This window comes from Roseibium sp. 10G30-5 (genome assembly GCF_055809635.1).
On record NZ_CM147918.1, the window covers coordinates 1750344 to 1808014 of the forward strand.

Annotated in this window: 47 protein-coding genes, 11 pseudogenes and 1 riboswitch (2 of these 59 cut by a window edge); of the genes and pseudogenes, 15 read left to right on the forward strand and 43 right to left on the reverse strand. The window is 56.8% G+C overall.

All coding sequences use genetic code 11. The features are described 5' to 3' along the window. From AC0L7U_RS08835 to AC0L7U_RS08845, 3 genes are all read right to left on the reverse strand, one after another. Positions 1-332 carry the 5' end (the start) of a TRAP transporter small permease subunit gene (locus AC0L7U_RS08835; protein ID WP_473695400.1) on the reverse strand. 463 nt of this gene lie to the left of the window's left edge, so 332 of the gene's 795 nt are visible here — the first part of the coding sequence; the start codon lies at positions 330-332; its stop codon lies off the left edge, out of view. A gap of 33 nt (positions 333-365) precedes the next feature. Then, entirely contained in the window at positions 366-596 is a 231-nt protein-coding gene (locus tag AC0L7U_RS08840; RefSeq protein WP_473695402.1) for a hypothetical protein, read from the reverse strand. Between the two features lie 78 nt (positions 597-674). After that, positions 675-1775 (reverse strand): TRAP transporter substrate-binding protein, encoded by a 1101-nt coding sequence (locus AC0L7U_RS08845; protein ID WP_473695404.1) that lies wholly within the window; start codon positions 1773-1775, stop codon positions 675-677. A gap of 352 nt (positions 1776-2127) precedes the next feature. Here AC0L7U_RS08845 and AC0L7U_RS08850 point away from each other — a divergent pair. Continuing rightward, a pseudogene (locus tag AC0L7U_RS08850) lies at positions 2128-2891 on the forward strand (gamma-glutamyl-gamma-aminobutyrate hydrolase family protein). Positions 2892-3014: 123 nt separating this feature from the next. On the opposite strand, the gene AC0L7U_RS08855 reads toward AC0L7U_RS08850, so the two are convergent. The 22 genes and pseudogenes from AC0L7U_RS08855 to AC0L7U_RS08960 all read right to left on the reverse strand — a co-directional run bounded on the left by AC0L7U_RS08855 (position 3015) and on the right by AC0L7U_RS08960 (position 27416). Then, positions 3015-3344 (reverse strand): hypothetical protein, encoded by a 330-nt coding sequence (locus AC0L7U_RS08855; protein ID WP_473695406.1) that lies wholly within the window; start codon positions 3342-3344, stop codon positions 3015-3017. Then, positions 3232-4008, reverse strand: a complete 777-nt coding sequence (locus AC0L7U_RS08860) for a TRAP transporter substrate-binding protein (protein ID WP_473695408.1) — start codon at positions 4006-4008, stop codon at positions 3232-3234. The genes AC0L7U_RS08855 and AC0L7U_RS08860 overlap by 113 nt, the downstream gene beginning before the upstream one ends. Positions 4009-4255: 247 nt before the next feature. Beyond that, positions 4256-6244 carry a HoxN/HupN/NixA family nickel/cobalt transporter gene (locus AC0L7U_RS08865; RefSeq protein ID WP_473695410.1) on the reverse strand — a complete coding sequence of 663 codons (1989 nt, stop codon included), beginning with the start codon at positions 6242-6244 and terminating at the stop codon, positions 4256-4258. Between the two features lie 87 nt (positions 6245-6331). After that, positions 6332-7246: a LysR family transcriptional regulator gene (locus AC0L7U_RS08870; RefSeq protein ID WP_473695412.1), complete on the reverse strand. Its 915-nt coding sequence runs from the start codon at positions 7244-7246 to the stop codon at positions 6332-6334. A 25-nt stretch (positions 7247-7271) separates the two neighbouring features. Then, positions 7272-8864: a gamma-glutamyltransferase family protein gene (locus AC0L7U_RS08875; RefSeq protein WP_473695414.1), complete on the reverse strand. Its 1593-nt coding sequence runs from the start codon at positions 8862-8864 to the stop codon at positions 7272-7274. A gap of 15 nt (positions 8865-8879) precedes the next feature. Further along, complete coding sequence (locus tag AC0L7U_RS08880; protein WP_473695725.1) at positions 8880-9308, reverse strand: WD40 repeat domain-containing protein; 429 nt, start codon at positions 9306-9308, stop codon at positions 8880-8882. Positions 9309-9872: 564 nt separating this feature from the next. Then, a pseudogene (locus AC0L7U_RS08885) lies at positions 9873-10940 on the reverse strand (CobW family GTP-binding protein); the annotation flags it as partial. A gap of 223 nt (positions 10941-11163) precedes the next feature. Further along, positions 11164-12126 carry a 2-hydroxyacid dehydrogenase gene (locus AC0L7U_RS08890; protein WP_473695416.1) on the reverse strand — a complete coding sequence of 321 codons (963 nt, stop codon included), beginning with the start codon at positions 12124-12126 and terminating at the stop codon, positions 11164-11166. 187 nt (positions 12127-12313) lie between these two features. Further along, on the reverse strand, positions 12314-12865 hold the full coding sequence (locus tag AC0L7U_RS08895) for a substrate-binding domain-containing protein (protein ID WP_473695418.1): 552 nt from the start codon (positions 12863-12865) through the stop codon (positions 12314-12316). Next, on the reverse strand, positions 12855-13418 hold the full coding sequence (locus AC0L7U_RS08900; protein WP_473695420.1) for a LacI family DNA-binding transcriptional regulator: 564 nt from the start codon (positions 13416-13418) through the stop codon (positions 12855-12857). The genes AC0L7U_RS08895 and AC0L7U_RS08900 overlap by 11 nt, the downstream gene beginning before the upstream one ends. A 407-nt stretch (positions 13419-13825) precedes the next feature. Next, positions 13826-14407, reverse strand: a complete 582-nt coding sequence (locus AC0L7U_RS08905) for an NAD(P)H-dependent oxidoreductase (protein WP_473695421.1) — start codon at positions 14405-14407, stop codon at positions 13826-13828. Positions 14408-14469: 62 nt separating this feature from the next. Continuing rightward, positions 14470-15876 carry an FAD-binding oxidoreductase gene (locus AC0L7U_RS08910; protein WP_473695423.1) on the reverse strand — a complete coding sequence of 469 codons (1407 nt, stop codon included), beginning with the start codon at positions 15874-15876 and terminating at the stop codon, positions 14470-14472. Continuing rightward, positions 15863-17219, reverse strand: a pseudogene (locus tag AC0L7U_RS08915) (cytosine deaminase). Before AC0L7U_RS08915 ends, AC0L7U_RS08910 begins: the two are co-directional and overlap by 14 nt. Before the next feature lie 3 nt (positions 17220-17222). Next, positions 17223-18072: pseudogene (locus AC0L7U_RS08920) on the reverse strand (ABC transporter permease). Positions 18073-18128: 56 nt separating this feature from the next. Then, positions 18129-18936: pseudogene (locus AC0L7U_RS08925) on the reverse strand (ABC transporter ATP-binding protein). Between the two features lie 180 nt (positions 18937-19116). Further along, complete coding sequence (locus AC0L7U_RS08930; protein ID WP_473695425.1) at positions 19117-20133, reverse strand: ABC transporter substrate-binding protein; 1017 nt, start codon at positions 20131-20133, stop codon at positions 19117-19119. A gap of 455 nt (positions 20134-20588) precedes the next feature. Next, complete coding sequence (locus AC0L7U_RS08935) at positions 20589-21428, reverse strand: carbohydrate ABC transporter permease (protein ID WP_473695427.1); 840 nt, start codon at positions 21426-21428, stop codon at positions 20589-20591. Further along, a pseudogene (locus AC0L7U_RS08940) lies at positions 21425-22304 on the reverse strand (carbohydrate ABC transporter permease). The gene AC0L7U_RS08935 and the pseudogene AC0L7U_RS08940 overlap by 4 nt, the downstream one beginning before the upstream one ends. A 105-nt stretch (positions 22305-22409) precedes the next feature. Beyond that, positions 22410-23684 (reverse strand): extracellular solute-binding protein, encoded by a 1275-nt coding sequence (locus AC0L7U_RS08945; protein WP_473695428.1) that lies wholly within the window; start codon positions 23682-23684, stop codon positions 22410-22412. A gap of 69 nt (positions 23685-23753) precedes the next feature. Continuing rightward, positions 23754-24824, reverse strand: coding sequence for an ABC transporter ATP-binding protein (locus tag AC0L7U_RS08950; RefSeq protein WP_473695430.1), 1071 nt, complete (start codon positions 24822-24824; stop codon positions 23754-23756). A gap of 10 nt (positions 24825-24834) precedes the next feature. Further along, positions 24835-26346 carry an arabinosylfuranosidase ArfA gene (arfA, locus tag AC0L7U_RS08955; RefSeq protein WP_473695432.1) on the reverse strand — a complete coding sequence of 504 codons (1512 nt, stop codon included), beginning with the start codon at positions 26344-26346 and terminating at the stop codon, positions 24835-24837. Positions 26347-26482: 136 nt separating this feature from the next. Further along, a pseudogene (locus AC0L7U_RS08960) lies at positions 26483-27416 on the reverse strand (ArsR/SmtB family transcription factor). A 154-nt stretch (positions 27417-27570) separates the two neighbouring features. On the opposite strand from AC0L7U_RS08960, the gene AC0L7U_RS08965 reads away from it, so the two are divergent. After that, positions 27571-27990 (forward strand): RidA family protein, encoded by a 420-nt coding sequence (locus AC0L7U_RS08965; RefSeq protein WP_473695434.1) that lies wholly within the window; start codon positions 27571-27573, stop codon positions 27988-27990. A 46-nt stretch (positions 27991-28036) separates the two neighbouring features. Continuing rightward, positions 28037-29381, forward strand: a pseudogene (locus AC0L7U_RS08970) (8-oxoguanine deaminase). Between the two features lie 5 nt (positions 29382-29386). On the opposite strand, the gene AC0L7U_RS08975 reads toward AC0L7U_RS08970, so the two are convergent. Further along, complete coding sequence (locus AC0L7U_RS08975; RefSeq protein WP_473695436.1) at positions 29387-30580, reverse strand: MFS transporter; 1194 nt, start codon at positions 30578-30580, stop codon at positions 29387-29389. Positions 30581-30735: 155 nt separating this feature from the next. Continuing rightward, complete coding sequence (locus tag AC0L7U_RS08980) at positions 30736-31680, reverse strand: putative metalloprotease CJM1_0395 family protein (protein WP_473695438.1); 945 nt, start codon at positions 31678-31680, stop codon at positions 30736-30738. A 158-nt stretch (positions 31681-31838) separates the two neighbouring features. Here AC0L7U_RS08980 and AC0L7U_RS08985 point away from each other — a divergent pair, with 158 nt between their 5' ends. Beyond that, positions 31839-32648 carry a creatininase family protein gene (locus AC0L7U_RS08985; protein WP_473695439.1) on the forward strand — a complete coding sequence of 270 codons (810 nt, stop codon included), beginning with the start codon at positions 31839-31841 and terminating at the stop codon, positions 32646-32648. A 65-nt stretch (positions 32649-32713) separates the two neighbouring features. On the opposite strand, the gene AC0L7U_RS08990 is transcribed toward AC0L7U_RS08985, so the two are convergent. Beyond that, on the reverse strand, positions 32714-33418 hold the full coding sequence (locus AC0L7U_RS08990) for an SDR family NAD(P)-dependent oxidoreductase (RefSeq protein ID WP_473695440.1): 705 nt from the start codon (positions 33416-33418) through the stop codon (positions 32714-32716). Between the two features lie 134 nt (positions 33419-33552). Between AC0L7U_RS08990 and AC0L7U_RS08995 the strand changes: the two genes are divergently transcribed. After that, on the forward strand, positions 33553-33987 hold the full coding sequence (locus AC0L7U_RS08995; protein WP_473695727.1) for a GFA family protein: 435 nt from the start codon (positions 33553-33555) through the stop codon (positions 33985-33987). Positions 33988-34040: 53 nt separating this feature from the next. Here AC0L7U_RS08995 and AC0L7U_RS09000 read toward each other — a convergent pair whose 3' ends face one another. The 4 genes from AC0L7U_RS09000 to AC0L7U_RS09015 form a co-directional block, all read right to left on the reverse strand. After that, positions 34041-34745, reverse strand: a complete 705-nt coding sequence (locus tag AC0L7U_RS09000) for a DUF1223 domain-containing protein (RefSeq protein WP_473695442.1) — start codon at positions 34743-34745, stop codon at positions 34041-34043. 76 nt (positions 34746-34821) lie between these two features. After that, complete coding sequence (locus AC0L7U_RS09005) at positions 34822-35580, reverse strand: molybdopterin-dependent oxidoreductase (RefSeq protein ID WP_473695444.1); 759 nt, start codon at positions 35578-35580, stop codon at positions 34822-34824. After that, entirely contained in the window at positions 35577-36422 is an 846-nt protein-coding gene (locus AC0L7U_RS09010) for a cytochrome b/b6 domain-containing protein (protein WP_473695446.1), read from the reverse strand. Before AC0L7U_RS09010 ends, AC0L7U_RS09005 begins: the two co-directional genes overlap by 4 nt. A 67-nt stretch (positions 36423-36489) precedes the next feature. Continuing rightward, the gene (locus AC0L7U_RS09015; RefSeq protein ID WP_473695447.1) at positions 36490-36888 is read right to left on the reverse strand and encodes a hypothetical protein; all 399 of its coding nucleotides are present in this window, start codon (positions 36886-36888) and stop codon (positions 36490-36492) included. A gap of 232 nt (positions 36889-37120) precedes the next feature. On the opposite strand from AC0L7U_RS09015, the gene AC0L7U_RS09020 reads away from it, so the two are divergent. Next, a complete protein-coding gene (locus AC0L7U_RS09020) occupies positions 37121-37750 on the forward strand; it encodes a peroxiredoxin-like family protein (protein ID WP_473695449.1) in 630 nt (209 codons plus the stop codon). 21 nt (positions 37751-37771) lie between these two features. On the opposite strand, the gene AC0L7U_RS09025 is transcribed toward AC0L7U_RS09020, so the two are convergent. Further along, on the reverse strand, positions 37772-38635 hold the full coding sequence (locus tag AC0L7U_RS09025; protein ID WP_473695451.1) for a LysR family transcriptional regulator: 864 nt from the start codon (positions 38633-38635) through the stop codon (positions 37772-37774). A gap of 601 nt (positions 38636-39236) precedes the next feature. On the opposite strand from AC0L7U_RS09025, the gene AC0L7U_RS09030 reads away from it, so the two are divergent. The 6 genes from AC0L7U_RS09030 (at position 39237) to AC0L7U_RS09055 (ending at position 46332) form a co-directional block, all read left to right on the forward strand. Next, positions 39237-40892: a glycoside hydrolase family 2 protein gene (locus AC0L7U_RS09030; protein WP_473695453.1), complete on the forward strand. Its 1656-nt coding sequence runs from the start codon at positions 39237-39239 to the stop codon at positions 40890-40892. Beyond that, on the forward strand, positions 40825-41694 hold the full coding sequence (locus AC0L7U_RS09035; protein WP_473695455.1) for a hypothetical protein: 870 nt from the start codon (positions 40825-40827) through the stop codon (positions 41692-41694). The genes AC0L7U_RS09030 and AC0L7U_RS09035 overlap by 68 nt, the downstream gene beginning before the upstream one ends. A gap of 161 nt (positions 41695-41855) precedes the next feature. Next, a riboswitch (cobalamin riboswitch) is annotated at positions 41856-42043 on the forward strand. 92 nt (positions 42044-42135) lie between these two features. Further along, a complete protein-coding gene (locus AC0L7U_RS09040; protein WP_473695457.1) occupies positions 42136-43203 on the forward strand; it encodes a HoxN/HupN/NixA family nickel/cobalt transporter in 1068 nt (355 codons plus the stop codon). Positions 43204-43646: 443 nt separating this feature from the next. Next, positions 43647-44666 (forward strand): ABC transporter substrate-binding protein, encoded by a 1020-nt coding sequence (locus tag AC0L7U_RS09045; RefSeq protein ID WP_473695459.1) that lies wholly within the window; start codon positions 43647-43649, stop codon positions 44664-44666. A gap of 66 nt (positions 44667-44732) precedes the next feature. Beyond that, positions 44733-45500: an ABC transporter ATP-binding protein gene (locus AC0L7U_RS09050; protein ID WP_473695460.1), complete on the forward strand. Its 768-nt coding sequence runs from the start codon at positions 44733-44735 to the stop codon at positions 45498-45500. After that, positions 45493-46332 (forward strand): ABC transporter permease, encoded by an 840-nt coding sequence (locus AC0L7U_RS09055; protein WP_473695462.1) that lies wholly within the window; start codon positions 45493-45495, stop codon positions 46330-46332. Before AC0L7U_RS09050 ends, AC0L7U_RS09055 begins: the two co-directional genes overlap by 8 nt. Positions 46333-46389: 57 nt before the next feature. Here the strand turns inward: AC0L7U_RS09055 and AC0L7U_RS09060 are convergent, their stop codons facing one another. The 9 genes and pseudogenes from AC0L7U_RS09060 to AC0L7U_RS09100 form a co-directional block, all read right to left on the reverse strand. Next, positions 46390-46527 carry a YegP family protein gene (locus AC0L7U_RS09060; protein ID WP_473695729.1) on the reverse strand — a complete coding sequence of 46 codons (138 nt, stop codon included), beginning with the start codon at positions 46525-46527 and terminating at the stop codon, positions 46390-46392. A gap of 48 nt (positions 46528-46575) precedes the next feature. Next, positions 46576-46725: pseudogene (locus AC0L7U_RS09065) on the reverse strand (YegP family protein); the annotation flags it as partial. Between the two features lie 89 nt (positions 46726-46814). Beyond that, positions 46815-47576 carry an SDR family oxidoreductase gene (locus AC0L7U_RS09070; RefSeq protein WP_473695464.1) on the reverse strand — a complete coding sequence of 254 codons (762 nt, stop codon included), beginning with the start codon at positions 47574-47576 and terminating at the stop codon, positions 46815-46817. A 108-nt stretch (positions 47577-47684) separates the two neighbouring features. Next, positions 47685-48698, reverse strand: coding sequence for a TRAP transporter substrate-binding protein (locus AC0L7U_RS09075; protein ID WP_473695466.1), 1014 nt, complete (start codon positions 48696-48698; stop codon positions 47685-47687). Positions 48699-48746: 48 nt separating this feature from the next. Then, positions 48747-50025: pseudogene (locus AC0L7U_RS09080) on the reverse strand (TRAP transporter large permease). After that, the gene (locus tag AC0L7U_RS09085) at positions 50022-50558 is read right to left on the reverse strand and encodes a TRAP transporter small permease (protein WP_473695468.1); all 537 of its coding nucleotides are present in this window, start codon (positions 50556-50558) and stop codon (positions 50022-50024) included. The pseudogene AC0L7U_RS09080 and the gene AC0L7U_RS09085 overlap by 4 nt, the downstream one beginning before the upstream one ends. Positions 50559-50562: 4 nt before the next feature. Beyond that, positions 50563-51669: a fumarylacetoacetate hydrolase family protein gene (locus AC0L7U_RS09090; protein WP_473695731.1), complete on the reverse strand. Its 1107-nt coding sequence runs from the start codon at positions 51667-51669 to the stop codon at positions 50563-50565. Between the two features lie 196 nt (positions 51670-51865). After that, complete coding sequence (locus AC0L7U_RS09095; RefSeq protein ID WP_473695470.1) at positions 51866-52579, reverse strand: FadR/GntR family transcriptional regulator; 714 nt, start codon at positions 52577-52579, stop codon at positions 51866-51868. Between the two features lie 35 nt (positions 52580-52614). Then, a pseudogene (locus AC0L7U_RS09100) lies at positions 52615-54046 on the reverse strand (FAD-binding oxidoreductase). 145 nt (positions 54047-54191) lie between these two features. Between AC0L7U_RS09100 and denD the strand changes: the two are divergent. Further along, positions 54192-55175 (forward strand): D-erythronate dehydrogenase, encoded by a 984-nt coding sequence (denD, locus tag AC0L7U_RS09105; RefSeq protein WP_473695472.1) that lies wholly within the window; start codon positions 54192-54194, stop codon positions 55173-55175. Then, a complete protein-coding gene (locus AC0L7U_RS09110) occupies positions 55172-56059 on the forward strand; it encodes an NAD(P)-dependent oxidoreductase (protein ID WP_473695473.1) in 888 nt (295 codons plus the stop codon). The genes denD and AC0L7U_RS09110 overlap by 4 nt, the downstream gene beginning before the upstream one ends. A 62-nt stretch (positions 56060-56121) precedes the next feature. On the opposite strand, the gene AC0L7U_RS09115 is transcribed toward AC0L7U_RS09110, so the two are convergent. Continuing rightward, a complete protein-coding gene (locus AC0L7U_RS09115; RefSeq protein WP_473695475.1) occupies positions 56122-57309 on the reverse strand; it encodes a GAK system CofD-like protein in 1188 nt (395 codons plus the stop codon). A 234-nt stretch (positions 57310-57543) separates the two neighbouring features. On the opposite strand from AC0L7U_RS09115, the gene AC0L7U_RS09120 reads away from it, so the two are divergent. Further along, positions 57544-57671 carry the beginning of a hypothetical protein gene (locus tag AC0L7U_RS09120; protein WP_473695477.1) on the forward strand. Its footprint extends 142 nt past the window's final position, so only the first 128 of its 270 coding nucleotides appear in the window; it begins with the start codon at positions 57544-57546; its stop codon lies off the right edge, out of view.

Sequence of the window (57671 nt, forward strand, 5' to 3'; positions counted from 1 at the left end):
CTACCGATCACGATGAACAATTCGGCCATGACCACCAGAACGGACAGCCAGATAAAACCGAGCGTGCGCGTAAAGGCGCCGATAACGAAGGACAGCGCAATCAGCGGCATGTGCACGTAAGCCCCCCGAAACTGCGACCGCGCAAGGTCGGCGCTCAGATCGCTGCCGATCAGCCCTTCCAACAAGTTTTCGACACGGAGAAAAGAAATGACGCTATCCGTCAGGCCAACGATAAGGACGCCCCAGAAGACAGAACGGATCAGATAGGCATTGATGGCATTGATCCGCTCGCTGTCTTCACGCAAAGACAGGTGCCTCAGTGTGGCAGACATAGCGCACAGCCAACACAATACCGACGCCGTAGATCAGCACCTGAACCACGGACCAAAGCGTATTCGGACTGCCATTGGGCTTTGCCCCCAATAGCACCCAGAGCCTGGCAGGTCTTGCCAAAAGGTCAGGTAATTGTTCGCCAGAAATGCCGCCAGAACGGCCAGCATACTCCAACCGATCACCCGAATGACGCCGGACAATCCAAACGCAGAACCGGAAACATCGGCAGGTGCGATTTCGCCCTCCCGTTTTGGCTCCCCCATGATCCAAAACCCCTGTTTTAACGCTTTGGAGATTGCAGCAGGGGCCTCATTTTAAAAAAGGTCCCTGCCGAAATTATCCTAAATGGTGATGCCGAGAACGCGATTCCGCTCTTCGGTAAACGTTGTGTCAGCCAGCATCATCCAGCGTCCCACGTCGGAGCGTGACTTGGCGAAGCTTTCATGTACCCGCTTCGTCAGGTCATCGTGTTGCTGCAATTCGTCGAAGACTTCCTGCGACGCTTCACCGAAGGCTTCGTAAACCTCGTCGTTGAACTTCTTCAACTGCACGCCGTTCTCATCAATCATTTTCTTGAGATAGATGCCGTTGTTGAAGTTCGTCTCAGCCATCATCTTGCCGTTCTCTTCAGCACAGGCCACACGAATGACGTTCTGAAGATCTTCTGGCAGGCTGGTATACCATTCCTTGTTGAGACCCATGGAGGTCGCAGCACCCGGCTCGTGCATGCCAGGATAGTAATAGTACTTGGCCGCTTCGTAGAACTTCATGAAATAGTCATTCCACGGACCAACCCACTCGGTCGCGTCGATTGCGCCCGAGATGAGGTTTTCGTAAATCTGGCCACCCGGCAGCGAAACAGTAGACACGCCCAGCTTGGCCATCACGTCACCGCCAAGACCGGGAATGCGCATCTTCAGACCCTTGAGGTCATCCGGGCTATTGATTTCCTTGTTGAACCAGCCGCCCATCTGCACACCGGTGTTGCCACACGCAAAGGACACCAGACCGAACTTGTCGGTCAGCTCATCCCACAGCTTTTGCCCACCACCGAACTCGGTCCAGGAGTTGAACTCCGGACAAGTCAGGCCAAAGGGCACATTAGTGAAATAGGCAAAAGCCGGATGTTTGCCCTTCCAGTAATATTCGGCTGCCAGATATGCCTGAGCATTGCCGGATGTCACTTCGTCGAAGGAATCGAAGGCGCGAACGCGTTCACCCGCAGCAAAATATTGCACATCAAGACGACCCTGAGACAATTCGCCCAGCCGCTTGGCCAGACGCTGCGCCGATGTTCCGACACCCGGAAGATCACGCGGCCATGTCGAGACGATTACCATCTGATGACGTTCCTGCGCGATCGCCGGGGCAGCCAAACCGGCTCCCGCAATCGTCCCACCAACACCAACAGCTCCAGATTTCAGAAATGAACGCCGATCCACCGCGTTGCCTCCCATTATAATTTTTTTATCTCCCGCAATAAACAGTTACATTAAACGCAGATCAAGTCCAGATCGCCCACACCGCACTTATACACCCCCCACCAATCACGATCACTTGGCCATTTCTTGCAAGCAGGGACACTGAACCCAAAAAGTCCTGTTTCGAGAAAAATTTTGCGATATTCATTTCGTCAAAGTGGAAATTTATCTTCTTACGCTACGGCGATATGCAAAATTAAAGCCCCCAAACAAAAGCCTTGACCCACACGCCAGCCTTGCGGAAATTGCAGCGGAAAAACTTGTATAAATCACCGTCAAACCGACGGAAAACCGCTCAATCCGGGACATTGCAATGCACAAACCGCTCATTCTCGTGACAAGCGACGTCAAACCGGTCGACGGATATCGCTGGCATGCGGCCCCCTCCACCTATCTCAAAGCGGTAGTCTCCGGGTCAAATGCGCTGCCTGTGATCCTGCCGTCATTCGGTGAAGACATCGATCTGGACGATGTCCTCAGTCAGGTCGACGGCGTTCTGGCGACAGGGTCGCGTTCCAACGTCAACCCGACCCTCTATGGCGAAGAACCAACCGAAGAAAACGGCCCCTATGACGATGAACGCGACGCGACGACGCTGCCGCTGCTGCGCAAGGCCATCGCCAAGGGCGTGCCGGTTTTTGCCATCTGCCGCGGGATGCAGGAACTAAACGTCGCCTTTGGGGGAACGCTGCTGACGGAAATTCAAGACCTCAACGGTCGCAATGATCACCGTGCCCCCCTTCCGACAATCAGGACGAACGCTTTCGCATTGCCCACCCCATCCGCATCGAAGCAAACAGCCAACTTGCTCAGGTTCTGGACGGGTCAAGTGTCGAGGTAAACTCCGTCCATCGCCAGGCCGTCGGCGTTCCCGGCTCGGACCTGACCGTCGAAGCGCGCGCCGAAGACGGCACAATCGAAGCGGTCTCCGTACGCAATGCCAAGGGCTTTGTCCTCGCAACGCAATGGCACCCGGAATATTGGGTCGCCACGGACAGCCCGTCGCAATCGCTGTTTGCCGCCTTTGGCAAAGCCGCGCGCGATTACCGGGCACAACGTCTGGGCAAGGATGCCTGAGGTACTCAGCCATCAGGATACGGCGTCATAAACACGGCGCAAGTACCGCAGCGATGTGTTGTCCCGAAGCAAAAAGAGGGAGCCAAGCCCCTCTTTCTCAAGCCGATACTCGGCACTCGAATCTCAGATTTCAATTCCGAGAACGCGGTTGCGCTGTTGAGTAAAGCCAGTATCCGACAACAACATCCAGCGGCCGACATCAGAGCGTGATTTCAGGAAGCTCCCGTGGATCTGCTTGGTCAACTCGTCGTGCTGAATGGTCTCCTCGAAAACCTCTTCAGCCGCTTCGCCAAACGCATCATAGATCTCATCCGAGAACTTGCGCAGCTGCACGCCATGCTCATTGATAAGCTTGTCGAGATAGATGCCGTTGTTGTAGTTGGATTCGTCCAACTGATTGCCGTTTTCTTCCGCGCAAGCAACCTCGATGATCTTCTGATCTGCTGCAGACAACTGAGACAACCATGCCTTGTTCACGCCAAGTGTGAGCATCGTCCCTAGCTTCATGCATGCCCGGATGATAGTAATATTTGGCAGCTTCATAGAACTTCATGAAATAGTCATTCCACGGGCCAACCCACTCAGTCGCATCAATGGCCCCAGACACGAGGTTTTCGTAGATCTGACCGCCGGGCAATGACACAGCCGACACACCCAGCTTTGACATGACGTCGCCACCAAGACCCGGAATACGCATCTTGAGACCCTTGAGGTCGTCAGCGGTCTGAACTTCCTTGTTGAACCAGCCCCCCATTTGACAACCCGTATTGCCACAGGCAAACGGCTTGATGCCGAACTGATCAGACAGCTTGTCCCAAAGCGCCTGCCCGCCGCCGTAGCGCACCCAGGCGTTCATTTCCGTTGCCGTCAGACCGAAGGGAACCGCTGCAAAATAGGCGTAGCCTGGATGCTTGCCCTTCCAGTAATAGTCAACAGCGACATAGGCCTGGGCGTTGCCCGACGCCGTTGCATCGAAGGAATCAAACGCTCCAACACGTTCGCCGGCAGCAAAATACTGCACATTGATGCGACCTTCGCTAAGATCTGCAATACGCGCAGCCAAACGCTGCGCCGATGTCCCAAGCCCCGGAAAATCTCGTGGCCAAGGTTGAAACAATGACCATTTCCTGGCTGTCCCTGCGCAATTGCAGGGGCGGCCAGACCACCGCTGAGAACCGCTCCACCAGCCCCAAGCGCACTCGCTTTAAAAAACGAACGACGATCCATTAGTTCTCCTCCCAAATAGAACGAAACGTCTCCTCCAAGAGGAGCTTACATCGTTTACTGATCAAGTCCACCTTCACTTTGAGGAAGGACAGGAGGGATAGGTCAAGTCAACTTAAAATCAAAAGTCCGTTTCTTTGCTAAGTCGGAATAGCATTGAAAGAATTTTCACCCCACCCGACCGCCGCGATCAACATCGTGATACCCAACGTGAACACAAACAGAGCCGCAAGCGCTTCGATCACGCGGACTACCCGCATGCCCGCATTCGACTGATAGCCAAACAGGCGCAGAGCAAGGCCCTTTGCGCCGACGGCAAGCGCTGCGAGCAGGGAAACAGTAATGCCCGTTCCCACCGCCATGGCGAAGGTTGCGGCAATTCCAGCCCAGATCATGCCTTGCGACAAGGCAAAGACCAGAACAATCAAGGCGCCGGAACAGGGCCGCAGTCCCACTGCCAGAATGATCGACAGCGCTTTGCGTGGAGAGATATGCCCCTGCACCATTGCAGGTGTCGGCGCATGGGCATGACCACAGGTAGAGCAAACCTCCATCCCATGCGCGTCCTCATGGTGATGACCATGCGCGCTGTGATCATGGTCGGCGTGGAGGTGATGGTGCGAATGATCGCCGTGGACATGAGCCGTCTCATGGCTGTGGCTGTGACCACGCCCTAACATCGGAGCCAGCAGCTTTTGCCAGAGAAGGACAGCCCCAAGCCCGGTCACCATGGCGTAGGACCCCACCTCGAACCAGCGCGCCGTATTGCTGATGGCGATACTCGTCATGTTCAACAGGATGGCCGCTGCTCCGATCAACGCCACAGCCGTCACGGCCTGAGCAAAGGCCGAGAGGAACGACAACACGATGCCCTTGCGCAAGGCTTCGTTGTTGGCAATCAGATAAGATGAAATCACGGCCTTGCCGTGCCCCGGTCCAGCTGCATGAAAAATGCCATAAAGAAACGATAATCCCATCAGGAACAACGCCGCATGCGGGTTGACCCGGAAGGCCCGCATCGCGTTGATCAGCTTGTGATAAAATGTCGCCTGCGCGCTGGCGATAACGCCGAAAAACCGGTTGGACAATCCACTTAAAAACCCATTGCCCTTGGCTGTTACCGCCGCATCGGCAGCTTGCGATGGCGCAGGCGGTGAGACTGGTGTCTTTGTCTGCATCGACTGAAAATCATCCGCAACCCGCTGATTTGCTGCCACGTCGCTCAGACTCTGCCCATTGCCACCAGATCCACCAATCACCAAACCGGTGATGGCACCCGCATCCATGACAGCGCCACCATTGGCGTCCGCTGCCACTTTGCCACCGCCCACCAGTCCATTGGCGGTTCCGGTCGCAGGCGCATCCGGGCACGTTACGATCATCTGATTGATCTGGGTCGCAGCGGCCGCGCGCAAGTTGTCCGGTATCTGACGCTGGTCCATGGGGATCTGGGCCAGCGCATAGGCAGCGACATCATCAAGCGGCGGCGGATCCTTGCGCGTCATCGTGCACTGAACCGGAGCATTTTCCACCTTCAGCGCCGTGCCGGTCTTGGCAAAGCGAAAGTCGACAAAATACGTCGGATCATAGACGTCAAGCGTGATCGGCTGCGTCGCTTCGCTGGCCTGTTTGAACGGCAAGGTGAAATGCAACTCAAGCAACGACACTGTCTTGGGGATCTTGGTTCCGTTGCGCTCTGCATCTTCCTTGATCGCGGCGAAATCCTGCGGCTTCAAGGCCCAATAGTCATGCAGCGGAACATCCACCAGTTTCAGGAAATAGCCCTTCGGCGGATTCTCGAAATCCAATTCCGCCCGCGTGTTATCGCCAAACGTGAAATAGCCGAAATCCTTCATGCCGGTGATGTTCACCTTGGCAAGGTCTGCCAATTCCGACTGGCTGTATTTGCCATCGCCGTTCTTGTCGAACCCCTGCAGGGCATAGGCGGTATAGGCATCATCAAAACGGAAAACATATTTGATCGCATCAGCCATCCCCTTGTCATTGAAGACAAGTGTCGCGTGGACCTCCACAAAGACATGCGGATGCGCCAGTGCAGGCAACGCAAGGCCGAGCAGGCAGGCAACTGCCAGCAGCACTGATGTGATGCGCGACCAGATCGTAAGCATTCCTAACACCACCCCGTCACCTCGCCCCACAGCGCGTGAGAAACGCTGCGTCCAAACGCCGGTTCTTATCCTGTTTGGTCCGTTCTGTCAGCCCGGACAGGGCATGCCTTCCTTGCGCCGCTCGCTGAACCAATGCGCCAGAAAATCGACAAGCGCCCGCACCTTGCCGGTCAAGTGACGTCGATGCGGATAAACGATATAGATCCCCAGATCATCTGGCTCATACTCGTCCAGAATGCGGATCAAGCGGCCATGATCAAGATCGTCGCTGACAAACGTCAAAGGCGTGCGCAGAAAACCCAGATTGCAGATAGCCGCCTCGCGTCCGCCTGCCGCACTGTTCACTTCGACAGGCCCATTGACCGTGACATTCTGTTTCTCGGCGCCCCGCGTAAACAGCCAGTTCTGCTTGAAACGATAGTTGGTGTCGACAATGCAGGGAACGCTGGACAGCTCCTGCGGGTTGGTCGGCGTACCATGCAATTCCAAAACCTGCGGCGATGCACAGACGACAGTGCGAAACGGTGCCAATTTGCGAGCAATCAGGCTGGAATCAGTCAGCGACGTCACACGCAGCGCCGCATCAAACCCCTCATCAACCAAATCAACGATGCGGTCATCCAGACGCAAATCCAGTTTGATGTCGGGATAGGCGACCAGAAATTCCATCATGGCGCGGTTGAACAGGCCGTCGCCCATGGACCGTGGCGCAGAAATTCTCAGCCGCCCACGCACAGCGTGATGAGACGATTGCACCGAGGTATGCAGATCATCGATTCGCTGAAGAATGTCCGTAGCTTCCTTGTAATAGGCCTCGCCCACTTCCGTCAGCGACACCTGCCGGGTGGTCCGGTTGAGCAATCGGCCGCCAAGCTCATCTTCCAGTTCACCGACATACTTCGACACGAGCGCCTTGGACCGACCCATCTCGCGGGCGGCTGCCGAAAAGCCCTTGCTGTCGACAACCTGAATGAAACACCGCATCCGGGTAATGGTATCCATTGATATTCTTTCCGCCCCTTGGCCGTTACGCGACAGCGGCTCCGCCGTCCGCACGCGGGTCATGTGCGCCTTCAAGGCCACCACGACTGTTGCGCTGGATCATACCCGCATGACCGGCAAGATCACTATAGCCTTCCGGCAAGATCATGACCTCGTGCCCCAGGCGCTCCAGATCGCGGATCACATCCGGATCAAAACGGTCCTCCAGACGCAATGCAGTTGTATCATCGCCCCAGGTCCGGCCCAGCAACCAGCGCGGCGCATCAATCGCCTCGCCAACCGACATGCCATGCATCACATGGCGGGCAAAGATCGCCGACTGGAACTGCGGCTGCCCGTCGCCACCCATGGTGCCATAGGTAATGGTCCGGCCATCGTTCAGTCGAGCCATGGCGGGCGACAGCGTATGAAATGGCAAGCGTCCGGGAGCAAGGACGTTCAAGGCATCTGGCCGCAGAGAGAAACTTGCGCCGCGATTCTGCCAGACTATGCCCGTGTCCGGCAGCACACAACCAGAGCCAAACTCCCAATATGTAGACTGGATGAAGGACACGCAGATGCCTTGCGCATCCACCGCGCCCATCCAGATGGTGTCGCCCAGATCGCCGGCGCGCCGCCAGTCTTGCGCCCGCTTCATGTCAATCAGAGAGGCTTCCTCTGCCAGCCACTCCGGCGTCAGATAATCCCGCACCTTGTGATCACTATGAGCCGGATCCGTCACCACCTGATCGCGCAAATCGAAGGCCCGTTTTGTCGCCTCCACCATGCCATGCACGAAGGGCGCCCCTTCGCGCGGCGGCAAGTCCAGACGATCAAAGAGCCCGAGAAGAACGACGGAGGCCAGACCTTGCGTCGGCAGTGGCGTGTTGAAAATCGTGCCCTGCTTCAAATGCACCTTGAGCGGATCGCGGAACTTCGCCTCGAAGGCCTCCAGATCCGCCTGCGTCACCGGCGCGCCAATACGCTCCAGATCCTCGGCGATGGAGTGCCCGACGTCGCCACGGTAGAAATCATCAAATCCAGCATGCCCGAGATGTTCCAGCGTATCAGCCAGACGCTCCTGCCTGAGTATGTCCCCTTGCGCAAGCGGCTTGCCATCTTTCAAAAAGACATCGGCAAAGCCTGGCTGAGCTTCGAGTTCAGAAAGTTTGTCCCTGGTCAGGGCCGCTTGAGACCTCGACACCGCGATGCCATCCTTGGCATGTCGCACAGCCGTCGCCATCAGATCGCCGCGCGGCAACCGCGCGGCATTGATGCTCGTAGCCGCTTCATGTGCCTTGGCCCATCCGCCAACCGTGCCGGCAACCGTCAGGGCAGCAAGAGGCCCTCGGGTTGGAACGCTGCCATGACCAGCACGGTGGTACAGTTCAGGTCTGGCCAACGATCCGGCAGCCCCACAGGCCATCAGCGCACGGGGGTCCTTGCGTGGCTCGGACATCAGCCAAAACCCGTCGCCGCCAATCGAGTTCATATGCGGATAGACAACGGCGATGGTGGCAGCCGCAGCGATCATCGCCTCAATGGCCGATCCACCTTCTGCAAGAATCTCGGCCCCCGCCTCGGCGGCGGCCCGATGCGGGGCAACCACCATGCCACCAGACGACGTAATCGTATCCATCAACCGTCCCGTTGTTCAGAGCAGGGAAACAATCCCGGCTTCGCCGTCCTCAGAGCCAAACACCAGGCGCGTTCCGTGATCATCCCATGCCAGAGCCGAAATCCTGGCCTTGCCGGGGCGACGCAGCAGCACTTCTGCATTGTCCTCCAATCGGCACATCATCACCATGCCATCCTGATAACCAACGGCAACAACGTCTTCCTTGGGGTGACAAGCAACACTGGTCACCAGTGCATCGCCTCGCACACCCAATTGCAAGGGTGTTTGGCCCATGGGGCCGGTCTTGCCAAAGAACGGCCAACAAATGGCGGCGTTGGCACCCGCTGTCGCAAGATAGCGTCCCTTCTTTGACCAACTCCAGGATTTCACCTTACCGGGATAGCCTGTCATACGCATGTCCTGCGCGTCAGCCATCCGCCAACCATGCAGAGCATTTTCCTGCATGGAGGTCACCAGATATTTGCCATCCGGCGAGAAGGTGACGTCCAGATGAGCGCCCTTCCAATTGTAGGTTTGCGGCTCACCTGCCGCATTGCCCCACCACAGAGTAACGCCATCGTAGCGGCCAACCGCAAGACGTAATCCCTTGGGCGCAAAGGCCAGCCCGCCGACGGCGCGCTCATGCGAAAACTCTTTTTCCGTGCCATCCGCAAGACGTACCCACGCTGTGCGCCCGGAGGCGAAAGCGACAGCACCGGACGGGCCGCTCGCGATCAGATCGATCCACTTGCGTGGGCGCTCGGCCAGCACCTCGGCCGAACCGTCCGTCGCCACGCGAATGATCTTGCCATCATCGCCCGACGTGATCAGGCCATCACCGGCCAGCGCTTTTGCACAGGCCAGAATGCCGCCCTTGTGCGCGCGGTAGACTGTCTGTTTGCCATTAACGAAAATCACTTCCCCTTCACCATTGGCGAAGAAGGCCGTGTCATTCAGGAATCCGGCGCGGACGACAAAGCCGTCCACGTCTACTGGTGCAAGTGTTGGCAAGTTGCTCTCCTCAGACTTCGGCGATGCAGGCTCGAAGCTCTGCGCAATCTGGTCGAAGTCAAGATTGCGCCCGATGAAAACAAGACGGCTTTCACGCGGCTCATCCGGCTTCCAGTCACGCTGATGGTCGCCTTCAACAATCATGTGAACGCCCTGAAGCACATAGCGCTGCGGATCGCCCTTGAACGCCAGAATGCCTTTGAGACGCAGGATATTGGGACCGTCAATCTGCGTAACCTGATTGATCCAGTGAAAAAACAGATTGGGATCAAGGTCGCCCGCCTGAAGAGAGACACTTTTCACCGAATGCGGGTTTTCATCTTCATCATGATGATGGTGGTCATGCCCGTGTTCATGATCATGACCGTGATGATGGTGATCATGATCGCAGTCGGGACCGCAGTCGTCCGCGTGGTGACCATGTTCAAGAAAATGTGGATCAAGCGACAGAATGCGATCCAGGTCAAAAGCTCCCTTGTCGAGCACGGCCTGCAAGTCGATGGCACACCGTTCCGTCTTGTGGATGACGGCATAGGGGTTGATCTTGCGAATGCGCGCTTCCACCGTTGCCAGCTCGGCCGCATCCACCAGATCGATCTTGTTCAGCAAGATGACATCGGCGAAGGCAATCTGATCTTCAGCTTCCCCGGTGTCGTCCAGACGCTGAAGCACGTGGCGGGCATCTACCACACCCACAACGGCATCCAACTTGGCGGCTGCACGCACTTCATCATCCATGAAGAACGTCTGCGCCACCGGAGCCGGATCGGCCACGCCTGTGGTTTCCACGATGATCGCATCAAACGAACCACGGCGCTTCATCAGGTTCTGAACCGTGCGGATCAGATCACCGCGCACCGTACAGCAGATGCAGCCATTGTTCATTTCGAAGATTTCCTCGTCGGATTCGACAAGAAGATCGTTGTCGATACCAACCTCGCCAAACTCATTGACGATCACGGCATATTTCTGGCCATGGTTTTCGCTGAGAATGCGATTGAGAAGTGTCGTCTTTCCAGACCCGAGATAGCCGGTCAGAACCGTCACCGGAATTTGCTTGGACGCACTGTCCTGTGTGGTGGACATGATGAATACCTCAAAAGCAATTGCGTGGGAGCCATTTGGGGATCGCCCATGGCCCAGTCACGCCGGATATAGGCATTCGCCGCAGCGAATGGGAGGGGCGCGCCCGTCAAGACGCGCCAGATTAAGGCTAAGGTCATGGACCCGCGACCAGAGGATCACCGGACAACACATCATAATCCTGACATCAACCGGCGAAGCCAACACGCAATGATCCTCGCCAGGGTCACGCTTTGTTGGGCGTCTCCGCAACCGGAGTAACGACCTTGCCAGTTTTGAACCAGGCTTTCAGATTGTCGACGACAAGCTGGCCCATGGCATCGCGTGTGTGAACCGAGGCCGAGCCGACATGCGGCAAGAGCACTGCATTGGAACACTCGACCAGCGCCTGAGGCACCTTCGGTTCATCTTCGAAAACATCCAGTCCAGCCGCAAGAATGGTCTGGTTTTGAAGCGCCGCGATCAGGGCAGTTTCATCAACCACCGTGCCACGCCCAATATTGACCAGAACACCCTCTGCGCCCAACGCCGACAGCACTCCAGCATCGACGGCATGATGCGTCGAAGCCCCGCCCGGAGCCACAACCATCAGCGTATCACAAATCTCGGCCATGCCTTTCAGCGTCGCATGATACGGATACGCAACATCGTCCTGCTTGTGCCGACCATGATAATGAATTTCCAGCCCGAACGCCTCTGCCCGTGTGGCAATCGCCTTGCCGATGCGCCCAAGGCCCATGATGCCCATCTTGCGATTGCGCAACGTGCCGCGGGTCAGGGCGAAAGCGCCTTTGGATTCCCAATTTCCGTCTCGGATCCAACGCTCGGCCTTCGGCAACTCACGTGTCGCCATCAGCAAAAGCGCAATCGCAGTGTCAGCCACTTCGTCCGTCAGGACATCAGGTGTATTGGTCACCATGACACCGCGCGCAGCACAAGCCGCCGCATCAATATTGTCATAGCCGACGCCGAAATTGGCCACAATCTGAAGATTGGGGAACTGATCCAGAAAGGCCTGATCAACGCGCGCACCAACGACTGCCGCACCTGTGATTGACGCACCACATTCCTCGATCAGAGTAGCCAGCTCATCCGCTTCATAACCTTTGTGCACCGTGAACTGCTCTTCCAACTGTGTGGCAATCAGATCGCGCATGGGGCGGGGCATATAGATTTCAGGCGAGGCCATTCTGCATCCTTCATCTTTTCAAGGAGATCACGAGATCAGGACCCTGATCTTTCGACCAAGAAAGCAGGTTCACACCCGAGCTGCAAGGCAGCTTCACGCATTGTCCAGCACACAGACTTCAACAAACACCAGAAACGCCGAGACCTGTTCAGATGACACACGCCGAAAAGCCTCGGCACAAGCCGTGTCAGCGCTGTCTCTGATGGGTAAAGAGGATGGAGCTTTCTCGCAAACAGAGTTCCGGTTCAATGAGGATCGGCCGATAGGGCACCCGTTCTCCGGCGACCTGACGCATCAAAGTCAGGGCACTCAACTTGCCGATCTTGTCCGGGTTGTTGTCCATGGTCGTCAAGGAGGGCGTCACAATGTCTGCCCCCTCAATATCGCCGTACCCGGTAACGGCCAGATCGCGACCCGGCTCCAATCCACGCTTGCGCAACCCGTCGATAATGCCCCAGGCGACGAGATCATTGAAGCACACGACCGCCGTCGGGCGCTCGGATGCCTCCAGCAACTGATCAACGCAATTGAAGCCATCCATGCGGGTTAGCAAATCGGAGATATCGAGCTGTGCGCCGGGATCAAAATTTGCCCGCAACAACGCCTTGCGCCAGCCTTCTCGCCGCTCCTGCCCGGTGGATGTGCCACGCAAACCACCAGCAAAAGCAATCCGTCGATGGCCACGCTCAATCAGATGTCGGGTAATCGCATTGCCGCCAAGACGATCATCACCGCCCACAAACGGTGCCCAAGCGCCATGGAATATTACGCCCGCACAACGTCACCGGAATGCCCTGACCAACCAGCCGATTGACCTCTTCCTGCCCCGTGCCTGCCGCCGGGCACAACACCAGACCGTCGGCACGTTGCTGCAACAAAGTGGTGATGAAGGCACGCTGACGCTCAATGTCATTGCGATGGCTGCAAACAACGATCATCTGCCCCTGATCTTCAAGGGTTTCTTCAAGAGCAACGAAGATGTCGGAAAAATGCGGACTAAAGACATCGTGGACAGCGAAGCCAATGATCTGGCTGCGCGCCGTGCGCAGCGATGCCGCGGAACGATTGTGAATGTAGCCAAGCTCTTCCGCCGCCGCCTTGACACGCTTGCGCGTTTCGGCAGAAATCGCTGAATTGTCTCGTAAAGCAAGTGAAACGGTTGCGGTAGAGAGCCCGAGCTTATCCGCAATATGCCCTAGCGTCAGGCGCTTGGGCGAGGGCGGGTATTCGGGAGCCCCTGCCCGTCCGTTCTCTGGAAAACCTGCCCTGTCGGGCCCGGTTTCATCGCTCATTCACGCCTCACGACCCGTCTTCTGCTGCCTCTCTGATGACACAGCTCCGGGCGAAGCGCAAATCAGGTGAGCACCGATCCCAACATCAATGCAACGACGGCGATACAGATCCAGATGATCAGGGACTTTTGAAAGGATGCGCTGGACCGCATCCCCCGACGAGATTGCCCCTGCGCCGGCCGGGACAAGGGGCTGCGCCTGAAAGATCTGCGCGACACTTTGCCGAAGCGTTTCTTCAGCTCTGCCGCCCGGCGGGCACCCCTATCTTCGTCCAGTGTTTTACGCGCCATCGTTCAACTTTGCAGAGGTCCAGTTTCGTCAAGAGTTCCCTTGTGAAATAGGCCCCGAAAGGCAAAACTTCAATTGTCGGTTTCCTGAAGGGTTAATCGGCCCTCCTGAAGCCCCCTTCAAAAGCGCCGCATCTGCGCACCAACCTTTTGCAAAAAGCCTTTGCGGCGCGTTTCCCCGGCTCGGTTCATGTCATAGAGCGCCATATATTTCACCGGCGTGATCGACCGCGTGATGCCTCGGAACACTCGCACCCCGATCTTGCGTGGCGGATCCCCCACGAGAAAGGTTCGCAACCACGACCCACCATAGGTGGTGATGATCGCCACCTTGCGGATGTTGGTCAGACAGGCGACCACCTTTCCGTCTTCCATATCGAACGACACGCCGGGCAGAAACACCCGGTCCATGAATCCCTTGAGGATGGCAGGATAGCCATAATTCCAAACAGGCGTGACAATCACCAGGGCCTCCGCCTTCAAAAGGCGCTCGACATAAGGCGCAACCGTTTCCCGATTGATATCTTTGTCGTGGTAGTTCAACCGCTCTTCCCGGCTCAAGATCGGATTGAAGCCTTCCTCATAGAGGTCGCAATTGTCGATCTCATGTCCTGCGTCCCGCAATCCGCTCAAGACCTCCCGATGCAAGGCCGCAGCAAAGCTGTTTTCAACCGGATGAGAAAAGAGAACCATGGTACGCATCGGGCAGAAACTCCTGAGCAATTACATAAAACAAAAATGGATCCGGGCGGTGGCCAAGACGCCTATGCCGTTTGCAGACCGGGGAACAGAAACACCTTGTCGGAGGTGTAATCGTAATCGGGATTTTCCCAGGCAATCATCTTGCCTGGATTGAGCAAGCCCTTTGGGTCTGCTTCCCGTTTGAACGACAATTGACTTTCGTCGGTCTGCTTCATGCCACCTTCTTCCAGCGTGTAGCGGTGTGGATTGAACACCGGGCAGCCGTTGTCCTCATAAAGGCGGATGATCTCGTTAAGCCGCTCTTCGCTTGAATACCGGACCAGCGGCAGGCCGAAGCAGGTGATCTTGCCGTCGAAGCGCACGAACTCCAGGTGCTCTGGCACCTCATCGCCCAAAAGCTCCGCCATTCTCGCAATCTTCTGCAAGTGGTCCGGAAAGGGATACAGAACCTGCAGATAGGTGATGGATGGATCAACCCGCAAGGCGCGCAAGGTGGTGTGATTCCAGGCCAGCTCATAAGCCGGCGGAAGGCCCTTTTTTTCCTCTTCGCTTGCCAAATCGGCGCGATACAGGAGCGATGCTTGGGTAAAGCGCTGCATGAATGTGACAAATGCATCCATGGCGAAGGAAGCAACCATACAGATCGTCACCGACTGATCCCGGCGGATGAACTTGGCATGACGCAGAAAATAATCGTGCGGCACGGGGGCGGCCACCGGCGACACTTCCTTCAGCAGCAAACCATCCTGATTGCCAAGAGCATCGGCAAATTCGGCAGCCTCGATGAAGCTATCATGACCAACGAGCACATCGACCCAGTCATAGGCAGCCGTCAACGGCATTTCGATCTCGGTGATGACACCATTGGTACCATAGGCATGCATGACCTTTTGCAAGTCATTGCCAGTCAGTTCCAGCACACGCGGTTCAGCCTCCATGGTCAGAACCCGCAGGCGGATGACGTTGCCCAGATCCCGCAGCCCGCCCCAATTGATAGACCCGACACCGCCGGAACCACCAGCGATGAAACCGCCAATGGTGGCCATTCGGTATGTCGAGGGATGCAGCCGCATTTCCTGACCGGAATGCAGGCGCGTGGCCGTGTCGATCTTCGAAATAATGGCCCCCGGCTCAACAATGACGCGACCGGGCCGGATGTCCTTGACCCGGTCCATCTCCGCAAGGTTCAGCACCACCCCACCGGAAAGTGGCATCGCCTTACCATAATTGCCCGTGCCCGCACCGCGCACAGTAACCGGCACATCATGCGCATAACAGACAGCAAGCACCCGGCGCACGTCGTCTTCGGTTGTCGGCGTCACCACAAGCTCGCCGCTGACATGGTCGAGCTGCTCTTTGAGCACCGGCGAATACCAGAAGAAGTCCCGGCTCTTCTGTTTGACGATCCGCGGATTATCCTCGATCTGCAGACCCTCGAGATCGGCTTTGACCTGTTCAATGCGGCTCATGAGAGGCTTCCTTCTTCATCATCAGGTCATCCAGTTCGCGGTAGTCCGGCAAAGCGTCGGTTACTTTGCAGCCCTTGCGCAGGACAGCACGTGCACCGCGCGGGCGCGCGAGCCATTCGCTCCAGTTCCGTGCCCGCAAGACGATCAGATCGGCGGGCATTCCCGGCTTCAGACATCCGGCGTCAATCCCCATCAGATTCGCGGGGATGCGCGTTGCGCTGGTGATCCAGTCGCCAACCGGATGATCAAGGTGCAGGATGCGGGTTGCCTGCGTATAGACTTCGCTCATATCGAGGTCGCCATAGGCATAAAACGGATCGCGGGTGTTGTCGGAGGCAACGGCAACGGGGATACCGCGCGCCTTCATCTCATGTACCAGGGTTACCCCCCGCCAGCGCGGCGTTCGACCAGTCTGACGATCCTGAAGATACATATTGCACATGGGCAACGTCACGATACCGATACCGGCCCGCGCCACCAGATCCAGTGTCTCATCAGCAATGACATCGTCCTGACGCGCCAGCGAGCAGCAATGGCCGCACACGATCTTGCCGTCAAACCCAGCATCCAGCGCCGCTTCCGCGATCATGCGCAAGGAGACTGCAGAGGTATCGGCCGTTTCATCGACGTGAAAATCAAGGCTCAGACCTCTGTCCATCGCCGCCCGAAAGATGTGGTGCAGATCCAGCTTCAAAGTCGGAGACATATAGGTCACGGCACCCAGCGTGCCCCCGCATGCCACCATTCGATCTGCAATTCGCGCGAGAAAGCCCGGATCAAGGCTCACCCGATCCGCTCCGAAAAGACAGGATCCTTGCAGCTCGACACGGCCACGCCAGTCTTCCCGCAGCTCTTCGAAAACAGGCCAGGTAAATCGCATCCTGTGGCGGCAGACTGTCGATATGCGTGCGGATGGCAGATGTTCCATGGACCCAGGCGCAGCGCAAGGCGAAGTCCATGCGGCGGCGCACATCTTCGGCATCCCAAAACGCCACTCTGTCTTGCCCGGCAGCTTCAAGCGCGCCCGGAAAACTGCCATTCGGGTTGACCCGCCGCGGTGTAATATGACCCTTGTCGAGGTGCGTGTGCAGATCAACAAAAGTCGGCAGCACCATGCCCTGATCCAGATCAACGACTGTCAAATCAGAGGTACGGGCCGACGCCATGCCATTTGGCAAGGAGGGCGTGATCGATTTGAGGATGCCATCCCGCACCTCAAGATCGACCAGAACAAGATCATCTCCCAAACCGGCCAATGACACCCCAGACACCAGACAGGCAGGTACCCTGGCATTGGCAAGGAGGGCATTGCCTGTCAACGCCTGTTCCAGATCATCGAACATACCTCAATTCTCCCGGCGCAATGCGCTTTCATGCCATTTGCGCAGGGCAAGATGGGACACGAGGCTGGTCAATGCGAAGATGAGAATACCGGTCAGGGACAGCAGGAACAGGGCTGCGAACATGCGGGGAATATTCAGGCGGAACTGTGCTTCCAGAAGACGGTAGGCTAGACCCGATTGCGCCCCGGCCGAGCCCGCCGCAAATTCAGCTACCACTGCGGCGATCAGCGCCAACCCTCCGGCAATGCGCAGGCCCGCCAGGAAATACGGCAAGGCGTTGGGCAACTGAAGAAGCACCAACGTCTTCCACCGGCTTGCGCCATACAGCTCGAACAGATTCAGCAGGTTGTGGTCTGTCGATTTGATACCTTGGGTCGTGTTGGACAAAATAGGGAAAAAGGCGACGATCCAAGCACAGATCAGCAGCGCGGCCTGTGTGCTTGGCGCATAGATCAGGATCAGCGGCGCAATTGCAACGATCGGCGTGACCTGCAAAACCACCGCATAGGGATAGAGCGCCAGTTCGAACCAGCGCGACTGGGTCATCAGGATGGCCAGAGCCACACCACCGACAAGCGCAATGCCCAGCGCACTGAAGGTGATCTTCAATGTCACCAGCAAGGCGCTGGACAGAATGCCCCAGTCTGTGACAAGCGCTTCAGCCACGCGTAAGGGGCTTGGCAGAATGTAATGCGGCACATTGTAGGCCGCGACGTACACAGGCCCAGATAATAACCAGCAGCACCAGCATGAAGACGGGCACGACAACCTTCAGGATTCTTGTCCGCAGAGCCTCGCGCCGCACACTTGCGCCCCGAACATCTGCGGCAACAAAAGGCACCCCTCCAGACATAGCACTGGATTGAGAGGGCGCAGCGGCAACAGGACCTGAAATTGGTGCAGCGTCAGTCATAGATGATCGTTCGCCTCCATAGCCGTGTGAAGCGCGTTGGAGGCCTCCCGGCAGTAGCTGTTGTAGACATCGGATGTGCGGAACTCGTCGCCACGAGGATAGGGAGCGTCAATCGCCATGTCATTGACAACACGGCCCGGACGCGCGGCCATCACCACGATGCGGCTCGACAGATAGACGGATTCATAGACCGAGTGTGTCACGAAGATCACGGTCCAGCCGAACTGCTCCCACAACCGCAAAAGATCGTTGTTCAACTTGAACCGCGTGATCTCATCGAGGGCAGCAAAAGGCTCGTCCATCAGCAGGATCTTGGGACGCGTAACCAATGCACGCGCAATCGATACGCGCATTTTCATGCCACCAGACAGTTCGCGCGGATACGCATCGGCGAAACTCTCCAGACCCACCATCGACAAGGCCTCCATCACCGCGTCACGGGAAGCCGATTTCGACTGACCCTTGAGGCGCAAAGGCAGCCAAACGTTTTTGAAAACGGTCGCCCAAGGCATCAACGTCGGCTCCTGAAAGACGAAGCTGATTTCCGGCGTAGCCTTAGCCAGATGCGTCATAGCCGGAAGTGGGCCAGTCAAGCGACCCGGACGAGGTCTCTCCCAACCCGGCAATGATGCGCAAGGCAGTGGATTTGCCGCAACCGGACGGACCTAGAAGACTGACGAACTCCCCCTGATTGACCGAGAGGTTCATGTCATGAAGGGCTGTGGTGCCGTTTGAGAACACCTTGGACACCCCGGACAGGGCGACAAGCGGCTTGCCGTCTTGAGGATTAGACGAGCGTGGCATTCTTGTAGTTTCTGCTAACAAGGAACAAGCTCCGTTTTACGCCAGAAGCCGGCGCTTACAGGGAAGACTGCCCGATTGGGCGACCGAAACGCCACGTGGCCGACAATCATCAGATCATCGCCGAACACGCCCGGATATACAGCCTCACCTCTCGACAAAATGAAATGGCGGATCTCGTTATTATTTCTTCTGATCGAGGCCAACGCCCTTGCACACGAACTCTGTCGTATAGGCATCGGTGATCTTGAGACCGGCCTGAATGACGCCCGCACCGCTCATCTGATCGTAGAAGGTCTTCTGACGCGCGTCGGTCATACAGCCAATGCCTTTGGTCAGCGTATCGCCAGAATCCACCAACCCATAATCCTTCATCGCCTTGATCGAATAAGCGATCTGACCATCAGTCATATCCGGATTTTCTTTTTTGATCAGCGCGTTTGCGGCCGTATTGTCGCCGTAGAGATAGTGATACCAGCCAATGATCGACGCATCGACAAATCGTTGCACCAAATCCTTGTTCTTGGCGACAAAATCCTTGCGCGCTTCAATCAAGGTCGAATAGGTGGCCCAGCCGTTGTCTGCCAAAAGGAAGATCTTCGGCTTCATGCCACCGACCTTTTCAATCGCATAAGGCTCGGACGTCACATAGCCCTGCTGAGCAGACTTCTTGTCTGCAAGGAAGGGAGCTGGACTAAAGGAATACGGCTTGTACTGGCTGTCATGAAAGCCCTTGTCCTTGGACTTCAACCACTGAAAATAAGAGGAGAACCCTTCCTTGGCCATGAAAATGGTCGGCAGCTTCGCCAGATCATCAATGGTTTCGAGACCCTGATCCGGGTGAGCCAGCAGCACCTGTGGGTCTTTCTGGAAAATACCGGCGACCTCAACGACGGGAATGTCCTGCGCCAAAGCATTCATTGGCGCCAGCATGTTGCCCGACATGTAGAAATCAATCTTGCCAGCCAGCAACAGCGCGCGGTTTGCTGCTTGTGGTCCGCCCTGAACGATCTTCACCTTGAGACCATACTTATCATATGTGCCATCAACGATGGCCTGATAGAAGCCGCCATGCTCCGGCTCGGCCAGCCAGTTGGTGCCGAAGGTGACGTTGTCCAGCGCAAATGCGCTGCCGGCAGTCATGCCAAGCGCCGTACTTACAGCAGCGAGGCCCAAAGTCATTTTTCTGAAAAATGCCATGTGTATCACCCTTCCTCTCACGCGCGCACCGATACGGCGGCGACCCTGCAATCGATCGGCGCACGCAAATATGCTGTCGCTGCCGCTGTGCCTCCATAGGCCCTGAGAGCGGAACAGGTTATCTGTGCCCTACTCTGCAATGCCTGTGCCACTTGGCAAAAACATCAGGAATCCTCGCGGGAAACCCGGGTTTGTAGGCTAAAACAGAGGAAACTGAGAAAGCGTTCGTCACTGATCCATAAGCCGACCGCAAAACTTGCTTAAAAAACGACCAAATCGGGAGATCGGGCTGCTCGCACTTTGCGCAAGCACTGCAAAGGTCCCATAGGGGCGGAGCCACAGCCGCGGATCCATAAAGCAAACAGACGAGCCGAGGCCCGCCTGTTTGAAAGAAAAAGAATGCACGGTCGACCCGGGTCCGCCAACGCTTGCCAACCGTGCACGTCCAGTCTGAACTACCCTTTCACACCGGACGAAATCATGACGGCTTCTGTGACCTTCTTCTGGAAGATCAGATAGGCAACTGCGACCGGCATGGCTGCCAGCAAAGCCACCGCCATCAGCCGTGCATAATGAACCCCAAACGCGTCATTGACCTGCGTGATCCCCACTGGGATGGTCATCTGGTTTTCCGTGGTGATCACCAGGAAGGGCCACAGGAACTGGTTCCACGCCGTGATGAAGGTCACGATGGCAAGCGCGGTGGTGATGCCCCAGTTCAACGGCAGATACAGCTTGAACAGCAAGACATAGTGGCCGCCACCATCCAGCACGACGGCTTCTTTCATCTCGCTTGGCACTGCATCGAAGAACTGCTTGTAGACGATAATGACCACCGGAACGATGAGCTGCGGCAGAATGATCCCCGCCCAGGTGTTGATCAGATGCAGATGGTTCATCAACACGAACTGGGTCACCACCAGCGCCTGTGTCGGGATCATGAAACTGGCCAACACGATGCCATAGAGCAAACGACGCCCGGGAAACCGCATCTGCGACAATGCATAGGCGCACATCATGCCGCAGATGATAACAACCACCGTAATGATGACCGCAGTGCCAATCGAATTGGCATACCACGTCAGCATCTTGGTGTTCCGCAGCACTTCTATGTAGGCGGTGGGATCAAAGATATCCGGCAGAATGCCCGAATTATTGCCCACGACCCGATTTTCAGTGCGGATCGATGTCACGACCGCCCAGTAGACCGGGAAAATCCATAAGGCCGCGGCAAACAGGGTGCCAATGGTCAGGACGCTGTTTTCAACCTTCCGAATGTTGAATTTCGATTTCATCGACGCCCTCCCGCTCTGAGAAGCTGAAATTGCAGAACCGAGACAATGACAATGATCAGAAACAGCACCAGAGAAATGGCCGAAGCGTAACCACCGTCATTCAACTGGAAAGCCTCGCGATAGACCATCAACAACAGTACGTAAGATGTGTTGAAGGGACCGCCTTGACTGAGCAGATAAACCTGATCGAACAGTTTGAGCTGCAAGATGAGCTGCAATGTGAGCACCAAGGCTGTGACGGGCCAGAGCAATGGCCAGAGTCACACGCCGAAACTGCTGCCAACGTGTCGCTCCGTCCAGAGACGCAGCCTCATAATAGTCTTTTGAAATATTTCGCAGACCAGCAATGAACAGCAGCACATTGAAGCCATTGGTCCACCAGATTGTCACCACGGCAATGGATGGCATCACCCAGTAGGGATTTTTGAACACCGGGATCGACTTGCCGAACACAAACGCCAGCATGGGCTGAAGGATGCCAAACTGGAAATCGAACATCCAGTCCCAGATCATCGTGACCACCGACACGGGCAAAATATACGGTAAGAAGAATATGACCAGCACGAAGCCCTGCGTGCGCCCGCGCAGACGCGTGATCATCATCGCAATACCCAGCGCCAGCAGCGTTGTCGGCACGACGGTGAGCACCAGAAAATAACCATTGTTCTTGAGGGACGTATAAAACAGGTTATCGGTCAGCAAGCGTTTGTAGTTGTCCAGCCCGACCCAGTCTCCGGCGCCGATCAGCGGCGCGTTGGTGAAACTCAATTCCACCATGTGGATGGTCGGCCACAAAAAGACCAGCGCAAACGTCAAGACAAAAGGGGCCACCAGCGAAATGGCGACAATCGTCTCCTTGCGCCGATTGGTCAGCATTGCCACGGGTTCGTCTCCTGCAAGAGAAAATGCGGCTTCATGGGAAGTTCCGCCAGACAGAAGCTACGGCGACAACAGCCGCCGTAGCCAGGCACATGGAAAACCTCACCGCAGGTGCGACTGAAGTTCGCTCTGCATCTGTTTTGCGGCAGCTTCAGGTGTCAGATATCCGCTGAAGACCGGCGCAATGATGTTGATGGCCGCGTCATAAACCGGCGAAGCAACACCAGCGATCGGGGACCGCGGATCATAGGCAGCCGTGTCGACCAGCGAGGCGTAAGTCGCATTCGGCTGCAAAGTCTTGAAAGCCTCTGTGTCGCGGACCGGTTTATAGGCCGGAATGTGCCCGGCTCCTGCCCAGGAGATGGCGTGTTTTTCCATCCAGCCAATGACCTTCATGACAGCGGCCCGCTTTGCCGGATCCTTGTCACTGCCCTTCGGCAAGGCAAAGGAATGTGAATCGGCCCAGGTTGCCTTCTGAGACAGGAGCTTAGGCACCTGAACGGCCCCCCACTTGAAGCCAAGCGTACCCTGTTTCTGCATGTCCTTCATTGTCGGCACTTCCCAAACCCCGTTCAGGAAGAAGGCAGACTTTCCGGAGGTAAACAGTGCAACGGAGGCTTCATAGGAAGCCTGCTCAGGCTGCCAGCCGTTCTTGGCCCAGTCATTCATAATGCTGATCGCCTTGGTGGCTTTGGCAAGATTGTCGCCCGGCAGCACCTTGCCGTCCTTGATCAAGTCACCGCCCTGCTGTTTCAGCAGAGTGTAGAAAATCCGGTAAATACAGCCATCATCTGCCGTACCGTAGGATACGGGAGCACTCGAACCGTTTTTCTTGGCAACCGCGAGCGCATCCTCAAAATCCTTGAGGCTGTTGATGCCAGTTAACTTGCCATCCTTATCCAGGTACTTGGTGCCTTTGAAATATTTGGTATTGTAATAAAGCACAATCGAATGGATATCGAAGGGCACGGCATAAAGTTTGCCATCCGGGCCCGTCGCCGCGTTCAGCGTATGCTCAGGAAAATCCGACTTCTTCAGGTCCGCATTCTTGAGATCCTCATCGGTGATCGGGCTCAGGACGCCTTCCTTGAGACCAAGCGGCATACGCGACAGGTGATAGGTCATCACGTCGGGCCCCTGCCCGATGGCGACCGAGGTCCGCACCTTGGTGTAGAATGGGACGCCCCATTCCAGCGTCGTCGCATTGATCTTGATGTCCGGATTTTCCTTGTTGAATTCGCTGATCAGCGCCTTCATGCGAACGCCGTCACCACCGCTCAGAAAATCCCACCAGGTGATGTTTTGAGTGGCCGCAAAGGCCGGAACGGCCAACATGCTTGCCACACCTGCAATCATGAGTGTCTTCAGGTATTTCATCGTCTTCCTCCCAGTTCCCGACCGTGCCGCTCTCTCCCAACAACAGGCCGATTTGCCAAATCCAACGCTTTAACGCAGGCGAGCTCCTTCTTGCGAAAACACCAGAACATCCTGAGGCTCTGCGCCCAATCGCATTTCTTCGCCACTCAGCGACTGACGCTTGCCACGCCGTTCAACGACGATCTCCCGGCCGTCGCTCAACCGACTGTGCAGATAAGAAACCCCTCCCAGGTCTTCTTCCATTTCGACCACCGCCGAAAACCCCTCCGGGCGAAGCTCAAGATTTTCCGGACGCAAGCCCAATGTCACCTTCTGCCCGACAGCAATGTCGGATGTGACCGCAGCGCGCACCTTGGAAGACGTCCCCTCAAGCGAGCAGACAAGTCCTGTCTCATCATGGCCCTCAACCGTCGCCTGCAAGAAGTTCATGGCAGGCGAGCCAATAAAGCCGCCGACAAACTGATTGTCCGGGTTGTCGTAAAGATCCAGAGGCCTGCCGGCCTGCTGCACCGTGCCCTTTTTCAAGACGAAGATGTGATCCGCCAATGTCATTGCCTCAACCTGATCATGCGTCACATAGATCATCGTGGCTCCGATCTGCTTGTGCAGACGGGCCAGTTCAAGCCGCATCTGCACACGCAGTTCCGCATCCAGATTGGACAAAGGCTCATCGAACAGGAACACCTTCGGCTGACGCACGATGGCGCGTCCGATGGCAACGCGCTGCCGCTGGCCGCCAGATAACTGACTGGGCTTCTTCTTCAACTCATCCCCAAGTTGAAGAATGCGAGCAGCCTCATGCACCATGTCATCGACCTGCGATTTGGGTGCCCGCTTCAGCCGCAAAGAAAACGCCATGTTTTCATAAACGCTCAGGTGCGGATACAGCGCGTAAGACTGAAACACCATGGCAACGCCGCGCTTGGCGGGTTCTGTCATGGTGACATCCTCGCCCTCAATGGCGATGGAACCGGCGGTCGTCTCTTCCAACCCAGCTATCATGCGCAAAAGCGTCGACTTGCCACAGCCCGAGGGCCCCACGAAGACCGCGAAGTCTCCAGTGGGAATTTCAAGCGAGACGTCATGAATGACATCAAGCGCCCCGAACCGTTTGCGAACATTCGTCAGAGTGACACCCATGGCCGCCCCCTCACCCGACGTTCAGGCGAATGACGTGATAGGACAATGGAGCCAGCGCGCCTTTGACCTGACCATCCTCGACACCGACGCCCTTGCCCTTGCCCGGCACCACGTGATCCGGCTTGTCTGGACCATTGCGCGCTTCCAGATCATAGCCTTCAAACGAGATATGGTCGGCCAGTGACAGATTGGAAAAGCCCGGCAAGGACACGTCAAGCTCGGCGTTTTCACTCAGATGTCGGTTAACGATGAACAACGTCAACATACCCTCTTCCTTGTCATGCACTGCGGCGACATCAAGATATTTGACGTCATCAGCCACCGAGCAATCATAGGTCGGGCTATCAACGGCGACGTTCAGCGCATCACCGCGCCCATAAAGCGAAGCAAACTGATACGGATAGTAGATCGTTTGACGCCATGCAGGGCCATTCTTCTCGGCCCGGATCGGGGCGATCACATTGACCAGTTGGGCAATACAGGCAATACGCACCCGATCGGAGCGGCGAATGAATTCATTCAACAGCCCACCGACAAACAATGCATCCTCGAAGTTGTAGCTTTCTTCCAGCAGAGCGGGGGCTTCCGGCCAATCCCACTCCTTGATGCGACGATCATCGTTGTCACGATCATGGTACCAGACGTTCCATTCGTCAAAGCAGATGTAAACATCATTCTTGGCGCGCTTTTTGGCTTTCACATAGTCAATGGCACCGGCGATCGTCTGAATGTAACGACCGGTTTCCTCAATCTTGCCGAAATAATTCAGCGTGTCCTTGCTCTTATTGCCGAAGTATTTGTGCAGTGAGATGTAATCGACATTCTCATAGCACTCTTCCAGCACCTGACGCTCCCACTCGGGATACGTCGCCATGCGATCATTGGAGCTGCCGCAGACCACAGTTTCGATGGTGGAATCAAAGCCCTTGAATGCCTTGGCCGTTTCATTGGCAAGACGGCCATACTCAGTCGCAACCTTGTGGCCGATCTGCCAGGGACCATCCATCTCGTTGCCCAGACACCACATCTTGACGTCGTAAGGATCCTGACGACCATTGGCGCGACGCTTGTCACTCCAGGTGGTACCGCCCGGGAAATTGACATACTCAAGGAAATTGCGGGCATCCTCCAGGCCACGCGAACCAAGATTGACGGCCAACATCATTTCGATGCCGGCGGCCTCGGCCCAGATGGCAAAGTCGTCAATGCCGACCTGATTGGTTTCCTTCGAGCGCCACGCAAGATCAAGCCGCACAGGCCGCTGATCCTTGGGTCCCAGACCATCTTCCCAATGGTAGGCCGAGACAAAATTACCGCCGGGATACCGGATGGCCGGGATCTTGAGGTCCTGAACAAATTTCAGAACATCCTGCCGAAAGCCGTTCTTGTCCGCCTGCGGATGACCCGGCTCGTAGATGCCGGAATAAATGGCCCGACCCATATGTTCGATAAAAGCCGAATAGAGGCGACTGTCGATTGTGCTGATCCGGAAATCCCGGTGCACAGCTACACGAGCTTTCATATTCCCTCCCAAAGAATATATCAGAATTTCAGATTTACATCTGATTTACCGATACGTTCATTCTGAAAGGCCTGAATGTCAACTCCTATAATATGCTGCGCCGCATCAAATAGGTGTATTCTACAGTAAGCACAACCTATTTTGGCTTGGTGTTGAGGCGCAGAATAATATCCTGATCATAGTTGCCAAACCCCCGCCCAAAGACGTTGACACCACCAGGGTGGTTGCTGCCTGCCCGCACTTCAATTTTCAACCGAACCGACCGATGATCGTTGATTTCCAAGTCAGAAAGCACGACATCGGAGATCCTGTGTCCATCGACAAAGGTTCCCTCTGTCGACACACTCCACGTCTTTAGCATGCCGTATTGCGAGCCTTGAAGCTTCCACCAATCCGGCGTGTAAACACCCCGCCGATCCCCAAAATCTCCTGGTGATGTCCACATGCCGATTTCCTTGCCATTGATGCAGAGCACAATGTCCGAAGGCCAGTTACTCACGGTGCCCTGGCACCTCAGAAGACACCTCCATAACGATCTCCAGGCTTTCGACCTCGACCCCTTTAAGCTTGGCATTGTTGGGAAATTGATACTCGACGTGCCCGCTGGTGAACCATAAGAGGCTGGCTTTCATGCGCTCCGGATCCATGAAAGTTTCCGGCACATCCAACAGGCCGATGATGCCATCCGGCGAGCAGATGCCACAGGGTCCCGTAACCGAACTGCTGGTGTACAGACCGAGCGGCATCGACACTTCAATCTGATCTTTCGAAACGGTTTCCATGGTCGAGCGCAGGGCCAGCACCAACTCGTCGTAAACCGCAAAGCAAATTTTCTGACTGCCTTTTCGTGCCTTTTGCGCTTCAGTGCGCACCAACCCCGTCTCTTCCAGAATTTGCAGATGCGAGGAGACCGAGGACTGAGGCAGCCCCGTTGCACTTGCCAGTGCATTGACGTTCAAACCGGGGTGTCTTGCAATTTCCTTCAGGAGTTTAAGCCGAGGCAATGAGGCAATCCCTCTGAGCACATCCAGATCCTCGCCAGGATCGACAACAAGAAAATTCTGGCTCATCCGGAAGCCCCTCTTTGTATCTGTTTTTCTAATTTATATCCATTTATCCGATTAAAACAATTCCAAAATATGGACCTTGGACAGGCAAGCTTCTTGATCACTGCACCGCTTCTCAATAGGCTCATCCGGTTGGCATTCCAGACGCGAGAGACATATGAAACAGGCCCTGACACCGGACATCCTGCGTGCGCCCTTCGCCCGCTATAGTCACGGGATGCATGTCCCGGCGAACCATCGGCTGATTTTCACGTCTGGCCAACTTGGCATCGCGCTCGATGACACCATTCCCACAACCGTGGAAGCCCAGACACGCCTGTGCTTTGAGAATATCGCGAAGATTCTTGAAGCGGGCGGCATGAGCCTCACCGACATCGTGCGTATCAACGCGTTTGTCACAGGCCGCGAACATCTGGCGGGCTACATGAGCGCACGTGACGAATTCACCAGCTTGCCCGCACCCGCCTCAACGCTGATGATTGTGTCGGGCTTCGCCCGCGAAGAATTCGTTGTGGAAGTGGAAGTCATTGCCGCCTGCGCGGATACACACACCAACGGCACGCTCGAAACAACCTGATCATGCAACGCCACTTGCCTGAAGCCTCAACCGGGAAGGAAACATAATGCGGTTATGGGTCAAAAACCCTCTTGCCATTCTTGCGCAGGGCGCCGAAGGCGGCATTGTCATTGAAAATGGCGAAATTGCCGAACTGATCGGCTCCGGACAAACTCCGTCAACCCCGGTTGATCAAACGTTTGACGCCTCAAGGCACGTCATCCTGCTCAGGACTGGTGAACACGCATCATCACTTCTTTCAGACCATGACGCGCGCGCACCCGGACGCCATCAACAAAGAGCTGTTTCCCTGACTGCAAGCGCTCTATCCGATCTGGGCGAAAAACGTCAATCCGCATACATTTCGTATGGCGACGCGGCTGGCGCTGACCGAGTTGATGATGTCTGGCTGCACCGCCGCATCCGATCACCATTACCTGTTCCCGGATGGTCTTGAGGAAGCGCTCGATATTCAGGCGGAAGAAGCCGCCCGCGTTGGTGTCCGCATGACCATGACACGCGGTTCCATGAACATGTCACAGAAGGACGGCGGCCTGCCGCCCGACAGCGTGGTGCAGGACGAAGATACCATTCTGGCGGACTGTGAGCGCGTTCTCGCAAAATATCACGACACCTCCAAAGGATCGAAACTACAGGTCGCACTTGCCCCTTGCGCGCCCTTCACTGTGACCAAGCGCCTGATGCGCGAAAGCGTCACCCTGGCCGAGCAGTTTGATTGTCGCCTGCACACGCATCTGGGCGAAACGCTTGATGAGGACGCTTATTGTCTGGAAAAATTTCAATGCCGCCCCGTGGATTATCTGGAAGAATGCGGCTGGCTCAATGACCGCGTCTGGCTGGCACATGGTATCCATTTCAATGATGACGAAGTCCGTCGCCTTGGCCATGCCTGTGTTGGTGTGTGCCACTGCCCAACTTCAAACATGGTGCTTGCCTCCGGTCAGTGCCGCACAAAGGAACTGGAAGCCGCAGGCTGCCCTGTCGGCCTTGGTGTCGACGGCTCCGCCTCGAATGACAATTCCAATCTGATCGAGGGGGTGCGCCATGCCCTGATGATCAACCGGCTGACCTATAATGCAGAAAGCATTACGCATTTTGATGCCTTCCGCTGGGCCACCGAAGGGTCGGCCCGCTGTCTTGGTCGCAAGGACATCGGCGCCATCAAACCTGGGATGATGGCAGATCTTGCCTGCTATTCTCTCGAAGAATTGCGCTTTTCGGGGGCCGGCGATCCTTTGGCCGCGCTTGTTCTGTGCGGCGCGCACAAGGCGGACCGGGTGATGATTGGAGGCGAATGGACCGTCAGCGACGGCGTGCCAACGACAATCGACGTCGAGAAATTGCGCTACGAGCACGGCGAGGCATCAAAGCGCTTTCTCGAAGCCCTTTGACACCGTCAACTCTGTTTGGTGACCGGGCAGAACAAGGCTCTCAGCCCGGCTCGGTCACCTTCAGATGCCTGAGCGAACAGAACAATCAGAATACACAACAGTGCGATGAACAAGAACGAGATCCGCAGCGAGAACGTGTGACCGATGAAGCCGAGCAGCGGCGGCCCGAACAGAAACGAGCCATAGCCAAGGGTTGCGACTGCCGCCAGCGCCTTGCCCGGTGACAGGACCGGATCTGCGGCAGCGCGCGACATGGCGAGAGGGAAAATGGCTGCAACACCCGCCCCGATGATGCCACAGGCGATAAGCACGATGGCCGGATGCAGACCGGATACAAGCAGCAAGCCGCCAAACAGGGCAGAAAAACCACTCATCCGCGCCACTTTGACCGGTCCATACATCAAGATCAGCCGATCTGAGGCAAACCGCATCAACATCATGCAGATTGAGCAGACCGAAAAGCCAAGCACAGCAAAAGACTGCCCGTATCCAAGATCATTCATCTGATAGAGCGCGGCCCAATCAGCCAGCCCGCCTTCGTTGATGCCAGCGACCAGCGCCATAATCCCGGCAAACAGCAGCGCACCCTTGGGGATGACGATAAACGGCACCTTCTTCGCCGACGCATCCACAGGACGTGGTGCGGGACGGGGCCATGGCACACGCAAGGCATAAATCAACGGCACCAGCATCACCACAGCCCAAAGCGCAAAGTGCTGACCGATAGACAAATCCAGCTTCAACAGACCCGCCCCGACTGCAGTGCCCAGCGCACCTCCAAGGCTATACAGACCATGGTAGGACGACATTACAGGTCGACGCAGCGCCTTTTCAACGTCTGCACCCCACCCATTCATCGACACATCGAGAGCGCCAAACGTCCAGCCCAGAACAAAGATGCAAGGCAGGAACAACGGCACATTTTCGGGTAGCGTCACCAACACAAAGGCCGCCAACATGCAGCATGCCAGCACCTTTGAAGAGCGCGCAGGCCCAAACCGGTCAATTGCCATCCCGGCAAAGGGAAAGGAGGTCACCGCACCAATGGCCATGCACAACAGCACCAATCCGAAGCCGCTTTCGTCAACGCCCAACATCGCCTTGAAATCGGGAACACGGGCGGCCCAGTTTCCAATCAACGTGCCACAAATAAAGAAGATGGCACCGACCGCACGTCGGGCCCTGCGAGCCTGTTGCACTGAACAATCCAATTTTCAAATAAGGGGGTCGACCCGAAGCAAGACAGTTGAGAAATGGGCACTCTGCAACAGTGACCGGAGAATGATCCAGACACAATGCGCCTTGTGAGAGCAGTTGTGCCGATTTGCAGCCACAGGTCAAGAGAGGCCACAGCTCATGCGACGAGGCTTGCACCATTCGAACGGTTTGCAGCGCTTTGCTGAGAACTGGAATAGGCGGAGGCCACACGCTCGAACAGAAGCCGATCTTCGCCACTCATCTTATCGACATAGCCCGCAAACGAGGCCTGCTGTCCTGTCTCTTCGTCGCTCGCACGTTCGGCGCCCAAGCTCTCCTTCTCATCACTGGACACCTCGGAGGCCGCCTCTTCGCGCGCTTGCGCCTGTGCATCGGCCAATTGGGCCCGCGCTTGCTGGGCAACACGCAGATCCTGAGAGGAAGGCTCCGCCGGAGCTGTCGCCGCGCGGATCACCACCTGCATCTTGCGGATGGTAGCCTCGGCCGTGCGCTCCTTGGAGGTATCAATCGGCACTTCACCACCAATGGCGTAGCGTGTTCCATCCGGTCCCTGCTGGAACGTGTAGCTGGGGCCACCAGCATAGGCCCCGCCCGTCCGCGCATGGGCTTGTTCATGCGCGCGAACCTCGCGGTCCCGTTGCTTCAGATCCGCGACTTGCTTTTCTTCTTCTTCCGTCAAGCCGTCATTATCGGGGTCGTCTTCAGCGGTTTGGCCATCATTTGCCGCCGACTGACCATCCGCGCTGGCCGCCGCTGGACGTCCACCACCTTGCTGCGCTTCGTCGGTGGCTTCTGACTGAGCCGAATTGAGAGATGGCCCAGAGGATTGATCTTGCTGTTGCCCGCGCTGTCCTGATAACGGGGACTTTTCAAGTTGCTGCGTCGCTATAACTGCGTCCTTGGACAGCGAGGGCACAGCCCCCGCGCGCTCTGCCTGAACAGAAGCCGTCGCAGCCGACCGCCCAACACTTAACCCCGCCGCAGACCGCTGTGCGTCTTCTGCAGTTGCCGTGGGGGGCGCTGTACGACGCAAGGCAAAACTCGATGTCGCCGTCGCCAGACTGTTGAGCTCGGGTGTCATGATTGCATTTTGCGAAAACTGCCCTTACGGCATGTTAACGCGCATCGACACGCAGATCAGCTTTGCGTGATCACTGCCGCGAAAAGCAGCAACCTGCCTGCTGACGCCTCCGGGAAAAGTAAGTAGTCTTCACGCGATAGAAAATTCATGAGGCCCTGATGTCGACACTTCCCAAGCGCTACTGGCACGAAATGACGACGCTGGATTTTTCCAGCTCGGACACACAGGACTGGATCGCCATCCTGCCCATTGCCGCCATCGAACAACATGGCCCGCATCTGCCTGTCTTCACCGACACAGCTATTGCGGAAGGTCAAATCCGCCGTGTTCTGGAACTCCTGCCAAGCGATCTTCCCGTCACTTTTCTGCCGACACAGGCCATTGGCAAATCAAACGAGCATATTTCTTCACCCGGCACATTGACCCTGTCTTGGGAGACAGTCACCCGCGCCTGGATTGAAATCGGAGAAAGTGTCGCCCGCGCCGGAATCAAGAAACTGGTCCTCATCAACTCGCATGGCGGCAATGTTCCGATTATGGACATTGTGGCACGTGAACTTCGCGTTTCGCATGACATGCTCGTCACATCCTCGGCCTGGTCGCGCTTTGGCCAGCCGGAAGATGTCTTCCCACCGGAGGAGTTCACTTACGGCATCCATGCCGGCGACGTCGAAACCTCGATCATGCTGCATCTGCATCCCGAATTGGTAAAAATGGATCAGGCGCAGGACTTCACCTCTGCACAACAGCAATTCCGCGAAGAGTTTACTCACTTGCGCGGCCACGGACAGCATCAATTCGGCTGGAAAGCACAGGATCTGGGTCTGAGCGGCGCCGTTGGCAACGCCGCCAAGGCAACAGCTAAAAAGGGCGAGGCATCGCTGAATTTTGCAGCGGAAGAATTCGTCAAACTGTTACACGATATCCACGCCTTCGACATGAAGCGCTTGTGGACGCCTGACGTTTGAGCACACCCACTCTGGCGCGCCTCAAGCGCGCTGGAGTAATCCCCCGCTGGAGACGAACACAAGCACTACCAGGGAACAGGCTTGCCAAGATGATCGAAAAACTTGCCACTATCGGCGGGCCTCAGCTTGTCGAGAACCGAGAGAAGTCGGCTGGCGGCCACCTCTGGGGACTGCACCTCCAGTCCGGTTTTCTGGAAGCCCTCGGTGAACGACGTAGCAACAGTGCCCGGATGCAGAGCGACGCAGATTGAGTTTGGCGCCCGGCGTCGCATCTCCACCGATGCTGTGCGCAGAATCTGGTTTAACGCCGCTTTCGATGCCCGATAACTGTACCAGCCCCCCAGATGATTGTCGCCGATACTGCCCACGCGCGCCGACAGACAGGCGAAAATCGCGCGCTCATCCCTTGGCAACAAAGGCAGAAAATGTTTCACCAGCAGCGCTGGCCCAAAGGCATTGACCTGAAACACTGATAGCAGCGTATCCATATCGATGTCGCCGAAACGTTTCTCCGGACCAGTGTTGGCTGAGAGCACACCCGCCGCATTGATCAGCAGGCAAAGACGCCCCTTCACCTTCAGCCACGCAGCCAGATCGGCAAGGCTGGTTTCTTGCGCAAAATCAGCAGCCGGGGAGGTATTGCGTCCAATCGCGATCACCTCGTCATAAGCATTTTGGCGCTGCAAGGCACCGACGAGCGCCGACCCAATACCGCCCGTTCCGCCGATAACAACGGCCAGCCGCGCTCCCTGTTCTCTGCGTCTCGTCATCCTTAGTCCCTTGCTCATCTGACGCCTTCTGCTCGACAAGAGGATGGGCCACGGTCTAGATATTTCAAGCTTTTCCAACCTGCCCGATCTCGGGCACCTTTCCCCGAGCAAGGATCCCAAGCATGACCACCGAGATCAATCTGGACCAATGTGACTACACGGGCGCATGCCACTGCGGTGCAGTCCAGTTTCGCGTCAACCTGAACAACGGGCTTCATTCGGCGCGGCGCTGCTCTTGCTCGCTTTGCGAGAAACGCGGGGCGATTGCCGTGTCCGCCAAGATAGCCGATATGCAGATTACACAGGGTGCAGACAATCTTTCAGAGTACCGGTTCAACACAAAAGAAGCCCGACATTTTTTCTGCTCGACATGCGGCATCTACACGCATCATCAGCGGCGCTCCAATCCGGAAGAATTCGGCATCAACCTCGCCTGCCTCGAAGGCCTCAGCCCTTTTGACCTCGACGAGGTCAAAGTCGTCAACGGGCGCAACCATCCCCGTGACGCACCGGGCACCCCGCGCCAACGCTCGTCCGGAATCCTAAGGTTTTTTCCAGACGAAACCTGATCCATGGGACAAGCAACTGCCCGCACTGAAAGGCCAAGGCTGGCGCCGACCTTTCAGTGCGAGCGCCCCGCCGCCAATATCCTGCCTCCCTTGCCGGCCTGCACTAGAATTGCCGTCTTGAGGCCGGGGGCGGACGCACCGGGAAGCGAAAAGGTTTGCGAGTGTCCCGACCACGCTCCAAGATTGACCAACTGCTTGACGATATTGCGATGTGGCAAGGTGCGGTCCCGGTTTTCACCACGGCGAATGTGAACTTGCAGCGTGCGCGGATCGTACCGCACCAACCAGACAGTTGCCGCACCAGATCGGGCCGCGCCAGACACCTGTGCCGTCTTCCCGGACACAGTCACCGTTGGCCCCTTATTACCGCGATCATGCGCAGTGATGGCGGCCTCAACATCGCTTGCCCGATTGCCGACCAAAACGCCCGTTCCATTGACGATCATCTGAGGCGTATAAACCTGTTTACGCCCACCGGCATGTGCATAGTCCCATTGACGCGCCGTATAGGCGGGCGTGGCGAATGTGTCCTTCCAGCCGAGTTGATCCCAGTATGTCACTGAAAAGCTCAGAGCCAGAATATCCGGACGCCCGGCAATCGCATTCAGATTGGCATTCGCCGGAGGACAGGAACTGCAGCCCTGGCTTTGAAATTCCTCAACAACAGTGGGATGCGCAGCATCCGCAGCCCACCCCACGGTCGGAACCGCCATCAAGGCCCAAACTCCGACCAGCGTGCCAGACAGTTTCACACTCATTGATCCATTCCTCAGATGTGGACGTGGTTACACCAAGCGTCCTGCCAAGCCCCGACCCCTTTCACTCATTCCTCTGTCAAATTCCGGCGTACCAATCATAGTCCGCGTCATCTTCCCAGAACCCGCCTTTGCCCTGACCGATAGCGGTGAGCGAGGAGACGACCTCAATCCGCATGACATATTTCGCCTGCTTATAGCCAAGCTGACGCTCGACCCGCAGGCGAATCGGAGCACCGTGTCCAATACTCAAAGGCGCATCATTCATCTCGTAAGCAAGCAGGGTCTGCGGATGAAATGCCGCGTCCAGATCAATGCTTTCGTAGTAAGGTGTGCCGCTGAAATCATCCGCACAGTGAAACACCACATAACGGGCATCCGGCTTGAGTCTTGCCTGTTTCAGCAAGGCCGACAGCGGCACGCCCTTCCACTTGCCGATGGCACTCCACCCCTCGACGCAACAATGCTGGGTAATCTGGGTGCGCGATGGCATCGCCTTCAGCGCGGCAAGACCAACAGATTGCGGCGCAGCCACAAGACCGTCGATTTTCAGCGTCCATTTGGCGAAGTCCTCCTGCGCCATCTGCTGATAGCTGATCGAACTTGGCAGCGTGTTGCCGTTGGTCCGAAACTCCGGCGACATCTGATCTTCGCGAAATTCCGGTGCCAGCGCTTCGCCAGCCACCAGACGCTGCACCCGATACGTCAGCCAGTCTCCCGCCTGAAACAAGGTGGAGCGCAGACCTGCCGCTTCTGCTGCCTGGCTTGAAACGGCCAGCCCCGCGCTGCCCAGCGCCAGCGTTTGCAATAAGGCACGGCGTGAAAGTTTCCCGGTCATTTACGTGTCTCCTGCGGCAAGCGGTAACGCCCGGTGATCATCGACCGGATCTCATTGAGCGGGCCGGCGAGCAGCACCATCACCAAGTGCACAAGAACGAAGATCACAAACAATGATGCGCAGATGAAATGGACCGAGCGCGCGGACTGCCGACCACCAAAGATCTCGATCAGCCACGGCAAGGCCGCATTCATGGTCGGAGACATGGTCAGGCCCGTCAGAACGAGCCCCGGCAGGACAACGATCAACATGCCGAGATAAGCCATCTTTTGCAGGATGTTGTAATTCCGCGCTGCTTCCCCCTTCGGGAAATTCAGCGTTGCGTGGTTCTTGATGTCCTGCCAGATATGCCCGGCACGTAATTCTTTGCGAGATGGGGCCAGATCCCGCCACAGATGCCGGTTGCCAAGACTCCACAACAGATACAGCAGAATGCCCGAGGCAAAGACCCAGGCAACAGTGATGTGCCAATGACGCGCACGGGCAAGGTCATAATGCGATGGCAAAGTCAGCCAACCGGGAAAGGCGCTGTAATGCGTGTTGCCATCACCGCTCTGCCACACGCCAAGCCAGCCAGTTGTCTGCACTTCCAGATCACCAATGCGCAGATAGCCCTGATCTCCGCTGTCGGCAACCTGCAACCAGGGGTTATCGGGATTGGCGCCGTATTGCCCCCAGTAGAGCTGCGGATGCGCGTTGAAAATCATCAGGCCGCTCATCAGCATGATGACCATCGCGACCACATTCACCCAATGCCAGATACGCGTCGACAGGCGGTGGCGACGCACCACAGTTGCAGGCAGGGCGTTTGCATTGGCCTCGGCTTGCTCGGAATGCTCCATCCCTTTTCCTTTTTACTCCCCCTTGCCCCTACAGGCCGGGCGATGCCTCAGCACCGCCCGACTCCAATCAGAGCAGAGATTTGAGGATCGAGCCAATGGTCGACTTCGGGTGCGTTTTGCACATGGTCGCAACTTTCATCATCGTATCGTGACTGGCGCCCATCTTGTCGGATGACTTCATTTTATCCGAGGACATGGCATCAGACTTCATCTTGCCATCGGACCCCATCTTGTCCGAAGACATCGCATCTGATTTCATCTTGTCGCCAGAACCCATCTTGTCGCTGGACTTCATTTTACCAGACGACATGTGATCAGCACTCATCATGGCCATGTGAACCGTGGCCATCTTGTCCTTGCTGCTCATGGACGTGAAGGTCTTGCAATGCACGGCGGCACCCGTTTGGGCCAAGGCCGGTGCAGCAAGCAGGCTCACAGCGGCGGCGGCAATCAAGATCTTTTTCATTTCAAACACCTCTTGTTCGGATTGATCCGATGGAGGGCGCACGCCTGTTGCTGACGGGCCCGACACTAAGGTGCTGGAAAGCGACGCTTGATTGAAATGCCAAGTACCAATGGTTTTGATAGCCACGAGCTATGGCAGACAACTCCGTTCCATGTCTGTTGGCTATCCAACAGATACACAAAAGACATTTCCTCCAGTTGCAATCATGCAATAGACTGCGAGCATGGACAGCATGCCCCCTCTTTCGCGCCATCTTAAGGCGGTTCGGGACGAAGACCCCGATTGCGACCGACTGTATGATACGGTCGTGGCGGATCTGCACGCGCATGGTGTTGGCGACGGCGCACCGCGCATCGAAGAGCCATTTCCAGACTTTACGCTCCCGGACCTGACCGGTCAGAATCGACAGCTCGCAAGCTATCTTGGCGACGGGCCAGTCGTGATCAGCATCAACCGGGGCAACTGGTGCCCCTATTGTCAGGCAGAAATAGCGGCATGGGCGGCGCAGCGCGCGGAACTGGACACGCGTGGTGTGCGTCTGATTGTTATCTCGGGAGAAGCCGGTGGCCGCATCCGCTGGATTTCCGACCTGATCGGCGACGAAAAAGCCGTGCTTTGCGATGTCGACCATGGACTGGCGCTGGCACTGGGGCTGGCCTTTCGCTGCTCGGATATCTTGCGCAACGCAATGCTGGAAGAAGGCATCGACTTTGCCGAGATCTATGCGAGCAATGGCTGGTTCCTGCCTGTGCCTGCCACCTTTGCACTCGACGCCAATGGCAAGACGCGCTTCGCTTTCACCAACCCGGACTTTCGTCTTCGCGCCGAGCCCTCAGACGTGCTCGCCGCCCTCGCTGAGTGACACCCGGTCGGCCGATGTGCGTCACCATTCCCGCGCACGCGCCGCACGAATAAACGCTTCGGCAGCAGGGGAGCGGCGGCGTCCGGCGACGCAGGCGAGTGAAATATCAAGCTTGGGTATGCTGTCATCCAACGTCACTGCGGTCAGAGATTCCGGCAAGTCTTTCCAAACCGGTTGAACAGCGCTGCCAAGACCGACTGCAATCAAGCCGCAAGCCTGATCGAATGAAAAAACGGTGTGACGAAATTCCAGTTTCACACCGGCTTTCTCGACAAGCTTTTGCAACAAAGCCGACCCGTCATCATTGCAGTGGATCAAGACTTCGCCCTCAAGCGCCTCCAGCCCAACATTGACCTGATTGGCAAGACGGTGCGTCGATTGCATGACTATGCTAAGGGATCGCTGGCACATCAACCACGTGTCCAGCCGCTCGGGCAAATCGTTTGTTTGGGCCAGCACGGCAAGATCGAAATCACCGCGCAACATCGCTGCAACGAGCTCATCAGACCCGGCGGCCCGAAGAGTGATCTGCAAACCCGGCAATTTGGACGCTAACTCGACCAGAACCGCGTTCAGCCCCGGAGAGGCAATCGATGTTGCAAGGCCCAGCTTGAGCGGCGCCATTTGCGTTGTTTGAAAATCCTTGGCCAGTTGCTTGGCAGCTTCGGCCGCATTGTAAATCTGTTCCAGATGCGGCTGCATTGATCGGCCCAGCGCAGTAAGATGCGTCAGGGTCCGCTCCCGGTGGAACAAAGCGCCTCCCAGTTCATCTTCCAGCTTTTGCACAGCGCGTGTCAGCGACGGCTGCGTCACATTGCAGGCTTCGGCCGCCCGGGTAAAATTGAGCAAGCGCGCGACAGCTAGAAAGTATCTGACCTGATGCATTTCCATCCGTCGGAAATTCGCCTTTCAATTTGGGGCCATGGACATTCCATAGCACTCATTCCAAAACCCGTCTGCCCTGCTCTGTTTTTTCTTGCACACCGAAGGCACTCCCTCACAGCCGATAAGCAACAATGTGGCGACAGTCGGACCAACTAAGATCTTGTCAAAAATGCAGCCTGCATCAGAGTTCAGCCTGCAAGACATACAGATACATCCACCGGTTGATAAATCGCCCGGTGACGACCAGCACTATTTGACCTAACATCCTCATTGGGATGGAGTGAAACCAAGGAGGGGAGGACTTCAAAGAGTGAGCGCTTTTTGACAAGAAAGGTGTCCGGTTCGAGGTGACGCACCTCACTGGGCCCCCACGATATCGATAGTTTTCGTTCGATGCTGGCCAAGCTGAATCAGAAGTGGACCGAGAACCGTCATGCAATCGCGCATGACAGCCGCAATGTTATGCGCGCATTCGCATTCATGATCTGAGTTCTGCCGTTCTCGGCCAGATGTATTTTCCGGAGTTTTGAAATATGGATACCGTATCTGCACAGCCGCGTCTGGCGGCCAAGGTGACACAGCCGCTTGGGGGAGTTGGACCGTGCGGGCAGCACGCCAAAGCGCGAATGTTCCCCGTGACATTGCAGACAAGACTTTGCCAGCCACCGTACCCGGCTGCATTCACACAGACCTGCTGGCCCTCGATCTCATTCCTGATCCCTATCTGGATCGCAACGAGATGAAAGTGGCCTGGGTTGGCCAGACCGACTGGATCTACGAAACAGAAATCGATGCCGGTGCCGACCTGATGAGCCAGCCCATCCGCGAACTCGTCTTCGATGGATTGGATACCATGGCCGAAGTGCGTCTCAATGGCACTTTGGTCGGCACGGCGCACAATATGCACCACGGCTGGCGTTTTGATGTGAGTACCGTTCTGAAGGCTGGCACAAACAAACTGGAAGTGCTGTTCTTGTCAAACGAAACGGCTGCCCTTGAAGAAGCTGCCCGCCTTGGCGACATGCCGCGGGTTCGCCGTCTGCCCTATAATTTCATCCGCAAGATGGCCTGTAATTATTCCTGGGACTGGGGCCCCGAGTTGGTCACATCCGGCATCTGGCGTCCGGTACGCCTTGAGAGCCATGGAGGCAGTCGGATCGACGCCGTGCGCCCACTGGTGATGCAGGCGAATGAGACTGAGGCGCAGATCGATATTCACATTGACGGCACGAGGCTGAACGGTTTGACCGCCCACGCTGTGTTGGTCGATCCCCAAGGCAACGAAGTCGCAAACACTTCGGGCGCTGCAGATGCCATGGCAACGCTCAGTGTCGCCACCCCACAGCTCTGGTGGCCGATCGGACACGGCGCGCAGCCGCTCTACCGTCTTGTCATCACTCTTTTGCAGGGGGAAACCATTGTCGACGCTTGGGAAAACCGCATCGGCCTGCGTAAGGCCGAGCTGGACACCACAGCGGATGACATTGGCACGCCCTTCACCATCCGCGTGAATGGCAAGGCGATTTTTATTCGCGGTGCCAATTGGATTCCTGACGATTGCTTTCCCAACCGCGTCACACATGAGCGCTACCTCACGCGATTGCAGCAATCCGTCGATGTCGGCATGAACATGCTGCGCGTCTGGGGCGGTGGCCTCTATGAGACAGACACCTTCTACGACCTTTGCGACGAGATGGGTATTCTTGTCTGGCAGGACTTTGCCTTTGCCTGTGGCTGCTACCCGGAAGAAGATCCATTCCCGGCTCGGGTCGAAGCAGAAGCCCGCGCCAACGTTACGCGTCTCAGCCGACACCCAAGCCTTGTCTTGTGGAATGGCAACAATGAAAATCTGTGGCTGTTTCTGGTGCGCGACATCGATGGCCAGGGCAATACATGGCAAAAGATCGTCGGCGAACGGGGTTGGGGTCCACAGTACTATTTCGATCTTTTGCCCAAAGTCGTGGCCGAGCTGGATCCATCCAGAGCCTACTGGCCCGGCAGCCCCTGGTCCGGCAGTTGGGATCTGGAGGCCAATGACGACCGACACGGTTGCAACCACGAATGGGACACTGCCGAACAAGGTGGACTATACCCACCAGCGGAAGCACAAGCCGCGCTTCATCGCCGAATATGGCCACGGCGGCCCGGCAACCTACGCCACATGGAAACGAACACTGCCCGACGACCAGATGAAGCCGGGAGCCGACGGTCTCGCCTTCCACAACCGGGCCGACAATGGCGAAAAGAAGCTGCATGATCGGCTACAGGAACATTTCCCCCTGCCCGACAGCTTCGATGACTGGCTTTATGTCACGCAACTCAATCAGGCCCGTGCCATTCGTCTGTCAGCCGAGTGGCACCGCAGTCTGAAACCGCGTTGCATGGGTACACTGGTCTGGCAGATCAACGATTGCTGGCCCGTGACAAGTTGGGCAGCCGTCGACGGTGATGGCCGTCCCAAGCCACTCTGGTATGAGTTGAAGCGCACCTACGCCGACCGCTTGCTGACCATTCAGCCGGAAAATGATCGCCCGGACGCCCCGTTGTGGTTGCATGCCGACAACGAGACGGATGAGGAGTGGACAACGACGCTGAACATCAAGCGCCTGGGCTTTGATGGGTCGGTCAAGGCAGAGGTAACCTGCGAGCTTTCCGTTGCCGCGCGTGACAAGCAGGCCATCCGGCTGGAGCGCGCGCTCATCACGGCAGAGGCTGCAGCGGCAGAATTGATCGTGGCAGAGGCCGCCGATGGCACGCGCCGGGCAGACTGGTTCTTCGTCCGCGACAAGGATGCGCACTATCCCGCGCCCATGTGGGATGCAGACGTGCGCTCCGGCCTCAATGGCCATAGCGTGCGGATCACCGCCAGAACTCTGCTGCGCGACCTGGCGTTGTTTCCGGACCGTCTATCTGGCGACGCAACCGTCAACGATCAACTCGTGACGCTGCTGCCGGGAGAAACGGTCACCTTTACCGTCAACGGCATCGCATCCGAAGACGCGGACAAGCTGACGACAGCCCCGGTCTTGCGCTGCGCCAATCCATTCGGCAAAGCCTGAGCAGTTGCATCCGGCATAACCGGCTCAAGCATGTGATCAACCATCGGCGCAGGCTTCCACCTGCGCCGCTTTTATCTTCAAACCGGAAGACGCCAGACAATTTACGAACAGGTAGGTGACGCAGGATCAACCTCCCCGGGGACCAAGGCCATGGCTGAAGCCGCGCAAACGTGCTAGCAGCAAGGGAGATGGAAAAGGGAATGTGGTGCGGGATTTGTCCCCAAGGCCACAACTGCCCCCGCAACTGTAAGCGAGGAGCTGACACCAAGAAGACCACTGGGCAACTGGGAAGGTCGGCTGTCAGCAGGGATCCGCGAGCCAGGAAACCTTGCCGTCGACAATGGTCTGCGCAACCCCATTGGGCGGGGTGTTTCAATGCGTCGTGGGTGGTGACGAGCGCCCCGGCACGGTTGCGGAGACGACCAAACGCTCGAGTTTTTCATGACCGACACATCTTGCCTGCCATCCGCTCCCCCTCGCACAGGCACATTACGATTACGCATCATCAGCATTTATGCGTTTCTGGCCCTCTTCAACATTGGCGCATGGGTCTGGGCTTTCATCGCATTTGACGCGCAACCATTGCTGTTGAGCACCGGGCTTGTGGCCTGGGGCTTCGGCCTGCGCCATGCCGTCGATGCAGACCACATCGCGGCCATCGACAATGTTACCCGCAAACTGATGCAAGACGGCAAGCGCCCGGTCTCCGTCGGCTTCTTCTTTGCAATCGGCCACTCGGCCGTTGTCTTGATCGTCTGCGCTGCAGTTGCCGCTGCGGCGATGATGCTTCAAGGCGAATTCACCGCATGGCAAAGTGTCGGCGGCGTCGTCTCCACGCTTATTTCAGCGCTGTTTCTCTTTGTAATCGCGGCGATGAACATCGTCATCTTGCGGGGTGTCTGGAGCGCCTTCAAAAAGGTACGCAAGGGTCTGCCTTATGAGGAAGAGGATCTGGATCTGCTGTTGAACAAACGCGGCTTTCTGGCCCGATTGTTTCGCCCCCTCTTCCGGCTTGTCTCCAACCCGCTGTGGATGTTGCCACTGGGGTTCCTGTTCGGTCTGGGCTTTGATACGGCAACCGAAATCAGCCTTCTGGGGCTCTCCGCCAGTCAGGTCTCACAAGGCCTCTCAATCTGGGTCATTCTGGTCTTCCCCGTCCTCTTTGCCGCCGGCATGTCTCTGGTCGACACGACCGATGGCATCTTGATGCTCGGCGCTTATGAATGGGCCTTCGTGCGCCCCGTGCGCAAACTCTACTACAATTTGTGCATCACACTCGTGGCCGTGGTGGTCGCCCTGTTCATCGGCGGGGTCGAGACCCTCGGTCTGATCTCACGGGAACTGAACCTGTCCAGTGGCATCTGGGCAGACATCGGCGATTTGAATGACAATTTCAACAATCTCGGCTTCGCCATCATCGGTGTTTTTATTTTCGCCTGGGCACTATCGTATCTCATCTATCGCCTGAAAGGGTACGACACGCTGGATCCAACACCAGCCGACCGATAGCCAGTCGTCTTGACCCGCCCCGTGCCCTGAAGAGCTGTCCGCTTTGGCAAGCGGCAGGCGAACAAGCAGGACTGAAACTGCCCTTACGACATGATGAAAATGCGTTGTTTCCTGCGACATGCAGACCACTCGCATCGGGTTTGTTGCTTGACAGCCGTTCCTGCCAAGGCACTAACAACATCTCACCTTTTTGGAATTGGGCATCCGATGATCTTTGGCGCGCGGGAGGGCGACAGTGTGATCATATGCTCCCTTGTTGCAGTAACCCGGCAGCCGTCTTCCACGCGACCACCGCCGGCTTCCAGACACGCGTCTGTCTGACAGCGGGTCCCGCCGAACATGCGAAAATCTCAAATATAACGTCCGCTCATCAGAGCCTTGCAGAGACTGCCGATGACACCGCGACGTTGAAATAAGACCAAAAGATCAACTGGGAGGAAATCATGGTTTTCATCAATAGACGGCAGACACTGGGTCTGCTCGGCGCTGCCGCAGTCACAGGATTGAGTGCCCCGGCTCTGGCCAAGCCCAGAAAAGTCGTGGTTGGCGCCCTTCATCTGACAAGCCACTCCGGCAGCTTCATCGCGTTGGAACGCGACTACTTCAAGAACGCTGGTCTGGATGTCGAGCTGAAATTCTTTCAGGCAGCCCAACCGATGGCCGTGGCCATTGCCAGCGGCGATGTTGACTTCGGTGTCACTGCGATTACCGGCGGCCTGATTTCACTGGCCGACAAAGGTGCTGTGAAGGTTTTCGGCGGCGCGTTGTCCGAAGAACCCGGCATCGATGGTCAGAAGATTCTTGCTTCGGATGCCGCCTTCAAGGCCGGCGTGACCTCGCCCAAAGGCTTTGACGGCAAGCGCTACGGCGTCACCACCACCGGATCCTCCTTCCATTACATGGGGTCCAGGGTGGCTGAGAAGGAAGGCATCAAGATGCGTTTCGTGCCACTGCAAAAAGTGGGTGCGGTCATCGGCGCACTGAAGTCCAGCCAGATCGACGGCTGGTCCATCGTGCCGAACATCGCTGAACCACTGGACAAGGCAGGGGCCGCGCATATCATCGGCAAGATTGCCGATTACATTCCAGACTATCAGGTGACCACTCTGTTCACCTCGACTCGGCTGGCCGCCAAGAACCGCGATACCGTCACAGCGTTCCTCAAGGGCTACAGCGAAGGCGTTGCCGACTACAATGCAGCCATGGTCGACAAGACCACGAGCAAGGAAGAAATCGACGCGCTGGTCAAGATCATTCACAAGTACGTCTACTCCGACAAGTCGCTGGACAAGGCAACCGGCTCCATTCTGGCGGGATCCATGCGTCTCAACAAGGATGCGGCGCTGAACATTGGCTCGGTGCGCGATCAGCTTGAATGGTTCCAGTCGGAAGGCATGGTCAGCAAATCGATCAAGCTCGATACACTGATCGACACCAGCTACGTCAAGACCATCGGCGGCTAACCCGCCCCTTTCTGATTTTTCGATGGCGGCTTGCTCGCCATCGCCCCTTTGCACAGAGACTGCCGCATGGATATCAAGCTGGATGCCATCAGTCACAGCTATGGCAAAACCGAAATTCTGAGGGACATTTCCCTCGACATTCCCTCCGGCAAGATCGTCTGCCTCGTCGGTCCGTCCGGGTGCGGCAAATCAACCTTGCTACGCTTTGCGGGTGGTCTGGAGCGTCCAACGTCCGGGCGCGTCCTGCAACTGGGTACGCCACCCGAAGGCTGTCTCAACCCCCTGACCTACATCTTTCAGGACTTCGCCTTGCTTCCCTGGCGTAGTGTGCGAGGCAACATCTCGCTGGTGCTTGAAGATCACGGCATCAAGGGCGCAAAGGCAGAGGCCATCATTGCCGATGTTCTGGCACGAACCAAACTCACGGACTTCGCCAAGGCTCTGCCGAAGCAGCTCTCCGGTGGCATGAAGCAACGTGTCGCCATTGCGCGGGCACTGGCCGTCAACCCGGCCGTCATGCTGATGGACGAACCGCTGTCAGCGCTCGACAGCCAGACGCGCGAATTGCTGATGGACGATCTGATCACCCTCTGGTCGCGGACCCCTTTTACAGCCTTGTATGTCACACACAACCTGGCCGAGGCTGTTCGGTTGGGCCATCATGTCGTCGTGCTGTCACGACGTCCCGGACAAGTGCGAGAGATTGTTGCAATCGACAAGCCATTGGCCGAGCGTCACCATGGCGACCCGGACCTCGACCGCATCCAGAAACACCTCTGGGGGTTGATGCGAGAAGAAGCCCGCGCTGCGGATGAGGAGTTGATCAATGTCTGAGATCACCGAGGCCCACGCAACAACCGAGCCGCTTGCGAAAGACATCACCCGAAGCGAAGTACGCTTTCGCGGCGGTGGCTTTGCGCCCAAAAGCCATCGTTGGGTTGGATTTGTCGTCTTTGCCGTGCTGATCGCCTTGGCAGAATGGGGCACTCGCAGCGGCTGGATTTCCAATCTGACCTTACCACGCCCCTCCGACGTGCTCGACACACTCATTCAGCTCTACACGTCGGGCCTTCTCTACAAGCACCTTGTTCCGTCGCTGACGCGCCTTGTCGTTGGAGCCATTCTCGGGGTCAGCGTTGGCATCTCGGTCGGCATCGCAGCCGGGCTTTTCTCTTATGTGCGAGCGGGTGTCGTTCCCCTGCTTGCCGCCCTCTTCCCGATCCCCAAGATTGCACTGCTGCCGTTATTCGTCATCTGGTTCGGCATTGACGAAGGTTCGAAATACGCCCTCATTGCCTTTGGCACCTTCACGCCAACCGCAGTTGCCACCTATAGTGCCGTCGACAATGTCGACCGTACACTGATCCGCATGGGACAGAGTTTTGGCCTGTCCTGGTCGTCCATCGTCCGTAAAATCGTGTTGCCCGGAGCCATGCCCGGCATTCTTTCCGGCTTGCGCATCAGTCTGGCAATCGCCATCATTTTGCTTGTCGCCGCAGAAATGCTCGGCGCGCAATACGGCATCGGCGCCTATATTCTGGAAGCCGGATCGCTCTACGATCTCAATCGACTGTTTGCGGGCGTCGTTATTCTCTCGCTGCTGGGGGTGATCGTCAGCACCGTTATCGGCATGATCGAACGTCGCCTGTTAAGCTGGCGTACCTGAGACAAGAAAACCCTTGATCGCAGCTCGGCCCGGCGGGCCGAGCTGCGAAATGCGTCATCAAGCGGTCTGATCGTCCAATGCTGCCTCTGGGGCATTCTTCATCACAGAGGCGATACCATTGTCACGAGCAGACGCACTGGAATAGCTTTCACTCGTACCGATGACCTGACCATTTGAAGCTTTCAAATTAAACATCGGCTTACCGGACGATGTGGTCTTGCGCTCGTAACGATCATCCAGAAGCGCGTTCTTGCGAATGGACTCGATTCCGTTCAGCGCACTCGCTTTCTGCTTATAGCCTTCGCCAACGAGAATGATCTCACCATTGCCTGCCTTGAGCCGGAAGCGAAATTCACCGGCCTTGTCCTGATAGAGTTCGAATTTGCCCGCCATTAAAATTCCTTTCAAAAATAACCTTCACCATGAAACTGACCTTAAGTAAGTCATCATGAGTGTTACTCGGAATTTTTGACAAGTAAAAGTCACAAGACTGCGGTCATGCCACCGTCGATATACAAGATCTGACCATTCACATAGTCAGACGCCGAGGACGCGAGAAAAACGACGGCCCCTTGCAACTCCTCTGGGCGTCCCCATCGGCCAGCCGGTGAGCGGCTTTTCACCCACCCATCGAACTTCGGATCATCCTGCAAGGCTTGCGTCATGTCGGTCATCATATAACCAGGGCCAATGGCATTCGCCTGCACATTGGAACCGCCCCATTCTGCCGCCATGGAACGGGTCAACAGCTTGACCCCGCCTTTGGCAACCGTATAGGGCGCGACTGTCACGCGGGCCAGGTCACTCATCAGCGAGCCGATATTGACGATCTTGCCGCCGCCGCGCGGGATCATGCGTCGAGCTGCCTCACGACCGCACAAGAAGGCAGAGGTGAGATTGGTATCCAGAACACGTTGCCAGTCGTCACGAGACACTTCAAGCATTGGACGTCGCAGTTGAATGCCAGCATTATTGACCAGAATATCAACCTGTTCACCCTCGGCATCGAAACGCTCGAAGGCGGCCAGAACCTGAGTTTCATTTGAAACATCAAAGGCAGCTCCCGAAACATCATACCCTTTGGCTGACATTTCGGCCCGTGCGTGCTCCAATCGATCCGGATCAAGCCCATTGAGGATGACGCGCGCTCCAGCCTCGGCCAATCCTTCGGCAAACGTTCGGCCCAGCCCGCGTGAAGAGCCTGTCACCAATGCTGTTTTCCCGGACAGATCGAAATTGGGCATCTGGGTCTCCTGGCGCAAAAGAAATAACGAAGGACAGGTCAAGGGACCGACCTGTCCTTAAAGATGTCTGGCGTGGTGGCGCCAGACATCATGGTTGTCACGCGTCGATCAGCTCTTGGATTCCATGCCGTCGATGGTCTTCTGAACACGGTCGATCACATCGCCACCGATTTCGTCCCGGTGCTTTTTATAAACAACCTGAGACTTCTCACGCATCCGTGCCAGTTCTTTTGGCGAGACCTTGTTGAACTTGAGGCCCGCTTTTTCCATCTTCTTAAGCGACTTCTGGTTGAGATCCTGGATCACCTTGCGTTCCACATCACGACCGACCGCCGCACAATCACGCAGGGCCTGCTGTTCGTCCGACGAATAAGTGTCGAAGATCGCCTTCGAGAACAGAAACAGGAATGGCGTATAAGCGTGCTTGGTTTCGCTAACGTACTTCTGCACTTCGTAGAACTTCGAAGTGTCGATCGTTACGTAAGGGTTTTCCTGCGCATCGATCGCCTTGGTTTCAAGGGCAGAGAACACCTCGCCAAACGCCATTGGCGTTGCGTTGGCGCCCATATTCTGGAACGTATCGAGGAAGATGTTGTTCTGCATCACGCGGATCTTGAGACCCTTGAAATCTTCCCATTTGGTGATCGGGCGTTTCGAGTTCGACACGTTACGGAAGCCATTTTCCCAATAGGCCAGATTGATCAGCCCTTTGGCAGCCAGCTTCTTGTCGATGAAGTCACCGAACTTGCCATCCATCACCGCGTAGGCCTGTTCGTTCGACTGGAACAGGAACGGCAGATCGAAGACACCAAGGGCAGGCTCGATGCCAACCAGCGGCGAAGATGAGGTGACCACAGCGGCCTGCACGCCGGAGCGAAGAGCCTGTGTCGCCTGCAAATCGCCGCCAAGCGCACCACTCCAATAGGCTTGAAGCTTCATCTTGCCGCCAGTCTTCTTGTCGAGACATGCCTGCATCGCATCAATGCCATTGTGAACGGGGTGGTTTTCGGCCACGCCGTTGGACACGCGAATAGTACGGCTCTGGTAGCCGGCCATCGCCGGGCTGGCAATCGCCATGATCGTCGACGCCATAAGCGCGATCTTCAATACAGTGGTTTTCATGTTTTCCTCCCAGAAAATCAAAATCGTCTGCAGTGCAGTCAGCAACCCTCAGTAGAACCAGTGTGCAGGAACAAGCACGATCTGGGGAAAGGCTACCAACAGGAACAACACCAGAATCTCGGCAATTAGAAAGGGCCAGACACCGGTGATGACACGGCCAAGCGGGATCCTCCCGACCCCACTGACCACGTTCAGGACGACGCCAACCGGTGGCGTCAAAAGGCCGATGCAACAGTTCATGATGAACATCACACCGAAGTAAACCGGATCGATTCCGGCCTTCTGAACCAGCGGCAGAAGCACCGGCGTCAGGATCAGAATCGTCGGCGTCAGATCAAGCGCAGTTCCCACCACGATGATCAGGAGCATGATCACGGCCATCAAAAGCTTGGGTCGCTCGAACAGAGGCTCGATATAACCGCCAACTTCTGCCGGAATATTCGCCGCCGTGATCAGCCAGGCGGACACCAGCGCTGCACACACAAGGAACATGATCGCGGCCGTGGTGCGCGCAGCCGCAAGAATGACTTTGGGCAAGGTGCGCCAAGTCAATTCGCGGTAGATGAACAGACCTACGAACAACGCATAGAATGTGGCAATTACGGCTGCTTCCGTCGGAGTCACCACGCCAAACTTGATACCGCCGAGAATGATCACCGGCATGCCGAGCGCCCAGATCGCACGAGCACCGCTGCGTCCCCGCTCTCCCCAGGTGGCGCGTGGCAAGGTTTGGACATTGTCGTTACGAGCGACAATCAGCCAGGTCGAGATCAGAACGAGCCCCATCAACACGCCCGGCGCAATACCGGCCATGAACAGCTTGGAAATCGAGATATTACTGGCCACACCAAAGATGATGAAAGCCATCGACGGCGGGATCACCGGCGCGATGACGCCACCGGCGGCAATAAGCCCGGCCGAGCGCGGAAGATTGTAGCCCGCCCGTGCCATCATCGGCAGCAAGATAGCGGCCAGCGCCGCACTGTCCGCTGCGGCAGAGCCTGAAATCGACAGCCAGGATCACCGCCGCCATAATGGCCACGATGCCGAGGCCGCCGCGAATATGGCCGACGCAGGCAATGGCAAAATCGATGATCCGACGCGACAAACCGCCCGCATTCATCAACTCACCGGCCAGAATGAAAAACGGAATTGCCAACAACGTAAAAGTGTTGGCTCCAATCGCCATGTTCTGCGCAATGATCTGGGTGTTGTACATACCCATGTAAGCCATCAGCGCGATGCCACAGAAGATCAAAGCAAAAGCAACCGGAACACCAATGGCCATGGCGCCGATAAGCGAAGCGATAAAAACGATCAGGGTCATGATGCACGCCCCTCGATGTCATCCGCATCATGAAACTCGCCCACGAAACGTGCGATTTCTTCTTCAGTCATACGTCCGCTCACCAACCGGACCAAACGTTCCAGTGTAATCAGAATGATGCAGGTAGCCGTAAACAGTCCGACACCGTAGACCCATCCCATCGGGATCTCGGTCACCGGCGCCGTCATCGACATATTGATTGGCAATTGCTTCCAGGTGCCCCACCACAAGACGGCAGAACAGCCGATAATGACCATATCGCTCACCCCCATCATCACCAGCCGCCAGCGCCGGTTTAGTGCCGCAACCACCGTCTCCATGCCCATATGCATGTGATGGCGATGCGCCACGACAGCGCCGATAAAGGTCAGCCAGACGAAAAAGAACCGCGACAACTCGTCAGAAACATTCAGGCCCGAGTTGAAAACATAGCGCAGGATCACATTGACGAAAACCATCAGCGCCATGCTCGACAGCAGCACGCCAAGCAGAATATCCAGCGCCAGATAGAACAGATCAATCAGTTTTTTCATGGCCTCAGATCCTGTCCCCGAGGCCGCGAGCGACCAGATTGCGCATCAAAGCAAGACTGCCAAACTGCCAGGGTGGACAGGCATCACTGCGCTCGACACGATTGACCAGCCGACCCAGTGCAGGTGACGCAATCTCGACCAGATCGCCGACTTCGTGGGTAAAACCCTGCCCCTCGCCGCGCCGGTCCTGCACGGGAGCAAACAAGGTGCCGAGAAACAGCACCGCGCCATCTGGGTACTGATGGTTGGCGTTGAGCATCTGACTGACAAGATCTTCAGGTGTGCGGCTGATCGCTTCCATCCGACTTTCACCAGTCATGGTGAAGCCATCCTGCCCGGTCACACTCAATTCGATCACCGCCTGCTCGACATCTGCAAGCGTAAAATGCGCGTCGAAAATGCGAATGAACGGGCCGATTGAACAAGACGCATTGTTATCCTTGGCCTTGCCGAGCAAAAGGGCAGAACGACCCTCAACGTCGCGCAGGTTCACATCGTTACCAAGGGTTGCCCCAACGATCGTGCCGTCCGAGCGCACCGCCAATACCACTTCAGGCTCTGGATTGTTCCAGTCCGAAATCGGATGAATGCCGATCATGTCGCCACAGCCAACCGATGACATGGGTTGAGATTTGGTGAAAATCTCCGCGTCTGGCCCGATGCCGACTTCAAGATATTGCGACCACAAGCCCATCTCCTGCAACAGAGCCTTGACCTGTGCCGCGGCTTGCGACCCAGCCTTCAGGCCGCGCAGGTTTTCGCCAATCACCGGCGTAAGGCGGGCGCGAATATCGCGCGAACGGGCCGCGTCGCCATGCGCCTGTTCTTCAATGACCCGTTCCAGCATACTCTCCGCAAAGGTGACGCCCGCAGCCTTCACTGCCTGGAGGTCAATCGGTGCAAGAAGATGCCCTGCCTTGCCAGACAGAAAATCGTCGAGAGAACCGAGGGCTTCAAGGTCATCGCCTTGCAAAATGTCCTGAAGATTCGGTGCCTCCAAGAGGCTTGAGACCGTCGCCACAAGGGGCGTCAGATCATGCAAGATCCCGTCTCGCACGGTGACCACACAAGGCCCTCCCGCCTTGTTCGACCACACCCGGCCAACCAGCATCGCTTGCCCGCGATCCGCAGGCAATATGCGATTGGCTTCCAACTTGAAGGTTGACGCCAAAACTTCCTCCCTAATGCTGGAGCGATGCCTCCCCGCACCGCCCTGACATATGATGTCAGACAACACTACAACTAATAGCCCGACAGTTTGCAACCTTTAATTCACTTTAGTGAAACCGCTGCCCGATCTTCGTTTGTCAAAAAAAATCAAGGTCCAAACCAACGCGGTGCGCAGAGCCGATCAGGTGCCGCCGCATCGCTGCCCGTGCATTGACAGGCTGCTGAGTTCGAATAGCCTGACAAATCGCCTCATGTTCTTCAATGGTGACAGCAATCACCTCTTCGAGTTGCCCCTTTGCCCGCGCAATGGTGATGACGTGACTGATTCGCTCCGAGATCGCACCGATAAACTGGGCGAAATAGTCATTGCCCGTTGCCTCGGCAATGATGCGGTGAAAATCCAGATCCGCTGTCACACCGGATTGACCCCAGTCTTCCACGCCCGGCATACGCGCCATCACGGCGTCCAGCGCTTCCATCTGTTCATCAGTCCGGTTGACTGCAGCCAGTGCTGCCGCCTCCATTTCCAACGGCACACGCAATTGGTACAGATCCCGAAAAGCGGGGCGCTTCATGGTCTTGCCGTCTTCAAGCCGGATTTGACGTGCCCGCCGCTCGACGACAAAGGCTCCAACGCCCTGTCGTGTCTCGACCAACCCCTCATTGCGCAATTGCGCAATCGCCTCCCGAACCACTGTGCGGCTAACGCCGAACGTCTTGGACATCACCAACTCAGTTGGCAACTTCTCGCCTGACTTCAGCACCCCGTCATAGATCCGCTGCGCAAACTGCGTCGCGATCCGTGTCGGCAGATGCGCTGTTCGCGCCAAGTGCTCGAAATCGCTGTCCATCAGGTCATCCTTTTGCTGTGACGATCACGCCGTGTTCATTCAAAGTCAATCTGACAGCCCGGGTTCATCATCAAGGCCGGATCGATCGCACGTTTCACGGTTTCAAGCAATTGTCGTTGCACATCCGGCACACGCGCCAGAAAGTCGGCCTTTTTCAAACGGCCAAGCCCATGTTCCGCGCTGATTGACCCTGAATAGCGATCAAGCACCGTGTTGAGCACTTTCTTCGCACTCGTAATCTGATCCTCGATGGGCAAGGTCGCATCGCTTGTGTCCGGCAAGACATTGAGATGCACGTTGCCATCACCGACGTGCCCATAAGAAACGCATGTCGCTCCGGGCAGAGCCTGCGCCACAGCGGTTTCGGCCTCGGCCACAAACTCAGCCATGCGTGAAAGCGGCACCGACATATCTGTGCGCAGATGCTTGCCACGCCGGGCCTGACCTTCGTTCATTCCCTCACGGACCATCCAGATCGTGCGAGCCTGTGCCTGCGATTGTGCCACAACACCATCCAGCACCAATCCGTCTTCAAAGCCCTGTTCGAGAAATTTTTCCATCAACACATCAATGTCGACAAGACCGGATCCCGAAATCTCGACCAAGGCATAGGCCGGATATGCATCGCCCAATGGCAAGGCAAGGTCCGGTATCCCTTCACGCGCCAGCGTAAAAGCCAGCGGCGGCATGAATTCGAAAGCCGACATCAGATCACAACATTGGTGACGCGCTCTGCGATACAGCGTGATTGCATCTTCAAGCGAACCCAGAGCCAGCAAGGCGGTCGCCACTTTCTCAGGCGCTGGCAACAACTTTAGAGAGACGGCCGTGATGATCCCCAGCGTGCCTTCCGCGCCGATAAACAACTGCTTCAGGTCAATGCCGCGATTGTCTTTGCGCAACTGGCTGAGTCCCTCAAACACGCGCCCATCCGGCAACACCACCTCAAGCCCCAGAACCAACTCGCGGGTCATGCCGTATCGCAGCACATTTACCCCGCCTGCATTGGTCGAAACATTCCCCCCGATCCGACAACTTCCCTGAGCCCCAAGCGTCAATGGAAAGAAAAGTCCGGCCTCAGAGGCCTTCGCCTTGAGCTCTTCCAGGACGATTCCAGCTTCAACAACCATGGTGAAATCATCCGCGTCCAGCGCGCGAACCCGCGTCATGCGCTCCAGTGACAGCACCACTTCCCGGTCCGGGGAATCCGGCACGGCACCGAGCGCCAGACCGGTTCTCCCGCCCTGAGGGACGATGCCGAACCCAAATTCCGCACAGGCTTTGACGGCGTCGGACACTTCTTTTGTTGATCGTGGACGCAGCACGGCAACCGCACCGGTGATGACATCGCCATGCCAATCGGAGCAATAGATCGCGACCGTTTCCAGAGTCAGTGGACACAACATCCGCCCCAAGCCGAGCGACCAAGGCCAAAGCTGCATCGGTCGCAGCCGCTCCTGGTGTCATTGTTTCGCTCGCCGCCATCGCCTTTTTCCTCCCGAAGCCAAAGAGCTGAAAAATATTTGCAACTCATGTATATCTGGTTATCAGACAACATTACAACCTGCGTTCGACTGGGAGGTCAGCGCATTTCCATGGGAGAAGGAATTCAATGCACGCACTCATTATCGGTGCCGCCGGCATGGTCGGACGCAAGCTCGCGCAAAGACTCGCGAAAGATGGCCAGCTTGGTGAAGAGACACTAGACTGCCTGACACTCGTTGATGTCATAACGCCCGGTGCCCCGGCAGACTGCGCTGCCAAAGTGGACTGCCAACAAGCAGATCTTTCCGACAACGGCATCGCGGAAAAGCTGATCTCCGGGCGCCCGGACGTGATTTTCCATCTGGCGGCCATCGTCTCTGGCGAGGCCGAATTGGATTTCGAAAAGGGCTATAGAATCAACTTTGATGGAACGCGCGCGTTGTTCGAAGCCATCCGTCTTGCCAATCAAGACGATGGCTACAAACCACGTGTTGTGTTCACGTCCTCCATTGCCGTGATGGGCGCGCCCCTGCCCTCCTCCATCCCAGACGAGTTTCACACCACACCGCTCACCAGCTACGGTACGCAAAAAGCCATTTGTGAATTGCTGCTGTCCGACTATTCGCGGCGCGGCTTCTTTGACGGCATTGGCATTCGGCTGCCAACTGTCTGCATTCGTCCGGGAAAGCCCAATGCGGCGGCCTCAGGCTTTTTCTCCAACATTCTGCGTGAGCCACTGGCGGGTCAGGAGGCCATTTTACCGGTTCCTGAGACCGTTCGCCACTGGCATGCCTCACCCCGGTCGGCCGTCGGCTTCATGATCCACGGTGCAACCCTGGACCTCGAAAAGGTTGGCTCCCGCCGCAACCTCTCAATGCCGGGCCTGAGCGCAACGGTCGGAGAGCAGATTGAAGCGCTGCGTCGTATCGCAGGTGCCAAGGCTGTCGCTCTGATCCGTCGAGAGCCGGATGAAATGATCATGCAGATGTGTGAAGGCTGGGCTCCCGGCTTTGAGGCTACGCGTGCCCGTGCACTTGGCTTTACCGCTGAAAACAGTTTCGACGAGATCATCCGCGTTCATATCGAAGATGAACTGGGATGCTCGCTATGATTGCCAAGACCCCGAAAATAGCTTTCCTTGGCACCGGCTTGATGGGCGCACCGATGGTGCGCCGCCTGCTGAAAGCCGGGTTTGACGTGACGGTTTGGAACCGCGCGGCGGAAAAGGCCTCAGCCCTTGCCACAGATGGTGCGACAGTTGCCCGAACCCCGCCGGATGCCGTTGTCGGTGCGGACTTTGTTTTCACCATGCTGTCCGACGGAACGGCAGTAGAAGATGTTCTGTTCACGCAAGGGACGATCAAATCGCTTCACCCTGACACCATAGTCATCGACACCTCGTCTATCGCCCCCGACATGGCCCGCGCGCACGCTGAAAACCTGGCGAAGGCCGGGATCCACCACGTCGACTGCCCTGTCTCCGGAGGGACGGTTGGCGCACATGAGGGGACACTTGCCCTCATGGCCGGTGGGATGCCTGACATTATTGAGCGCATTCTCCCAATCATGCAGCCTCTGGGCCGTCTGACGCATGTCGGTCCATCAGGAGCCGGGCAGGTCTGCAAGCTTGCCAATCAGCAGATCGTCGCCATTACCATCGGGGCCGTCGCCGAGGCGATGATGCTTGTCGAGGCCGGTGGCGCGGATCGCGCGAAATTCAGGGACGCCATTCGCGGCGGCTTTGCCGAAAGTCGAATTCTGGAATTACACGGCGCCCGCATGGTCAATCGCGACTTTGCTCCTGGTGGTCCCTCACGCCTTCAACTCAAAGACCTGCGCGCAGTCGATGATGTGGCGCGGAAAGCAGGCCTGAAGCTCCCCTTGTCAGAAGCTGTTCTGGCGGAATTTGCAGAGTTTGTAGCCTCCGGTCACAGTGAAACCGATCACTCTGGTCTGCTGCTGCACCTTGAGTCCCTGAACAACGCAGACACCTAACATGACACTCTCCACCGACGCACTTTGCTCTTTCCCGAGATCAAGGTGCACCCCAACCTCCGTCAGGTGAAGGACACCAGCGCCTGACACAGTTTTTGCGGGTCGTATCGCAACGGGTCTCGTCCATCGCAAAGAGGCGTTGCGAGACAGGGTATGCCATGCCTTTTCTCGACAGCCCGTCGCGCTGATTTGCTCACGTTGGCCTTGTCGCAAAGCACGAAGGACATCAGCGCTTCTGCCGGACACTCCGGCCCGGCATCAGCCCGCAGAGCCGACAGGATATCTCCAACCTGATCGGCCAGGTCCAGACCAACACACTCCGGATCGGCTCCAAGACTTGGAATATAGACCTTGGGGACAGTCCGCTCCGCAACCGTGCGACCGACACCTTGCGGCAGAAGGTTGGCAATCACGCTGGAGTAGAGACTGCCCGGAGCATAACAAATCAGGTCGGCCTGTTCGATCAGCCGACGGTTGCGTTTGGGCAAAGGCGCCTCGGCAGCGGGCACTTCCTTGCCCTCGCGCGCAAGAAACAGGCGCTTGATCGGCTGGCTGAGAGGCGCAACTTCCTTCCCCGAGATTTCCCTTTGGCCAATAATGCGTGTCCCATCAGCCAGATCCGCACCGATTTGCAAGTTATCATCCACAACCGCACGAACCGTGCCTTGAACCTCGACCATTTTCGACATCAAAAACAGCACCGGCTCCAGTTCCTTGCCATTGGCGAAATAGCCCCCTGTCAAAATCAGATTGCCAACGCTGGCATACCGAAGGTCAAAGTCGTTGGGGCGGCGCACATCAAAAGCGGCCAACTGCGTCAGGATAAGTTTGCGCATTGGCTGAGTGATTGCCTGTACCAGCGCATGACTGCCATCAATCAAAGTCTGATATTCAGCACTCAAATCATCTGACTTTGCATCACGCGGCAATCTATAGGAAAACAAACGGAAAACGTCTGGCTGACTCAACACGCTTTCATCAGCAAGCGCCATCAGGCGGCTACGCAGATCACCAACGGCGGGCATATCGAACGCTTCACGCAGCACCTGACTGCTGCCGCCACCATCAAAAGGCGTGATGAGATGCACGGAGTTATGAGTGTAGGTTTTCAAACCGCGCGCCGTCTCATTCAAGGCACTTCCACCGGAGAAAAACAGCATCCTTGCGCCCAGACTGGGCAAGGCCATTGCTCTTGCAACGCGCAGTTCATCAGGCACATCGACGTTGCGGGATATTTTCAGGTCCGCCATATGATAGGAGCCTCCAACGAGCATAGCCTGTTGTCACTTACCTTTCTCAGAAGCTCTTTACACCCCCATGAAGGCATCGCCGAACACATTTATCCATCAGCCACGTTCCAGATGGGTCCTGTGACCTTTCGCAAAGGAGAGACTGTGAACCACGATCAAACGCAATGAAAACAGACGATCAGAGAGTTGTTCTTTGACCGACCTCAGGCTTGATGTCGTCGGCATCCCCGGCAAATGGTCAACGCGCTGAAAGCCAAAATCAACTTCCGCCCTGCCATCGAGATGCGCGTTGCCAATGTACTTGATGAATTGGCTCTGCCCACCCAAGCTGAAACGCTTTGCCTTGAAATTCGTCCCGTTCG

What these genes read in the sequence shown, in the direction of transcription:
- AC0L7U_RS09050 (WP_473695460.1), top strand. Translation starts at nt 44,733, where the DNA reads ATGGATATCAAGCTGGATGCCATCAGTCACAGCTATGGCAAAACCGAA.
- AC0L7U_RS09115 (WP_473695475.1), bottom strand. Translation starts at nt 57,309, where the DNA reads ATGGCGGACCTGAAAATATCCCGCAACGTCGATGTGCCTGATGAACTG.
- AC0L7U_RS09070 (WP_473695464.1), bottom strand. Translation starts at nt 47,576, where the DNA reads ATGCCCAATTTCGATCTGTCCGGGAAAACAGCATTGGTGACAGGCTCT.
- denD (WP_473695472.1), top strand. Translation starts at nt 54,192, where the DNA reads ATGCACGCACTCATTATCGGTGCCGCCGGCATGGTCGGACGCAAGCTC.
- AC0L7U_RS08890 (WP_473695416.1), bottom strand. Translation starts at nt 12,126, where the DNA reads ATGGCCTCGCCTGAAATCTATATGCCCCGCCCCATGCGCGATCTGATT.
- AC0L7U_RS09060 (WP_473695729.1), bottom strand. Translation starts at nt 46,527, where the DNA reads ATGTTTAATTTGAAAGCTTCAAATGGTCAGGTCATCGGTACGAGTGAA.
- AC0L7U_RS08905 (WP_473695421.1), bottom strand. Translation starts at nt 14,407, where the DNA reads ATGCGTACCATGGTTCTCTTTTCTCATCCGGTTGAAAACAGCTTTGCT.
- AC0L7U_RS08965 (WP_473695434.1), top strand. Translation starts at nt 27,571, where the DNA reads ATGAAACAGGCCCTGACACCGGACATCCTGCGTGCGCCCTTCGCCCGC.
- AC0L7U_RS08865 (WP_473695410.1), bottom strand. Translation starts at nt 6,244, where the DNA reads ATGCTTACGATCTGGTCGCGCATCACATCAGTGCTGCTGGCAGTTGCC.
- AC0L7U_RS08910 (WP_473695423.1), bottom strand. Translation starts at nt 15,876, where the DNA reads ATGAGCCGCATTGAACAGGTCAAAGCCGATCTCGAGGGTCTGCAGATC.
- AC0L7U_RS09045 (WP_473695459.1), top strand. Translation starts at nt 43,647, where the DNA reads ATGGTTTTCATCAATAGACGGCAGACACTGGGTCTGCTCGGCGCTGCC.
- AC0L7U_RS09015 (WP_473695447.1), bottom strand. Translation starts at nt 36,888, where the DNA reads ATGAAAAAGATCTTGATTGCCGCCGCCGCTGTGAGCCTGCTTGCTGCA.
- AC0L7U_RS08935 (WP_473695427.1), bottom strand. Translation starts at nt 21,428, where the DNA reads ATGAAATCGAAATTCAACATTCGGAAGGTTGAAAACAGCGTCCTGACC.
- AC0L7U_RS09010 (WP_473695446.1), bottom strand. Translation starts at nt 36,422, where the DNA reads ATGGAGCATTCCGAGCAAGCCGAGGCCAATGCAAACGCCCTGCCTGCA.
- AC0L7U_RS09075 (WP_473695466.1), bottom strand. Translation starts at nt 48,698, where the DNA reads ATGAAAACCACTGTATTGAAGATCGCGCTTATGGCGTCGACGATCATG.
- AC0L7U_RS08950 (WP_473695430.1), bottom strand. Translation starts at nt 24,824, where the DNA reads ATGGGTGTCACTCTGACGAATGTTCGCAAACGGTTCGGGGCGCTTGAT.
- AC0L7U_RS08880 (WP_473695725.1), bottom strand. Translation starts at nt 9,308, where the DNA reads ATGCAGGAAAATGCTCTGCATGGTTGGCGGATGGCTGACGCGCAGGAC.
- AC0L7U_RS08875 (WP_473695414.1), bottom strand. Translation starts at nt 8,864, where the DNA reads ATGGATACGATTACGTCGTCTGGTGGCATGGTGGTTGCCCCGCATCGG.
- AC0L7U_RS09055 (WP_473695462.1), top strand. Translation starts at nt 45,493, where the DNA reads ATGTCTGAGATCACCGAGGCCCACGCAACAACCGAGCCGCTTGCGAAA.
- AC0L7U_RS09005 (WP_473695444.1), bottom strand. Translation starts at nt 35,580, where the DNA reads ATGACCGGGAAACTTTCACGCCGTGCCTTATTGCAAACGCTGGCGCTG.
- AC0L7U_RS09090 (WP_473695731.1), bottom strand. Translation starts at nt 51,669, where the DNA reads ATGCTGGTTGGCCGGGTGTGGTCGAACAAGGCGGGAGGGCCTTGTGTG.
- AC0L7U_RS09040 (WP_473695457.1), top strand. Translation starts at nt 42,136, where the DNA reads ATGACCGACACATCTTGCCTGCCATCCGCTCCCCCTCGCACAGGCACA.
- AC0L7U_RS08980 (WP_473695438.1), bottom strand. Translation starts at nt 31,680, where the DNA reads ATGACACCCGAGCTCAACAGTCTGGCGACGGCGACATCGAGTTTTGCC.
- AC0L7U_RS08945 (WP_473695428.1), bottom strand. Translation starts at nt 23,684, where the DNA reads ATGAAATACCTGAAGACACTCATGATTGCAGGTGTGGCAAGCATGTTG.
- AC0L7U_RS08840 (WP_473695402.1), bottom strand. Translation starts at nt 596, where the DNA reads ATGGGGGAGCCAAAACGGGAGGGCGAAATCGCACCTGCCGATGTTTCC.
- AC0L7U_RS08870 (WP_473695412.1), bottom strand. Translation starts at nt 7,246, where the DNA reads ATGGATACCATTACCCGGATGCGGTGTTTCATTCAGGTTGTCGACAGC.
- AC0L7U_RS09020 (WP_473695449.1), top strand. Translation starts at nt 37,121, where the DNA reads ATGCCCCCTCTTTCGCGCCATCTTAAGGCGGTTCGGGACGAAGACCCC.
- AC0L7U_RS09000 (WP_473695442.1), bottom strand. Translation starts at nt 34,745, where the DNA reads ATGAGTGTGAAACTGTCTGGCACGCTGGTCGGAGTTTGGGCCTTGATG.
- AC0L7U_RS09025 (WP_473695451.1), bottom strand. Translation starts at nt 38,635, where the DNA reads ATGCATCAGGTCAGATACTTTCTAGCTGTCGCGCGCTTGCTCAATTTT.
- arfA (WP_473695432.1), bottom strand. Translation starts at nt 26,346, where the DNA reads ATGAAAGCTCGTGTAGCTGTGCACCGGGATTTCCGGATCAGCACAATC.
- AC0L7U_RS08900 (WP_473695420.1), bottom strand. Translation starts at nt 13,418, where the DNA reads ATGAGCGATGAAACCGGGCCCGACAGGGCAGGTTTTCCAGAGAACGGA.
- AC0L7U_RS08985 (WP_473695439.1), top strand. Translation starts at nt 31,839, where the DNA reads ATGTCGACACTTCCCAAGCGCTACTGGCACGAAATGACGACGCTGGAT.
- AC0L7U_RS09035 (WP_473695455.1), top strand. Translation starts at nt 40,825, where the DNA reads ATGAAGCCGGGAGCCGACGGTCTCGCCTTCCACAACCGGGCCGACAAT.
- AC0L7U_RS09110 (WP_473695473.1), top strand. Translation starts at nt 55,172, where the DNA reads ATGATTGCCAAGACCCCGAAAATAGCTTTCCTTGGCACCGGCTTGATG.
- AC0L7U_RS08930 (WP_473695425.1), bottom strand. Translation starts at nt 20,133, where the DNA reads ATGGCATTTTTCAGAAAAATGACTTTGGGCCTCGCTGCTGTAAGTACG.
- AC0L7U_RS09095 (WP_473695470.1), bottom strand. Translation starts at nt 52,579, where the DNA reads ATGGACAGCGATTTCGAGCACTTGGCGCGAACAGCGCATCTGCCGACA.
- AC0L7U_RS08990 (WP_473695440.1), bottom strand. Translation starts at nt 33,418, where the DNA reads ATGACGAGACGCAGAGAACAGGGAGCGCGGCTGGCCGTTGTTATCGGC.
- AC0L7U_RS09085 (WP_473695468.1), bottom strand. Translation starts at nt 50,558, where the DNA reads ATGAAAAAACTGATTGATCTGTTCTATCTGGCGCTGGATATTCTGCTT.